The organism is Streptococcus sp. 'caviae', from assembly GCF_001937065.1.
GTDB lineage: Bacteria > Bacillota > Bacilli > Lactobacillales > Streptococcaceae > Streptococcus.
The window spans coordinates 115,344-171,976 of sequence record NZ_MOWR01000003.1; the positions used below are offsets into that span (position 1 = coordinate 115,344).

Genomic DNA, 56,633 nt, shown 5'->3' on the forward strand with positions numbered 1-56,633 from the left:
AACATCGCCATCAGTGTAGGGCATTGTTTGCTGATAGGCATAGACTGTTCGGCCGTGAATGGTCACAGGTGCATAGGTAATAAATCCATTTATTAAGTTATGAGAATTGGCGACATTATCGATGCTTCTGTTAAATCGCAACTGTTCCTGTCTCTTTAATTCCTGGGCAAAGACATACTGGGACTTGTTTATTTTAGCAAATTTTTTCCCCTCCTTTGAAGCTGCATAGTCTTTGACAGAGTTATATGGTTTTTGAGTTGCGATGATTTTAAAATAGGCGAAAGCACCTGAATTTCCTTTATGATTGAGAATAAGAATGTATTTTCCGAAGTTGCCGGTAGGCGCCTGCCGATCTTTATAGGTCTGCTCCCAATTTTTAGGAATCGAAACAGCAACAGCAGTACCGGGAAGCCAAGATTCATTTGCTTTTAATTCCTGCGGTTTCCTCTTTTGATAGCTGTCAGCCCAGTTCAGCAGTTGGGTCTTTTCATGCTGATCGGAAGCAGTCTGCGTGCCAGAATTCATGGCCTTTCGATAAGCCTTCTCATTAAAGAAGAGGGGGTCCTGGTACCTTTTCACAGCGACCAGGTAGTCCATTTCTGCTTCTGTATAGGGAAGGGGCTTGTTCATTAAAGCTCCATAGTAGGTTGGATAATCATTTTGGCGCCTTAATTTAAACACTTCGTAGCCGCCTACAAACAGCACAGCTATCAGCGCTATCCCTAAAATGATAAGAATGATGCGTCCGACTTTAGATTTAACAAATGTTTTCATAGGACTCTCCTTTTTAGATTGGTAACTGATAGTTTTATGGGCAGTTGATGGAAATACTCACTGTTTTGATTACCAGCCTGATAGATTTTTCAGGTTCATAAATGATCAATTTTGGGGACTTGCTTTTTGCAGAGAAAGCGCTTTTTTATTTAAGTATAGCATAAAAGGCTGCAAATGGGGATGTTAAATGAAAAATAGACTATCAGGATTTGGACAGATGCTAAAGCAATACAAAAACACTTAGAATCACTGTTACAATTGCGTGATTTTAAGTGTTTTTCTTCTAAAATGGAATCGAGCATTGCCCGCGCTTTTTTCAATGCTAACGGTTATCAATGGTTTCGGGATAGAGGTCGTGATTGGTCAGGCGGTAGTGGGCCATTTCTTCATATTTGCTGTTTGGGCGGCCGTAATTATAATAAGGGTCAATAGAAATACCGCCGCGCGGTGTAAACTTGCCCCAAACCTCAAGATAGCGCGGCTGCAGCAGTTCGACCAAGTCTTTGCCGATAGTATTGATGCAGTTTTCGTGGAAATCTCCGTGGTTGCGGTAGCTGAAAAGGTAGAGTTTGAGGGACTTGGATTCGACACATTTTTTATCTGGAATATAAGACAGATAAATGGTTGCGAAATCAGGCTGCCCGGTTATAGGGCACAGAGATGTGAATTCCGGACAGTTGAATTTGATGAAGTAATCGTTATCTTGATGCCGATTATCAAAAGCTTCTAAAATATGAGGATCGTAATCAAAGCTGTAGTCAGTCTTTTGATTTCCCAAAAGAGTTAAATCGTTCATTTCTTGTGTTTGTGACATTTTTTACCTTTCTAATTTAAACGCCGCGCTGGTTATCGTAGATTAATGTATGAAGCTGGGGCAATACTCGGACATTGCCCCAGGAATCATCCTGAGCAATGCGTTCCCATAGGTTTTTAAGCCTTGTCAGCTGGTGCTGGACAATATCACCGGAAGCCTTGGGCTCAGGATTCCCTGCTGATAAATAGAGAACATCGGGCTGATAGCGTTCCTGGATCATCTTAGCAAAATCCAGATCAGCCTCGTCAAATATAGGAATTTTATAGGTGACCTTTTGAGGGTCTAACTGGGAGACAATAAAGTCCAATGTGTCAAAATTGACATCCATTTTGCTGGAAGGGGGCTTGGGACTTAGAGTTACTTGGTCAATATCCTTTAGCCAGCTCTGCCAGCGTGAACCTTGTGTTTCAACAGCCAGTGTTACCTGCCGGTCCTTTAATTTGGCTACAAGTTCCGCCATGTTAGCTGCCAAAAGGCAGGGATTGCCTCCAGACAGCGTAACATAATCATAATGTCCCAATTTATCCAGTGCATCAATGACCTGATCGCTGGTCATCATAGTTGGTTTTTCAGAACCGTCCCAGGTAAAGGCGGAATCGCACCAATCGCAGTGATAGTCGCAGCCGCCCGTCCGCACAAACATGGTTTTTTGACCGATTGCCCGGCCTTCTCCCTGAAAAGTGGGGCCGAAAATTTCAAGAATCGGCAGTTTTAAAAGACGCTGTTTTTTCATGCTTCAAGCTCCCATTCCCTTTTAAATTCAGCATAGGCAGAAGGGGTCTCATAGAGACGGACAGATTCCATCTGCAGGCCGCGTTCTTTGGGTAAGGCTGCTTCAAAGGTCTTAAAAATCCAGTAGACCATATTTTCGGCTGTTGTATTCATATAGGGCAGGCTTTCATTGAGGTAGGCATGGTCCAGATGCGGTTCCAGCAGCTCTTGGTAGGTGCTTTTAATGCTGCCAAAATCATAAACCATGCCCTTATCATCTAAAAATCCGCTGACAGCAATCTGCAGGCGATAGGTATGCCCGTGCAGGGCCTTGCATTTTCCCTCATAGTTGAAGAGGTGGTGGGCTGCATCAAAGGTGAATTCCTTTGATACCAGCACACGTCTAGGGCAGTAGATTAGTGATTCTCCAGTTTCTTTTTTGATTTCTTTGGGTGCAGCAAACATTAATTTTTCTCCTTCTGAGCAAGATATTTATCCAGCCCTGCTTGGCGCAGATGACAGGCAGGGCACTCTCCGCAGCCGGCACCGCGGATGCCATTGTAGCAAGTCAGTGTTTTCTCACGGACATAGTCGAACTTCCCCAGACTATCCGCTAAAGCCCAGGTTTCAGCCTTATCCAGCCACATTAGAGGCGTTTGAATGACAAATTCGTAATCCATAGCCAGATTTAAGGTGACGTTGAGTGATTTGACAAAGACATCGCGGCAGTCTGGATAGCCTGAGAAGTCTGTCTGGCAGACACCTGTTACCAGATCAGTAATGCCCAGCTGCTTAGCTAAAACAGCAGCAAAAGAAAGGAACAGGTGATTTCTGCCGTCAACAAAAGTATTGGGAACCTGTCCCTCTTTTGCTTCGATGTTTATGTCGGAAGTGAGGGCGTTCTCTGTTATTTGTCCCAATAAGGACATATCAAGAACACGATGTTTTACTCCTTGCTCAGCAGCGATTTCTTTAGCGACTGCTAGTTCCTGGCTGTGACGCTGACCGTAGGCAAAAGTAACTGTTTCAACATGTTCATAATGCTGCAGAGCCCAAAAAAGGCAGGTTGTAGAATCTTGACCGCCGCTAAAAACGACGAGAGCTGATTGACGTTTCATAATAACTCCTTTAATTAAGATACGGTAGAGGATTGTTATCTAAGTGCTCTGCACTTGATAACAAACGCCAATCACCATAGTGAATTGGCTACCTCTCCCACTAACTTCGTTTGCTTAGTAAGATTGACTAACCAAACGAAGTGTCGCAAAGGGCGTGAAGAAATCCGTATAAAAATAGGAAACTAACGCTGTGTCCCCAAGACACAAGGAAGTTTATCTTTTTTACTAGGATTTTAGCTCGTGTTCAATTAGTAAGATACGGCAGAGGAATGTTATCTAAGTGCTTTGCACTTGATAACAAACGAAGCTGGACAAAAACTTGTCCAATATTCCTGTTTTGGAATAAGCTCTTGGCGCAGTGGTTGGGAGTAAGACTTGTTGGCTATGCCAACTTAGTCTTACCCCTGCACAGTTCATTAGGTGCTTTAGCTCCAATGAACCACTGCTGGCTGGCTTTCCTTTTGCCACAAAGCCAAAGCGGAAAATCTAGCCAACTGTGCGGGGTGGGTTGAAAAGGTCTGGGAGACCTTTTTAATCGGGAAATGAAGCTTGCAAAGCAAGTGTCAAAAACGGTCTGGGGAGAGACCGTTTCAGGTCGCCACCTTAAAACCAAGACGTGGTGAGAACCAAAATTTTCAATTTTTAGGTTGATCCCACTCCCTGCCTCTCCCGATAACTTCGCTTGGTTAGTAAGATCGGCTAACCAAACAAAGGGTCGCAATGGGCGTTAAGAAAGCGAGAAGAAATAGGAGCCTGACGCCATGCGCTTTGCGCATAAGGCAGGCTGTCTTTTCTCGATGCTTTTAGCCCGTGTTCAATTTTTATTGTCATTTTTTGCATAGAAAAAGGGAGCAGGACAAAACTCCGTAAAAACCATTAGCGGAATTTTGTCTCGCTCCTTTTAGATGCTGCTAAGACCAGCTGCTTGTTAAGGGCAGATAATCTTTGTCAGTTGGATCTATGCAGACTTTCAAAGCAACCTAAACTGAAGAGGCTCTTTGAAATAACTGTCTGGTTTTTTTTACGGATGGCTTTTCCCAAACATCCTTATCTAATTCTTCAATATGGTAACATGAAACATCAGTAAAATCAAGTTTTTCAGATTAATGCAAAGGAGGCACTGTCAATAGCAGACCCCTCACGGTCAATCAAGCAGCAAAAAATAGTTCTCATAGAAACTTTTTTCTTGACACTATTTTTAGAAGTCGTTATAATAGTTCTCATGAGAACTATTAGACGGTTTTCAGAAAGAATGAGGTGTTTTCATGAAAGAACCTTTTGATCTTTTTAGGAATTTTATCAATACAGTGGAAGCGGCGGTTCAGGAACTGGCTAAAGAAAACGGTATTGAACATTTGGGAGGGCCTCAGGGCCGAACAGTCAGTTATCTTTTTAGAAATCGAGATAAAGAAATTTTTATTAAGGATATTGAGGAAAGACTGCACATTTCAAAGTCGGTTGCCAGCAATCTCATCAAGAGAATGGAGAAAAATGGCTTTATTTCCATAATTCCGTCTCAAAAAGATAAGCGCTGTAAGCAGATTGTGCTGACTTCTTTAGGTCTTGAAAAGGCTGAGGACATTATCACCTTTCATCAAAACATTCATGAGCAGCTGTTAAAAGGTATTGATAAAGCAGATATTGAGACTGCTCACAAGGTTTTTGAACAAATTAAAAAAAATTTAGAAAAATAGGAGCAACCCATGTTTAAGATTTTTAAACGATTAAGCGCCAAGGAATGGGGCATGATTCTCCTGAGCACGGTCTTTATTTGCTTGGGCGTCTGGATGGATTTAAAAACACCGGAATATATGTCAAAGATCACGACCCTGCTGCAGACAAAAGGAACAACGACTTCAGATATTATGAAGCCGGGTTCTAAAATGCTCATGTTCTCCTTTGGCAGTTTTTTGATGGCCGTTTTTGTCGGCTTTTTAGCAGCAAGAACAGCTGCCGGTTTTACAACGCGCCTGCGTTCGGACATTTTCAATCAGGTCATGGATTATTCGGATGCTGAGATTAAGAAATTTTCCATTCCCAGCCTTTTGACGCGAACCACCAACGACCTGACCCAGCTGCAGATTATGATTACCATGGGAATGCAGGTGGTAACCCGCGGTCCTATTATGGCTGTTTGGGCACTGACTAAAATTTGGGGCAAGAGTGATGAGTGGACCGGTGCAGTCGGAGTAGCTGTGCTTATGGTTTTGATCTTGCTGTTTGTCCTAATGTTTGTCGCTTTTCCAAGGCAGCGCAAGGTGCAGGGCCTGACAGACGCCCTCAACTCAACGACCCGTGAATCTCTGAGCGGTGTTCGTGTTGTACGTGCCTACAATGCAGAAGATTATCAGGAAAATAAATTTAAGGAAGAAAATAAAAATCTGACTAAACTAAATTTATTTGTTTACCGTCTCATGTCACTGATGAATCCGGTCATGACAGTCGTTTCAAGCGGTCTGACACTGGCTATCTATTGGATCGGCTCTTATTTGATTGATGACATTAGCATTCCAAGAACCAGTATGACCGCGGCGGCAGCAGCAGTTAAGGATCGGGTTAATGTTTTCAGTGATATGGTTGTTTTCTCATCTTATGCCATGCAGATTGTTATTGGCTTTATGATGATGGTTGCTATCTTTATTATCCTGCCGCGTGCCCTTGTTTCTGCCAAACGGATTAACGAAGTACTGGCGCTTGAGCCATCCATACAGTTCAAGAAAACTTCTAAGGAAACTAACGGTCAAAAAGGGGAAATTGAATTTCACGATGTTTCCTTCCGTTACAGCAAGAATTCCCGCGCTGTGATAGAGCATGTTTCCTTTAAAGCAAAAGCCGGCCAAACGGTTGCCTTTATTGGTTCGACGGGTTCGGGAAAATCGACCTTAATCAATTTGATTCCGCGTTTTTACGATGCGACAGAAGGCTGGATCAAGGTCGATGGTGTTAAGATTCAGGACTACAGCCACGATGATTTGAACAAGAAAGTGGGCTATATTCCGCAAAAAGCAGTGCTTTTCAGCGGTACCATCCGCTCCAATATGGAATTTGGCGAGAGCAGCCAAACACCGCTGGATGATGCGAAAATTTGGGAGGCGCTTGAGCTGGCTCAGGCCAAAGATTTTGTTGAAGGCAAGGAAAAAGGCCTTGATACAGAAGTGGCACAGGGCGGAACTAATTTTTCCGGCGGACAGAAACAGCGCCTAGCAATTGCGCGTGCTCTTGCCCGCAAGCCTGAGATTCTCATTTTTGATGATTCCTTCTCAGCACTGGATTATAAGACCGATAGGATTCTGCGTGCTGACCTGAGAAAGAAAACCAAAGATATGACCAAATTGATCGTCGCTCAGCGCATTTCAACCATTATGAATGCCGATCAAATTTTGGTATTGGATAAAGGAAAGGTCGTCGGTCAGGGAACTCATAAAGAGCTCTTGGCTAATAATGAAATTTATCAGGAAATTGCTTATTCACAATTATCTAAGGAGGAGTTAGAAAATGGACAATAAAAAGAAATCATTATTAAGCCAGATGGCTCCTTACCTTAAGGGCTATAAGGCCTTATTTGCTCTGGCTGTTATTTTTACAGTTGCTTCCAGTACGATTACAGTTATTGGACCTGACCGGCTTAAGGAAATGACCGATACGGTGACCAAGGGGCTTGCAGGAAAGATTGATCTGGATAAAATTGCTGAAATCGCCTTTACTCTGGCACTGATGTATATTGGCGGAGCTCTGGTTTCTTACGCTGCAAGTTTTATTGTATCAACCTTGATTCAAGGATTCTCTCAGCGGCTGCGCAATGCCATTGCTGATAAAATTAATAAGGTGCCGCTCAAGTATTTTGATAGCCATTCACAAGGAGATACCTTATCTCGCGTGACCAATGACGTAGATTTGATGACCCAATCTTTCAACCAAAGTTTGGTTTCAATGGTAGCGGCAGTTGTTCTTTTGATCGGTTCAATCTTTATGATGATTAAGACAAACGGCGCTCTGGCCGCAACAGCCATTCTATCTGTTTTTGCAGGATTTGCTCTGTCAAGTATCATCATGGTAAAAAGCCAGCCGCTCTTTAAAAGCCAGCAAAAAAATCTGGCCAATGTCAGCGGCTATGTCGAAGAAATCTATTCGGGACATAATGTCGTTTCCAGTTACAATGCGCGCCGGCAAAGCAAGGAGCAGTTTGAAGTTTTAAATAGCCAGCTCTTTTCCAGTATGTGGAAGTCGCAGTTCTTCTCTGGGATTATGATGCCCTTGATGCAGTTCATTGGTAATTTTGGCTATGTCATGGTCTGTATTGTGGGAGCCCGCATGGCCCTAAACGGTGATGTGACTATGGGAACTATCGTTGCTTTCATGACTTATGTCCGCATCTTTACCCAGCCTATTTCACAAATTGCACAGGGCATTACCCAGCTTCAGTCAGCCAATGCTGCCATGGGGCGCGTTTTTGAATTTCTGGATGAAGAAGAAATGGAAGCAGAAGACCACAAGCAAAGGCAGCTTGCCACCGTTAAAGGAGATGTTAGCTTTGACAATGTCTTCTTTGGTTATCAGCCGAATAAAACCATTATTCATGATTTTTCAGCCCATGCAAAAGCCGGACAGAAAGTGGCCATTGTCGGTCCGACAGGTGCTGGGAAAACAACCATCGTCAATCTGCTGATGCGTTTTTATGAAGTTGGCAAAGGTAGCATTTCCATCGATGGTGTCAATGTGCACGATATGAAGCGTGAAGAGGTGCATGATGCCTTTGCTATGGTCCTTCAGGATACCTGGCTTTTCGAGGGAACTGTTAAGGAAAATCTGATTTACAATCAGGAACATATTACAGATGAACAAGTAATTGCAGCAGCCAAAGCTGTTGGTGTTCACCATTTCATCAAAACGCTGCCTGAAGGCTACGATACGGTCTTAGATGATTCGGTAACCTTATCAATTGGCCAAAAGCAGCTCTTGACGATTGCGCGGGCTCTGCTCAAAGATTCACCGTTGCTTATTCTTGACGAAGCAACATCATCTGTTGACACCAGAACAGAAGAGCTGATTCAAAAAGCGATGGATAAGCTGATGGAAGGCAGAACCTCCTTCGTCATTGCTCACCGCCTCTCAACTATTCGCAATGCGGATCTCATTCTTGTAATGAAAGACGGTAACATTATTGAGCAAGGCAATCACGACGAGCTTATGGCTCAAGATGGCTTCTATGCTGATCTTTACAACAGCCAGTTCACGGAAGAAGATGACGCGGCTTAATTTAATTAAGAATGCTGAGACAGCTCGTCTCAGCATTTTTTCTATCAAATAAAATGTTTGAAAGTTTGTTAAAGCAGAGCCTTTTAAAAAGTGATGGCATTTACAATCAAATAGTTAGATAAAAGCTGAAAATTATTCTACAATAAGAGCAAGAAAAAAGGAGGCTATGCTTATGGCAACATTTCATGGGGAAACAATCACATTAGCAGGAACCAAACTGCAGGTCGGTGATACAGCACCGGATTTTGTGTTGACAGATACGGGTTTGTCTAAAAAGACTTTGGCAGATTTTGCCGGCAAGAAAAAGGTTATCAGCGTTGTTCCGTCCATTGATACCGGGGTTTGCGATGCTCAGACCCGTCGTTTTAATCAGGAATTGGCAGACGCTGACAATACTGTTGTCATTACGGTATCTGTTGATTTACCTTTTGCCCAAGCGCGCTGGTGCGGCGCGGCTGGTTTAGATGATGTGGTGACTCTGTCAGATTACTATGACCATTCATTTGGCAAGGCTTATGGTTTACTGATTAATGAACTGCATTTGCTTGGACGAGCTGTTTTCGTTCTTGATGCGAACAATAAAATTACCTATCTTGAATATTTAGATGAAATGGGCAGTCATCCTAATTATGAAGCTGCTCTGGCGGCTGTTAAAGTAGTTAAATAAGCTAATAGAAAAGGCACAGCGGCCGTCAAGAGAGTTGGATAATTGTATATCGGAGGCTGGGCAAAAACTCTTCCAATATTCCTGTTTTGGAAAAGGCTCTTGACGCAGTGGTTGGGGGTAAGACTTGTTGGCTATGCCAAGAAGTCTTACCCCTGCACAGTTCATTAGGTGCTTTAGCACCAATGAACCACTGCTGGTTGGCTTTCCTTTTGCCACAAGGCCAAAGCAGAAAACCTAAACAAATGTGATGAACAGCGTTCATCTTATTTCCAACCTCAAAAGATCCCCCAGACCTTTTGAGCTGTGCGGGGTGGGTTGAAAAGGTCTGGGAGACCTTTTTAATCGGGAAATGAAGCTTGCAAAGCAAGTGTCAAAAACGGTCTGGGGAGAGACCGTTTCAGGTCACCGCCTAGAAATTAGGAAGTGGTGAGAACCAAAAATTTCAATTTTTGGGTTGATCCCACTCCCTTTTTGTGCTGTGACAGCCCCTAAAGTGGATAGTGAAAGCTATCTACTTTCTTTTTCTTTGTAATCATTAGTAAGTGAATGTCGTGAACACCCCCAAATATGTCGTGAATGGGAAAAATGCCTCTTGATTTCTCACTAAAATGACCATTCACGATCTATTTGATACCATTCACGACAATCGCCACACAAACGTATCAAAATAAGTTATACTATGAGTGTTTCTTGGCCAAGGTTACATGACTACCGCGGGAGGGACGGCATTTCTTGGGCCATACGCTATTGGTACTGGGGTCTTTGGCGCTTTAATTGGAGGTGCTGGAGGAGAAATGACTTCCTGCGGTTAATTAATGATGCATTACAATAAGATTTATAAAGGAAAAGCACAAAAGCAGATTTCGCTGCTTTTCCTTCCTTTTGTTTATTTCTATTGATATGAAAACCTCTTTTGGGAGATAAGGAGAAAAGATATGTTCGAGAAAGAAAGTCAGAAATTGAAGTTATTGAGATTGTTAACAGCTCAGCTGATTGCTGTCTGCCTGCTGATTATGCTTTTGACACAGGCTATTTTTAAGTCTCCTCTGCTTGTTCAGATTTGCTTTTTAATCATCACTTTTTGTACGGCGGCATTGAATTATTATTTTGTCAAAGAAATCAGAAAGGCTGCCCCAAAAGAAACTTCTGTTTCCGCAGTTGCTCATCAGCTCATCTTTGCTGCCGTCTTCTTGTTGTTAACCGTTTTAAGCTGCTATAAGGCTATTCATGTAAAAGCAGTTTATAGCATCATTATTTTTTCAACTATTGCTGTCATCAGTTTTATTCTTTTTATCCTTTTGTTATGGGGAATAAAATATGTCAGACAGGCCCAACAGTCTTCAAAAGGTTCTGACGATTAATCAATGATAGATCAAAACTTACCATTGCTCGTATGGTAAGTTTTTTAGTGTTTACTCCAGATAACGAATATATCAAAATTTCAAAGTCAGTTTTTTCATCGAAACGATATGAGATCTTAGGCAATATCTTCTAATGTTAGAAATTTAGAATGTCATTTGATAAAATAAGGTTTCTTTAATCTTCTATGATATAATAGAGCAAGTAAGCAAAAAGGATGAATGATGTCACAAGAAACAATTTATGGGAAGTATGAAGCTTATTTGCCTCAAATTTTAGAGGATTTGAGCCGAAAAATTCAAGCCGAAAACCAGCGTGTAAAGGCAGAAACTGGATTTAAACTGTTTGAGCATTTCCTTGCACGGGTTAAAACCAATGACAGCATGATCGAAAAATGCCAGCGCAAAAATCTTCCCCTAACGGCTGAGTCCGCCCTCAAGGAAGTTCGAGATGCGATTGGGATTCGCATTATCTGCGGTTTTGTTGATGATATTTATAAAACAGTTGCTATCCTTAAAAAAATGGATGGTATCAGCGTTTACAATGAAAAAGATTATATTGATCAGGCTAAACCTAACGGTTACCGCTCTTATCATTTGATTTTGGAAATAAGGACACCTTTTGAGGATTGTTTAGGCCGGCTGCCGGGAAACTATTTTGCGGAAGTTCAGTTAAGGACCATAGCTATGGATTCCTGGGCGAGTTTGGAACATCAAATGAAGTACAAACATGATATTAAGAATCCTGAACGCATTGTTAAGGAACTGAAGCGCTGCGCGGACGAATTGGCTTCCTGTGATCTTTCCATGCAGACTATCCGAAATTTAATTGCAGAAAGCGGTGAGTGAAATGTCTTTGAGTATTTTACTGGCAGAAGATGAAGAACAGCTGTCACGTGTGTATACAGCGGCTCTAGAGCATCAGGGCTATCGGGTTGATCAAGTTTATAACGGACAGGATGCTGTGAAAAAAGCAAGTGACAATGTCTATGATGTTTTTATTTTGGATATTATGATGCCAGTAAAAACGGGTCTGGAAGCCTTGCGTGATATCCGTGCCAGCGGAGACAGCACCCATGCGATTATGTTAACGGCGATGTCGGAAATAGAAGACAAGGTGACTGGTTTGGAAGCCGGTGCAGATGACTATTTAACGAAACCTATTTCGCTCAAAGAACTTTTGGCTCGTATGGCTTCCCTGGAGCGGCGTCTGGACAGCTTTACCGATAAAATCCTGACCTGTGGCAGCGTCAAGCTTGATATTGCCCAGCAGGAAATGGCAGCCGGCAATTCTATCCGCCTAGCGGGAAAAGAAGCAAAATTAATGGCTTTTTTTATGCTTAATCCTAATAAATCTTTGTCCACTAAGGAAATTTTCCAGCATGTTTGGGCCAAGGATGACAACCCTGAAATTGATGATGGCTATGTCTTTATCTATGTTTCCTATCTCAGACAAAAGCTCAAAGCCATTAAAGCGAATCTTGCTATCCTAGGGAAAGAAAATGGCGATTTCACTCTCGTGGAAACGGCAGGTGATGATTATGCTTCGTAAGATTAGATTTCGCTTTATTTTAATTTCATCTCTTGCCATTCTGGGAATTTTATTATCTTTTATCATTATTTTCAACTCAGTTCACTATGTTCAAAATAATAGGGAGGTTGAATCCGTCCTGCGGATTCTGTCCAAAAACAGCGGTACATTCCCGAAGCCTGACGACATTAATAAGGATCCGGAAAGAAGAAATCTATCAGGAACTATTGTTGATCAGTATCAATATTATAGCTTTATTATTAAAAATAAAAAGGAAATAACGTCTTTTAATGTGCAGCATATTCCTGATGTGGACAGGGAACAGATCGCTCAGTACATGGAAGATATCAATCTGAACAGCCAAAAAATAGGTTATTTTAAGAGAAACTATCATTTTTACGCCTACAAGGTAACAAATCTCAAAGAAAAGGATAAGCAGCTGGTAGTTGTTTTGGATGCGACGCGTTTTATTGATGACCGTTCAGGATTATTGACCCTTTCTATTAGAATGTCATTTTACAGCTTCATTCTTTTCATTCTTATTGTTTCTGTTTTTTCGGGCTTTGCTATTAAACCTTATGTTGAGAATTATGAGAAACAGAAGCGTTTCATTACAAATGCTGGACATGAATTAAAAACACCGCTATCTATTATTTCGGCCAATAATGAGCTGCAGGAACTGACAACCGGCGAGACAGAATGGACTAAGAGCACAAAGGACCAAGTCGAACGCCTGACGCATCTAATCAATCAGCTGGTTAGTTTGGCAAGATTAGAAGAACAGACGGATGTTGTTCTTGAAAGTGTTCATTTTTCAAAAATTGCACAGGAAGCAGCAGAGGCTTTTAAAGCTCCTATCATTAAAGACGGGAAAACTTTTGAGATGGCCATTGATGCTAATATCTATGTCAAGGCTGAAGAAAAATCTTTGTTTGAATTAGTTACTCTTTTGGTGGATAATGCTAATAAGTACTGTGATGAGGGCGAAACAGTGAGCGTTAAACTCAGCAAAACCAGCGGCTTTAAAAAGGCGAAGCTAGAGGTTTCAAATACCTTTAAAGAAGGTGCGAAAATTGATTACAGCCGTTTCTTTGACCGTTTTTATCGGGAAGACGAATCTCACAATAATCAAACATCCGGTTATGGTATTGGACTGTCAATGGCGCAGAGCATTGTGAACATTTTTAAAGGAAAAATTTCGGTCTCTTATAAAAATGATGCCATCACTTTTAAGATCCTGCTCTAAGGTCAACGATCAAAAAACCTGAGACACGATGTCTCAGATCAGGTTGTAGACAAACTCTATAGTTAGCATTTCACGAGCACACACATCTTAGGATAGTATCAATTCACAATCTATAAGAAAAATAGGCGAATTGAACGAGCCTGGACCAGATACTTTCCGCTGTAGCAAAAACGCCAGAAATAAGTGATTTCTGGCGTTCGGAGATTTTGAGACTTGGGCTCAAAATCTAGGTATGAAATTCCAAAGGAAGTTGCTGCGACGATTGCCGTTAGAAATCGATACTATTTCTAATGGCAATCTAATGCAAAACCTAGTCAAAAGCTATAGCGTTGGCGTTTGGTTTTGCCGTCCGTGCTACCTAAGGAAAGTATCATAACACAATAGTTCTTTTGATAAAAATTGACTTTTTCTTCAGTCTAAGTCTAACCTGAGACATCAGTGTCTCAGGTTTTTTAATGGCAATAAACTCTTGACGCAGCAGCTGGGAGTAAGCCTGACTTGACCATGCCGGTTTTAGTTTTACCCCTTCCCAACTCATAGCTGCTCTAATAACATCAGCCGCTGCTGGCTGTAATTCTCGCGTCTTGATTTTTAGAATCGAAATTTTAACAATTACTGGATTGTTTGGGCTGACAAATCAGACTAGGATAATTGAACTCCAGCTGAAAGCAAAGTTTTTTGAAACTTTCCTTGGGTAATTTGAGCAGCAATCATGTCTGTCCCACTCTCCTTTTTGAATCTGCTAGAAAAGATAGAGGATGGCCGTGATAATAGCCAAACCGCCCTGCGTCAGTAAAATCTTAGGATTGCTGCTGTAAGCACCGTATGCAGCTACCAAAATGATGTAAATCAAAATGGGCAGGATGAGCGCTGTATTAAAAATCAGTCCGTAAAGCAATCCCAGCCCCAGGAGACCATTGTAAATCCCTTGATTTTTAAAAAGAGTGCTGATTTCTTTTTCTCCTAATTTTTCCTGAGTCATAGCAAATACCTGTGCCGTTTTGGCAGACTGCGTTGCCAAGGTCTCCAAATACATGATGTAGAAAAATTCCAAGGCAACTAAAATAACTAAAATTGTTTTAATGAGTGACATATCTTCCTCCTTATACTGCCTTAGTATTATAAGATTTGTCTCTGAACTTTGCAAATGATTAGACTGATTGTTATCCTAAAGGACCTTTGATGCCGTTTTGAAAGGCCGCAAAGGGTTTAGCGCAGGCAAAAACAGCTTATAAAACAAGTAGTAGCAGAGCTGTCAGCGATGCTGCTGAAGTTTGTCAGCTGCTGAGACTGCTGTCTGTTAGGCTGTCTTTGACAGCGGAGATGAATTCTTGTGTGATGGCAGACTTTTGCTTGCGGTTATTGCTAACAAAGCCGAGGGTGTGCTTTTTGCTGTCTTTGAGAGGGATGAGGACAATCTGATCCTTGATGAAACTGTTGACAATCCCCAGTCCTGAAGCATAGGCGTCAGACCCGCAGAGGATATTCATGATAGTGCCGCGGTCATTGCTGTAAAAAACAGCTTGGTTCTCCGGAATATCCAAGGTGTCCTCGTCAAAGTTCAGACCGGCTGTTTCCTGTCTAAAGCGCACCTGTTTATAATCCTTGAGCTGTGATTTTTCAATGAGCTTTTGCTTAGCTAAAGGGTGGCCTTTTCTCAAAAAAATGCGTGTCGGGAAATCACCGAGTGCCGTAAAGGTCAGATTGTGCTGCTTGAAATAGCGTTCCAAAATATGGCGGTTATCGTCATTGAGATAGAGAATCCCCAGATCGCTTTCAAAATTGAGGACACTTTCAAGGATTTTCTTGGTCGTTGTTTCGATAAGGTGGAAATGCTGATAATCATCCTTGAAACGCTCTGCTATTTCAAGAAGAGCAATGGTTAAAAAGTCATAGTGGTGCGAACTGATGGTAAAGCTGTTCTTGTAATTATCCTGATAGCGCTGCTGAAGCAGGTCTATTTCTCCCAAAATGCGCTTGACGTATTTAAGAAAATCATAGCCGTCATCCGTCAAATGGGTTCCGGTATTTGAGCGGATAAAAAGCTGGACACCCAGCTCTTCCTCCAGTTCTTTAATAGATGAGGAAAGATTGGGCTGAGTGACATAAAGACTTTTTGCAGCTTCGCTGAAAGAACCTGCCTTGGCAATAGCCTCAACATAGCGGCATTGTTGGATATTCATAACGATTCCCCTCTTCTTGATTTTTTCTGACATTATAACAAAAGAAGCAGCAGAAAATCTGCAAAAAGCTGATAGAAAAAAGTAAAGAGGTGATACATTTTTCTTATAGACCGCTGTTCGTTTTCTTTCAAACATTGATACTGATGCTAAACTAAAGGACCAATGGCCTCAACATAGCGTTATTTATAGCAATCAATGATAAATATAGATTAGGCAGACTCAGCAGGAGATGCTACGATAAAACCAAGTTTTATGTTACAAAGGGGCTAAACAGCCGCAGTTGTTTTACCAGCATTAGGGGTCGCTTTTTTCGTATTTTTATATTAAAATAAAAAGGTAATACATTGTAAAATCATAGGCGAAGGGACGTTTGAAAGTGACTGAAAAATCTGTAAGTGTCAAATCTTATGCTAATATTGCTATTATTAAGTATTGGGGGAAGGCAGATGCTGAAAAGATGATTCCCTCGACTAGCAGTATTTCGCTGACGCTTGAAAATATGTACACCAAGACTAAACTTTCGCTTTTGCCAGACGCCGAGGCTGATGAATTTTATATTGACGGTGTTTTGCAAAATGAAGCAGAGCATGCCAAGATGAGCAAGATTTTGGATTATTTCCGAAAAGATCAGCCGCTGTTTGTGAAAATAGAAAGTTCTAATAATATGCCGACAGCCGCTGGCCTTTCATCAAGTTCCAGCGGTTTGTCTGCCCTTGTGAAAGCAGCTAACATCCTTTTTGAAGGACATCTCAGCCCAAGTGAGCTGGCTCAGCTGGCAAAATTTGCGTCTGGTTCGTCTTCCCGCTCTTTTTTTGGTCCCGTGGCTGCCTGGGATAAGGATTCTGGTGAGATTTATAGGGTTAAGACAGACTTAAAGCTAGCTATGATTATGCTGATTTTGGATGACCGTAAAAAACCAATTTCCAGCCGAGATGGCATGAAACGCTGTTCAGAAACTTCCAGTAATTTTAAAGATTGGCTTGCCCAGTCTGAACAAGACTATGCCAGCATGCTGACTTATCTGGAAGCTAATGATTTTGACAAAGTAGGAGAGCTGACCGAGCGCAATGCCCTTGCTATGCATGCAACAACTGAGAGTGCTAAACCATCCTTTTCTTATTTGACCGAAAAGTCCTATCAGGCCATGGAAAGAGTCAAGGCTCTTAGGCAGCAGGGAGAAAGGTGCTATTTTACTATGGATGCAGGGCCTAATGTCAAAGTTCTGTGTTTGGAAGAAGATTTAGAGCATTTGGCGGCTTTGCTGGCTGAGGACTATCAGATTATCAAGTCTAAAACGAAGGAACTTTAAGATGGGCGATGTTATTCAGGTACAGACAGGCGGTAAACTTTATATTGCGGGTGAATATGCTGTTTTAACGCCCGGGCAGTCAGCTATCATCAAGAATATCCCTATCTATATGACTGCCAGCATTAAAGCGGCCGATCAGATTTCTATCTGGTCTGATATGTTTGACTATCGCGCAGGGATGGCAGCAGATGTTAACTACGCCCTGATCCAGGAGACAATTGCTGTTTGGGCTGCTTTTTTGGGTAAGGATGTGTCTGATTTAAGACCTTTTACCCTGGATATTACTGGTAAAATGGAGCGCAGCGGCATCAAATTCGGTATCGGCTCCAGCGGCAGTGTGACCGTTTTGACTTTGAAAGCTTTAGCGGACTTTTATCATTTAAAACTATCCAGAGACACACTCTTTAAATTAGCCTCTTACACCTTGATTAAGCGCGGTGATAATGGTTCCATGGGAGATCTGGCCTGCATTGCTTATGATGATTTGATTTTATTTACTGCCTTTGACCGCAGCCGGGTGCGCACTTGGATTGAAAGCTATGATTTAAAGACTGTTTTGGCGAAGGATTGGGGTTACAGCATTGAAATCATTAAACCGGCTCTTGCTTGTGACTTTTTGGTCGGCTGGACTAAGGAAGCAGCTATTTCGCGTGACATGATTAATTTGGTTAAGTCAGCCCTCACAGATGATTTTCTCATGCAGACTCAAAAAGCCGTTCTGCGGCTGAGGTCCGCTTTAGAAGCAGGAGAGAAATCGTCCATCAAAGCAGAAATTGAAAATGTCTCAAATCTGCTGTCCGCCCTCAGTCCTGCCATTTACAGTGATAAGTTAAAGGAACTGAAGGCTGCCACCCAGGGACTGGATGCTGCTGCCAAATCGTCAGGTTCCGGCGGCGGCGACTGCGGAATCGCTCTGTCCTTTGATGAAAAAGACAGTCAGACCTTAGCAGAACGCTGGCAGACAAGCGGCATCGAATTGCTTCACCAAGAAAAATTATAGGAGAAAACATGGCAAACAGAAAAGATGAGCATATCAAATATGCTTTGAAGTACGAAGCACCATACAATAGCTTTGATGATATGGAGCTTGTTCATCATTCTCTGCCCGATTATGATCTGAGTGAAATTGATTTAAGCACACATTTTGCAGGCCGGGATTTTGAATTTCCTTTTTACATTAATGCCATGACGGGCGGCAGCAGCAAAGCAAAGGCTGTTAACCGCAAACTTGCTCAAGTAGCTGAAGCCACAGGGATTGTCATGGTGACAGGGTCCTACAGCGCAGCACTCAAAAATGAAAATGACACCTCCTATCCCAGCCAGCAAGACTTTCCAAACCTGCTTTTGGCTGCTAATATCGGCCTTGATAAACCAGTAACTGCTGGCCTGCAGACAGTTGAAAGAACAAAACCGCTTTTTCTGCAGGTTCATGTCAATGTCATGCAGGAACTTCTTATGCCGGAAGGAGAGCGCAAGTTTCGTCCTTGGAAATCTCATCTTTCCGCTTATGTCAGAGATATCCCTGTACCGCTTATTCTTAAGGAAGTCGGCTTTGGCATGGATGTCAAAACGATTGAAACAGCAGCAGAACTAGGGATTAAGACCTTTGATATTTCCGGCCGCGGCGGTACCAGTTTTGCTTATATTGAAAATGAGCGCGGCGGCAACCGTTCCTATCTCAATGAATGGGGGCAGACCACTCTTCAAGCATTGCTAAATGCTCAGCCTCTGATGAACCGGGTAGAAATTTTAGCTTCGGGCGGCGTCAGACATCCTTTGGATATGGTGAAATGCCTTGTTTTGGGTGCCAGAGCAGTTGGTTTGTCGCGGACGGTTTTAGAGCTGGTTGAAAACAATCCAATCGAAAAAGCTATTGACATTGTCAGCGGCTGGAAAGAGGATTTGCGGCTGATTATGTGCGCTCTTAACTGCAGAACGGTTGAAGAGCTGACAAAAGTTGATTATATCTTGTATGGCAAATTAAAAGATGGCGTTCAATTCAGAAATCCAAGGAGTTAGTTATATGCTGCTTAAAAATTTTAATTTTTACGAAATACAGCTGGTGGATTATCCCAAACTATTTTCGGATGATTTGATGGATGCATCGTCAGATAAAGTTTATTTTGCCGGAACAAACACTGCCTTTTCCCGTCTGACAGATGTATTTCATGATGTCAGTGACAGGGCAGAGGATATTTCTGATTATTTGACAATGGGCTACACAAATTTAACTGTGTACAAGCGGAATTTCTCGGTTTCTGATGATGGCTCGATGAGCAAATTTACCAAACACTGTACCGCCTATTTTATAATCTTTAAGAGGAAGAACCGGTATTTTACAATTTTCCAGAAAGGCTGTCCTCAAAAGCTGGACAGCCTCATCAGTCAATATTTAGCAAAGTCTGCTAATTCCGAGAATCTAAAGAGTGAGCTTATCAGCCTTTTGCAGCAGATCAAAAAAGAAGTGAGTGCTGACAAACTGACAGTTATCGGTTTTGAAGAATTAAAAAGTTATTTTTGGCATTAAAAAAAGTGAGTGACCTTTAAGTTTTCACTCACTTTTGTTTTACAGCATGCAGTAGACGATAGCGATATACTGCAAAGCCGAAGCTAAAAGAATAAAGAGATGCCATATCATATGAAAATAGGGCTTCTTTTTAGCATAGAAGAAAGCACCGACTGTGTAAGAAAGTCCGCCGCCCAGCATCAAAAGCCAAAAGGCCAGGCCAGTCTTGCTGATGATAGCCGGAATGATAAAGATAACCAGCCAGCCCATCAGCAGATAAAGAAAGAGACTGAATTTGTCATTAATCTTTTTGGCAAAAATTTTATATAAAATACCAAAAATAGTTGTTCCCCACTGCAAAATAATAATAAGGTAACCCAGCCAGCCGCTGACCAGAGACAGGGCTACTGGCGTATAAGATCCAGCAATAGCGATATAAATCATGCTGTGGTCAATAATGCGCAGGATGTATTTCTGCGGCGAGTCATACTGCATGGAATGGTAGACGGTTGACGACAGGAACATTAAAAAGAGACTGATGACAAAAATAGACATGCCGACTGCAGCCTTTATTCCGTAAGATTGATAGCTGTAAATAGCAGTAATAGGCAGCAAAACGAGCATTATAGCAGCACCGACAGCATGGGTGACGCTGTTGGCGACCTCTTCGCCAAAACTCAGCTGTTTGCTTAATTTAAGTGTTTGAGCCGGACTCATCTGTATCACCTCTTTTCAATTCTAAAACAAGCTGATGTGTCTGATGGTAGAGTTTCAGTGTCTGACAGGCGGAAATAATAACCGCCGGAACGTCCTCAGCACTGTCACCGTTCATGCAAGCAACAAAGTGATTGTAACTGGTTTCTGACTGCTGGTTAGCCGTCAGAATTTCCAATGTTTGGCTGATTTCCTGAATGGCAAAGACATCCTTCAAACTGGTTATGACAATCAAACGAGCCAGCTGTTTACGGCTGTATTTTTTCTTGACAGGCTTGTCAATGTGGCCGTGTTTGACATAATTGTTAATCATAGCTGCTGTCAGCCCTTTGTCATTTTGCGATGGGGAAAAGCTGGCTATCTGATTGACATACAGAAGAACCTGATCGAGATACAGATCCAGCTCCGGCAGCTCTTTCCATTGAGGATAGGAATAGATCATGAATTATCACCTTCAGTTAATCTAGTTTTCATAACTAGATTATATAATTATAAGAAATCATTGTCAAGAAAAAACTGCAGCTCTCTAAAAAGAAATACAGAAGAAAAAAGCAGTGTAGGAAGCTGACAGCAATTAGTTCCTTATTAAAGAGACAAAAGGCTAGGACAAAGGTCCTGCCTCCTTTAACTATTTAAGATATAGCAGTTTGACGCAGTGGCTGGGAGTAAGATTTGTTGGCTGGGCAAACAAGTCTTACCCCTGCACAGTTCATTAGGTGCTTCAGTACCAATGAGCCACTGCTGATTGGAGGTGGGACGACAAAATCAAAATCGTAATGTCATTACGATTTACCGATTTTTGTCCCACTCTCTTGATCTCTGAGATTTTGTAAAATAATCTGCGCGGTTTCCAAGTTCAGATGCTTAGCCTTAAGAAGCTGAGAAACAAGAGTTGGAATTTCCTTTTCCTTGGCTCCGGCAAGCAGGGCCAAGGATTTAGCCTGCAGTTTCATGTGTCCTGCCTGAATACCGGTGCTGGTAAGGGCCTTGAGTGCTGCAAAATTTTGTGCCAGTCCCACTGAAGAAATGACAGCTGCCAGTTCACGGGCGTTTGGATTGCCCAACAAGTCATGAGCTGTCCGAACACTGGGATTGAGACCGATGGATCCGCCCTTGGTTGCAACAGGCAGAGGCAGAGTCAGAGAGCCTTTGAGAATTTGCTGTTTCTGATCAAAAGTCCAAGCAGATAAGCCGCGGTACTGGCCGTCTTTAGCTGCATAGGTATGACCGCCTGCCTCTATGGCCCGCCAATCATTGCCGGTCGCCATCACAACAGCGTCAATGCCATTGAAAATTCCCTTGTTGTGGGTGCTGGCCCGATAGCTGTCTATTCTCGCCAGTTGGCTTGCCAGTTCTATTTTATGGACCAATGTCTGTGCCTTCGCCTTATCACGGCTGAGAAATCTAAGCTCCACCTGACAGCTTGCTGTGACTAGGGATTCTGTTGCGTAATTTGACAGGATTGCCATCAGCTGCTGGCCGCCGGATAATTCTTCCAGCGGCGGCATCAGGGCTTCCATCATGGTGTTAACCATATTGGCCCCCATGGCTTCCTGTGTGTCAACTGTCAGGTAAACAATAAGAAAGTCTTCTTTAATCTCTGCTGTCAAATCGCGCGCCCCCCCTCCGCGCTTGACGATAGAAGGGTAGGCCTCATCAGCCAGCTTCAATAGCTGAGCTTTGTGGGCCAGAATGTCTTTTTGGGCTTGCTTGAGATCGGGAACCTGATAAAGTGCTGCTTGCCCAATCATCAGCCGGTCATGAATGACTGTTGTAAAGCCGCCTGAACGCTTGATGATTTTGGCCGCGAAGCTGGCAGCCGCAACAACAGAAGGCTCTTCAGTTACAAAGGGAACCTGATAATCCTTGCCATCAATGAGAAAGTCAGGCGCCAGAGCAAAGGGCAGAGAATGTGTTCCTACAACATTTTCGGCCATCTGATTGGCTGTTTCCAGCGGCAGCTGGCGGTTATATTTCAAGTTGTCTATATTTTCAGAGCTGAGCAGCTGTTTTTCAGCCAGCAAATGGATCCGCTCCTGCAGGGACTTCTTCGAAAAACCTGTCCAATTTACTTTGTCTTTAGTCATTGATTTCACCGTAAATTCGCTGATGTTCTATGATTTCTTTAAGGGCAAAGCGACCCGTTTTGTAATGGTCAAAAGAAGCACTGCCGTTTTCATCTAAAGCAGCCTCTTCAAAGAACATCTTTTCATATTCTGCTACCGATAAGGGACTGCGCTGTGCGAGGCTTTCTAAACGATTGCTTGGTAACTGTTCCTTAAAATCTTTAGCCAAGGTTCCTGTAAAGATTTCTGCGACAGCACCGCTGCCGTAGCTAAAGAGAGCAATGTTATCGCCGGCTTCTAACTGTTTGCTGTTTTCAAGCAGTGAAAGCAGCCCCAAAAAAAGAGAACCTGTATAGATGTTTCCGATCTGCCGGCTGTACAGGATAGAGGCTTCAAAATTGGCGCGTAGTTTTTCCTGTGCGGCGCTTGGCAACGTTTTGTCCATGATTTTATTGAAACCTTTGAGAGCCAGCTTTGGAAAGGGCAGGTGGAAACAAAAGGCTGCAAAATCAGCCAAAGAGGTGTCAAAGCGTTTCTGGTACTCTGTCCAGGTTGTTTTCAGCATATCCAGATACTGTTTGGTAGAATAGATGCCATTAACATAAGGTGTCGTTGAATAATTAGGCCGCCAGAAATCCATAATATCACGCGTCTGAGCCAGTATTTCATCATGAAGGATCAAAATTCTCGGGTCTTTTTTGACCAGCATGGCAATACTGCCTGCCCCTTGAGTTGATTCACCGGGAGTATTGATCCCATATTTAGCAATGTCGCTGGCCAGAACGAGCACTCGCGACTGGGGGTGCTTCTCAACATGGAGTTTGGCATAATTAAGAGCCGCAGTAGCACTGTAACAAGCTTCTTTCATTTCAATACTGCGGGCAAAAGGCTGAATGCCCAGCAGCTGATGAACATAGACGGCAGCTGCCTTGCTTTGATCAACACTTGACTCAGTTGCCACAATGACCATATCAATCAGTTCTTTGTCTTCATCTGTTAAAATCTCCTCAGCAGCAGAAGCGGCCAGAGTGATGATGTCATCTGTAATAGGAGCAATACTGAGTGCGTCAAGCATGAGCCCCTTGCTGAATTTATCGGGATCTTCACCGCGAGCTGCGGCTAAGTCTTTCATTTTCAAGACATATTGGCTGGTTGCAAAACCAATTTTATCAATTCCAATTGTCATAGATATTCCTTCTTTTCTTTTTATGATTTTTTTGTAAAATGTCATAGTTATTTTATCACAATTTAAAATAAAATTAACGAATAAACTTTTTAGAATCAAATTAAAAAACGTTTCATGTTTAATAGTCCACGGAAAGACTATTTTCTGCTATAATATTTCATAAAAGAAATTCAACCATGGATTTCTATAGAGAGAGGAAAGCTATGACCAAGGCAGATCTTATTTTTAAGGAAAATATCAAAAAAATTTTAGACACGGGCGCTTGGAGCGAGCAGGCGCGGCCCAAGTATAAGAATGGGCAAACAGCCAATTCTAAATACATCACAGGTTCCTTTGCGGAGTATGATTTGGCAAATGGGGAATTCCCCATTACTACTTTGCGGCCGATTGCGATTAAGTCAGCCATCAAAGAAGTCTTTTGGATTTATCAGGATCAAACCAATGATTTGTCTGTTTTAAATGATAAATACGGTGTCAACTATTGGAATGACTGGGAAGTCGAAAATACTGGAACCATCGGCGAGCGCTACGGTGCGATTGTTAAAAAGCACGATATCATGACTAAAATTCTCAAACAGCTGGCTGAAAATCCTTGGAATCGCCGTAATGTCATCAGTCTTTGGGATTATGAAGCTTTTGAAAAAACAGCTGGGCTTCTTCCCTGTGCTTTCCAGACCATGTTTGATGTCCGCCGTGTCGGCGAGGATATTTATCTGGATGCAACCCTAACTCAGCGCTCCAATGATATGCTGGTTGCCCACCATATCAACGCTATGCAGTATGTGGCTCTGCAAATGATGATTGCCAAACACTTTGGCTGGAAAGTTGGCAAATTTTTCTATTTTGTCAACAACCTTCATATCTATGATAATCAGTTTGAGCAAGCCAAGGAGCTTTTGAGCCGTGAGCCGTCAGATTGCCAGCCTCGATTAGTGCTGAATGTTCCTGACAAGACTGACTTCTTTGATATCAAGCCTGAGGATTTTGAGCTGATCGATTACAGTCCGGTCAAACCGCAACTGAAGTTTGATTTGGCTATCTAAAGCGGCAGATAAATTTTTTCTGAGCTTTTTTTAATAAATTTTGTTAAAATAAAAGAAATGAAAATAAAAGGTAATCTGTAAAAATGACAAAAAAAATAATTGCCATTTGGGCAGAAGATGAAAATGGTTTGATTGGTGCAGATGGCAGGCTCCCCTGGCATCTGCCCAAGGAGCTGAAGCATTTTAAAGAAACAACAACAGGGCATGCACTTTTAATGGGGCGTGTCACTTTTGATGGGATGAAGCGCCGCATTCTTCCTAACCGTGAAACCATCATTCTGACAAGGGATGAAAATTTTCAGGCAGAAGGTGTCAAGGCCCTCAACAGTCTGGAAGAAGTTCTGGCTTGGTTTAATCATCAGGACAAAAATCTTTATGTTGTCGGCGGTGCCAGTATTTATAAGGTTTTTGAGAATTATTACGATGAACTTATCAGAACCAAGGTTCACGGAAGGTTTTCAGGAGACACCTATTTCCCGGATCTGAATTGGTCTGGCTTTAAACAGACGGCAAGCACAGATTTTGACAGTGATGATAAAAATGCCTATCCTTTTACGATTACTGTCTGGCAAAAAAAGTAGCAAGGAGATTTTCCTGAGATTATGCAAAGAAGTATTTTTGGGGTGTTTACTGCCTTTTTGTTTGTGATTTGTATCTTATGCGCAATTCCTGCGTTTAGGAAAAATCGCTACGGTTTGGGAATATTTTTCCTGCTGAATGCTTTTACAAATATCGTGAATACCATTCATGCTTTTTATGGAACCCTGTTTTAAAAAGAGATTAGAAATTAGAGGAAGAAATGGCTGGAAATAGAACGAATGATGTCACAGTTCACTGTTCATTCTGTGGCAAAAATCAAGATGAAGTTAAAAAAATCATTGCAGGCAACGGTGTGTTCATCTGCAATGAATGTGTTGAATTATCTCAGGAAATTATCCGCGAAGAGTTAGCAGAAGAAGTTCTGGCTGATCTTACCGAAGTGCCAAAACCTAAGGAACTCTTAGAAATTTTGGACAGCTATGTCATCGGACAGGATCGTGCTAAACGTGCCTTGGCTGTTGCGGTTTACAACCATTATAAGCCCATCAGTTTCACAGAAAGTCAGGAAGATCAGGATGTTGACCTACAAAAGTCCAACATTCTCATGATTGGCCCGACAGGTTCCGGAAAGACTTTTTTGGCTCAGACTTTGGCCAAAAGTCTCAATGTTCCCTTTGCTATTGCAGATGCCACTGCCTTAACTGAGGCCGGTTATGTGGGTGAGGATGTTGAAAATATTCTGCTGAAATTAATTCAGGCTGCTGACTATAATGTGGAGCGTGCAGAACGCGGTATTATCTATGTCGATGAAATTGACAAGATTGCCAAAAAAGGTGAAAATGTTTCAATTACCCGCGATGTTTCAGGCGAAGGTGTTCAGCAGGCTCTGCTAAAAATCATTGAAGGAACGGTTGCCAGTGTTCCGCCGCAAGGCGGCCGCAAGCACCCGCAGCAGGAAATGATTCAGATCAATACCAAGAATATTCTCTTTATCGTCGGCGGTGCTTTTGATGGAATCGAAGATATCGTTAAGCAGCGCTTAGGAGAAAAGATTATCGGTTTCGGGCAAAATAATAAAAAGGTTGATGACAAGTCATCCTACATGCAAGAGATTATTTCTGAGGACATTCAAAAATTCGGTCTGATTCCCGAGTTTATCGGCCGCCTGCCGGTTTTAGCAGCTCTTGAACAGCTGACGGTTGATGATTTGGTTAAGATTCTGACAGAACCTAAGAATGCTTTAGTTAAGCAGTATAAGACCCTTCTGTCTTATGACGGCGTTGAGCTCGAATTTGATCAAGATGCTCTGGAAGCCATTGCTCAAAAGGCCATTGAGCGTAAAACGGGTGCGCGGGGACTGCGGTCAATTATCGAGGAAACCATGCTGGATTTGATGTTTGAAATTCCAAGTCAGGAAGATGTGACCTGTGTTCGCATTACCAAAGAAGCTGTTGAGGGAACAGACAAACCGATTCTTGAGACAGCTTCCTAAGGAGATCGTATGAGTGAAATTTTAAATACCCATAAGGCCTCTCTTCTTTTGAGTGCAGCAAATAAGTCTCATTATCCGCAGGATGAGCTGCCGGAAGTAGCTCTGGCCGGGCGTTCAAATGTGGGTAAATCCAGTTTTATCAATACGCTTCTAGGACGGAAAAATCTTGCCAGAACTTCCGGCAAACCCGGCAAAACCCAGCTGCTCAATTTTTATAATATTGATGATAAACTGCGTTTTGTAGATGTTCCGGGTTACGGCTATGCTAAGGTTTCCAAAGCTGAGCGTGCCAAATGGGGAAAAATGATTGAAGAATACCTGATCAGCCGCGATAATTTGCGGGCGGTGGTCAGCTTGGTTGATTTTCGTCATGATCCCAGTGCGGACGATGTTCAAATGTACGAGTTTCTCAAATACTATGACATCCCGGTCATTTTGGTTGCTACAAAAGCTGATAAAGTCCCCCGCGGCAAATGGAACAAGCATGAAGCGGCGATAAAAAAGAAACTGGACTTTGATAAGCTTGATCAGTTCATTATTTTTTCATCCGTTGACCGCACCGGTCTGGATGCATCCTGGGACAGTATTTTGGAGCACTTATAAACTTTTAGCAAAGACAGCTCAGAAAAGCAGAATTGCTTTCTTCTGAACTGTTTTTTTGTCTTTAAAGCGTTTAAACGATGTTTGAAGGCGCTAGATAATTCATAATTCAATCATTTGACCTCCCAGGTTGTCTAAGATAGAATGAAAGCGTACCATAAAGGTAACTAAGGAGGTAAAACCTATGGACAATCAAAAAGTTATTATTGTCGGAGCTTCACATGGTGGGCACGAATCTGCTATAGAATTATTAGACCGGTATCCTGAAAGTGAGGTCACTATCTACGAAGCAGGGGACTTTGTTTCCTTTATGTCCTGTGGAATGGAGCTTTATCTAAAAGATGAAGTAACGGCCAAAGACGATGTGCGTAATTTTGCACCGGCTGATTTAGAAAAACGAGGCGGAAAAATTTTTAACAACCACCGAGTTACTGCTATTAACGCCGATAAAAAAACGGTTACTGTCACTGACACAAAAACCGAGCAGGAAAAAGAAGCAGCCTATGACAAGCTCATTTTGAGTTCCGGTGTTAAGCCGGCCGTGATTCCTGTTGAAGGAAACGACCTTGACAATATTTACCTGATGCGCGGCTATGATTGGGCGACCAAAATTAAGTCTGCTCTGGAATCAGATGCTGTTCAGAATGTGGTTGTTGTGGGAGCCGGCTATATCGGATTGGAAGCAACAGATGTCTTTGCCGGTGCCGGAAAGAATGTCACATTGATAGATGTTATCGACCGCCCTCTGGGAACTTATTTGAATCCAGAATTGGTTGATATTTTAGAGCCGGAATTTGAAAAAAATGGTGTCAACTTATGCATGGGTGCTAAGATTGAACAGTTTGAGGGCAGCGGCAAGGTTGAAAGGGTGGTAACGGATAAGGGCACTATTGAGGCTGATCTTGTTATTGTTGCTACCGGTGTCAAACCTAACACAGACTGGCTGCAGGGAACGGTAGATTTAGAAGACGGCGGCTTTATCAAGGTAGATGAGTATTTTAGAACCAATCTTCCGGATGTTTATGCTATCGGCGATGCTGTTTTACCTCTGTCTATTCCAGCCGGCAAACGCCTGCCAATCGCTTTAGCAACAACGGCCCGCCGCGAAGCTCAGTATTTGGTCCAACATATTTTTGAAGCTAAACCGCATCAAGCCTTTGCCGGTGTCGTTGGTTCCTCTGCCTTGAGTCTGTTTGATTATCAGTTCGCAGCCAGCGGTTTGAATGCTTTTTCAGCCCAAAAATGTGACCTACCCTTTAAAACGAGTTTTTATGAAGACCGTTTACGTCCGGCTTATATTCCTGATGCCAGCAATCCTAAAGTTTATGTCAGCTTGACATTTAACCCATTGACGCATCAGCTTCTGGGCGGTGCAGTTTTATCCAAATATGATGTGACAGCGCAGGGCAATGTCTTATCACTGGCTATCGGTCATAAGATGACCTTAGAAGATTTAGCGCAGGCTGATTTCTTCTTCCAACCGGGCTTTGACCGTCAGTGGAGCTTGCTTAATCTGGCTGCTCAGCAGGCTCTTAATCTGGCACGCTTTTAATCTGACTGATAGTAAAAACGATAGCAAGCATTTGATTGCTATCGTTTTTGTATGTCATTTAAAGAAAAAGGTTCAGAATCTGGTATAGTTTTTTTCTATCATCCGATATAGAAAAACTATGTCTAAATTCCTGTTTTTCTGTGGTATGATAGAGGTATTAGACGTTAGGAGGAGTCATGGAAAATCATAATTTTGAAAACGAAGGCCAATTCAAGCGAAAAATGACCAGCCGCCACCTTTTTATGCTGTCTTTGGGCGGTGTTATCGGAACAGGGCTGTTCTTGAGTTCCGGCTATACGATTGCGCAGGCCGGTCCTCTGGGCGCTGTGATTTCCTATTTGATTGGTGCAGTAGTGGTTTATCTGGTCATGCTGTCGCTGGGAGAGCTGGCAGTTGCCATGCCGGTAACCGGCTCTTTTCATACTTATGCGACCAAATTTATCAGTCCGGGAACTGGCTTTACCGTTGCCTGGCTGTACTGGATTTGCTGGACTGTCGCTCTAGGAACCGAATTTCTGGGAGCAGGCATGCTCATGGGACGGTGGTTTCCTCAGGTGCCCACCTGGGTGTTTGCGACACTTTTTGCCCTGATTATTTTTGGAATCAATGCCCTCAGCGTCCGGTCTTTTGCTGAAGCAGAGTCTTTCTTTTCGAGCATTAAAGTCATTGCAATTCTCGTTTTTATTGTTTTGGGAATTGGAGCTATGATTGGCATCGTTTCCTTTGAGGGCAAGCATGAGGTCATCCTTTTTAAACATCTGCTGGCTCACGGAGCTGTTCCGAAAGGGATTCCGGCTCTTATCTCCGTTATGCTGGCTGTTAACTATGCTTTCAGCGGAACAGAGCTGATTGGTATTGCTGCAGGTGAGACGGATAATCCTAAAGAGGCTGTACCCAAGGCAATTAAGACAACCATCGGACGTTTGGTCATTTTCTTTGTATTGACCATAGTAGTTCTGGCGTCGCTTCTGCCTATGAAAGAAGCCGGTGTTTCAAGTGCTCCTTTTGTTGATGTCTTTGATAAGATGGGCGTTCCTTTTGCTGCTGACATCATGAATTTTGTCATTTTAACGGCTATTTTATCAGCAGGAAATTCCGGACTTTATGCTTCCAGCCGCATGCTGTGGTCTCTTGCCAATGAAGGCATGATCAGCCAAAAGGTTGTTAAAATTAACGAACACGGCGTTCCTATGCGTGCCTTGCTTTTGTCTATGGCGGGTGCTGTTTTGGCTCTTTTTTCAAGTATTTATGCTGCAGATACTGTTTATCTGGCTCTGGTATCTGTTGCCGGTTTTGCAGTAGTGGTAGTGTGGCTGTCCATCCCTATGGCGCAGATTAATTTTCGCAAAGAGTGGCTGAAAAACCATACCGAAGAAGAGCTGTCTTACAAAACGCCTTTGACACCGGTTTTGCCCTATATTACGATTGTGCTGCTGCTGATTTCAATCATCGGTATCGCCTGGGATGCTTCACAAAGAGCGGGACTTTACTTCGGCCTGCCGTTTATAGCCTTGTGCTATCTTTATTATTACTGGCGTTATAAGAAATTTTAAGGAGGTTTTATGGGACGTTTTAAAACATTGTTAGAGCAGGAAGATTATTTGATTTTACACGGTGCTCTGGGAACGGAGCTGGAATTCTTGGGTCACGATGTGTCGGGAAAATTATGGTCAGCAAAATACCTTTTAGAGGATACTGATTTGATTCAGTCTGTTCATGAGACCTACTTGCGTTCAGGTTCTGATATCGTGACCACTTCCAGCTATCAGGCCAGCCTGCAAGGGCTGTGCGATTATGGACTTAGTCCGGAAGAGGCTGAAAAGACCATTGCTTTGACAGTTGAGTTAGCAAAAAAGGCCAGAGACAAAGTCTGGCAGGAATTAAGCGAAGAAGAAAGAGAGGAGCGCCCCTATCCCTTAATCAGCGGCGATGTGGGGCCTTATGCCGCTTACTTGGCTGACGGCTCGGAATATACTGGCGATTATGGCTCAATGGATAAAGAAGGGCTTAAAGATTTTCACAGACCGCGTATTGCTGTTTTGCTGGAAAAGGGCAGTGACTTGCTGGCTTTGGAAACTATCCCCAGTTTTTTGGAAGCACAGGCTCTGACAGAACTGCTGCAGGAGGACTTTCCTGCTGCTGAAGCTTACATGAGTTTTACGGCTCAAAATAATAGCAGTATTTCTGATGGTACGGCAATAGAAGAAGTGGCGGCTTTACTGGATAAGGCACCGCAGATTTTGGCCTTGGGAATTAACTGCAGCTCTCCTTCGGTTTATACTGATCTTTTAAAGAAAATAAGCGCAGTTACCAATAAACCTTTGGTGACTTATCCCAATTCAGGTGAGGTCTATGACGGACAGCACCAGACATGGAATCAGACAGCAGATAAGTCGCATACGCTTTTAGAAAATACCGTTTCTTGGCAGAATTTTGGAGCCAAAATTGTAGGAGGCTGCTGCCGGACGAGACCCAGTGACATTGAGAGTTTGAGTCAGGGATTAAAAAAGCGCCGCTAAAGGGTCGGTTGTTTCCTGTTAAAGAAGCAAGATGAGAATGTTATTTTTGAAGACAGCCCGAACAGCTGTTGACAGCAAAAACAAAGGAACTGAGCAAAGAGCTTTCAGTTCCTTTGTTTTTAGGGATTTAAAAAAGTCAGCACATCCTGCCAGTTGCTGTCTTTTTTTAGCTGAACAAATTGGTAAGGACAGTCTGTGATATAATTTTTTTCCAAGAAATCAACTTCATTTAACCTGTGTTTTAACAGTGGTAGTTTTGTTTTGGGGGGGAGCTGAAGAAGCAGTGAATCATGGAAAAGGTGATGGGGGAGTTTGAGAAGTTCTGCCGGAATTTCTTGTTTTAGCTCAGCTCGCTCCTGATTGCGAATCTGTCTGAGGTGTTTTTTGTTTTTGGCAAACATGCCATTATCAATATAAAGCGACAGTGCCTTTTGCATGATTAAGTTGGTATCGTAGTCGATCAAACTTTTGTAGGCCAGAAAGCTTTTCCGAAGTTTTTTAGGCAGGACCAGGCTTCCCAAACGCAGAGCCGGAAAGAGAGTCGTTGAAAAAGATTTAAGATAAATAATCCTGTCATTTGTATCTAAGTAATGCAGGGAAAGGTTGGACGGTTTGTCAAAATCTGCCATGTAGTCGTCTTCCACAATATAGACATCATACTTTTGCGCCAGCTCTGTCAAGAGCTGTTTTTCTCTGAGACTGTATGAGAGACCCAGAGGATTGGAGAGCCGCGGAATGGTATAGAAAAATTTAATATCTTTGTGGCGGAACAGTTCCTCTAAGAGGTTAAAATCAAGGCCTTGGAAATTGCGGTTGATAGTTAGGAAGGGGAGATTTTGAGATTTGACCAAGGCATTCATCCGGTGATAGGTAGGCTGCTCCAGCAGGATGGTCTTTTTTTGATTGGGGAAATTCATTTGAGATAAGATATAGAGCGCCTGCTGGGTTCCGGACGTCACTGCAATATTTTCCTTTTTGCTGTAAACAGCCTGATCTAAAAACAGGGTCTGCAAAGACTGGGTCAATTCTTCCAGACCTTCTTGCTGGTGATAATAATTAAAGAGGTAATTTTCCCGGCCGATCAAGGTTTCGTTCATACAGGTTCTGAAATCTTCATAAGCCATATTATTGTAATCGCTGGAAGAGACCTTGGGCAGCTGTTCTTCTTCATGATTGTCTTCAAAAACATAGTATCCGCTTTTAGGAACAGGATAGATGTATTTTTGGTATTTTAATTCTGAAAAAGCTTTTTGGACAGTGTCCTTGCTGCAGTTAAATTCAGCACTCAGCTGACGGATAGAAGGGAGTTTATCTCCTCGTTTCAGCCTGCCGGTTTCGATTTGCTGAACAATTCTTGTTAAGATCTCTTGATACTTACTAGCCATTTTGTCCCCATACAGTTTGATTTTATCCCTATTGTACCTCATTCTAAAATTTCTTACAATAATTTTAAGTTTTTAAAAAATGGGAGGTTTTTATGATACCGCGTTTGCTGGTGGCTAATGATTTACCCGGATTGGGCAAGGTCGCTCTGGCTGGCAGTCTGCCGATTATGGCAGCTTGTCAGATAGAAACAGCTATTTTACCGACAGTTCTGCTGTCTTCACATACAGGCGGCTTTACAAATATTCAGATCGATGACTATACAGCCGGCATGGCTGGTTTTCTGTCACAGTGGCAGGAATTGGATCTTGTTTTTGATGGTTTGGTGACAGGATATTTAAAAAATAAGGAGCAAATAGCTCTGCTGATTGATTTTGCAGAAAAAAAGGAACTCTCACTTTTTGTAGATCCCATTATGGGGGATAAGGGGCATTTTTATCAGGGATTTGATCAAGCTTATGCGCGGCATATCCGCCGTCTATGCCAGAAAGCAGATGTTATAATTCCCAATCTGACGGAGGCTGCTTTTTTGACAGGAACAGCTTATCTTGGGGAGCGTTATGAACCTGTCCAAATCGAGAATCTTTTACGGCAATTGGCTGACCTAGGGCCGAAAATTGTTGTTTTAACAGGAGTCTCTTTTGAAAAAAATAAGATTGGCTTAGTCATTTATCAAAAACAAACGGATGAAATCGTTTATGTGATGGCCAAGCGCTATCCTCAGCTGTTTTATGGAACGGGGGATATTGTCACGGCTATCTTGGCCAGCTGTTATTTCCATGGGATTGCATTGGAAAAGTCAGCCCGTCTGGCTTTAAAATTTTTGGATGAGACTATTCAAAGTACCTTGGCCCTAAACCGTGATTTAAAATATGGGCTTTGCTATGAACCGCACTTGCTTGATCTCATCAAGCAGCACCAATTGTTACTGGAGGAAATAAAATGAAAAAAGAAGAATTGCGTCGGATAATAGAAGTCAGTCTTTTTGCTGCTTTAATCTTGGTCAGTGTTCAATTTTTAAGAATTCAAGTGGGACCTCAGTTTATCCATTTGGGCAATGCTTTGGTTGTGATAGCTGTTCTGATTTTTGGATCGGGCTTCGGCGCCCTGGCAGCGACACTGGGGTTGGGTTTGTTTGATATTTTAAATGGCTATGCGGCAGAGGTTTGGATAACAATTTTAGAGTCTTTGATTGTCTGCTTCGTTTTGCATTTGGTTTATGAGAAAGCTATGAAAGCAGATGACAAGACGATGAATATCCTTACCGTTGGCATCATTGCTGCCCTAACAAAAATCATTCTCAACTTAATCAAGTACACAATCATTAACAGTTTGGTTGGCAGCCTGCCTTTGGCTGCCGCCATGACAGGAGCACTTGTCAAAATTGCTGGAACTTTTGGCACTTCCATAGTGACTGTTATAGCAGTACCCTTGCTGTATCCTGTTTTCAAGCGTATTGTTCGGACTACAAAAAGAAGAGTTTGAGACTTCTGTCTCAAACTCTTTTAATCTATGCAGCATCAACTGTGCGGAAGGTGGGATAGTCTCATCCACTGGATGATTTTTCCCAGTTTAGCTGTCCAGCAGATTAATTTTCTTCAATGACCAACTGGCCGTCTTTCATGTCAGCTTTGAGGTGTTTGACATCGGTATGATCCAGATAGAAGTCGGTTACCTTGTCACGAATTTCCTGTTCGATAACCCGGCGAAGCGGCCGAACGCCCATAGCTTCGTCATAACCTTCTTCAATCAGATGGGCCTTGGCGCTGTCTGTGACAGTCAGATCAATTCCTTTTTTAGCGAGCGTGATATTTACTTCAGTGAGCATCAGCTCAACGATTTCGTCCAAATCTTCTTTGCTCAGATGTGAGAATTCAATAACAGCATTGAAGCGGTTGAGGAATTCCGGCCGGAAGTAAGGAGCGATACGGTCCATAATTTTGATGTCGTCATCTTTTCCGTTTAGAGCTTCATTGCCGAAACCGGCATTTGATGTTGCAATGATAACCGTGTTCTTGAAGTTGATGGTATTGCCTTGACCGTCTGTCAAACGGCCGTCATCCAAGACCTGCAAAAGCAAGGTGATAACTTGCGGGTCTGCCTTTTCAATTTCATCAAGGAGGACAATGGAATAAGGATTGCGGCGCACACGTTCGGTAAGGGTATTGCTGTTATCATCATAGCCTACATAACCGGCAGTAGTACCGATCAACTTAGAAACGGCTGTACGGTCGCTGTATTCGGACATATCCAGACGAATAATGGCATCTTTGGAACCAAACATGTCAAAGGCCAGCTGCTTAGCCAGCTCGGTTTTGCCGACACCGGTAGGTCCGACAAAAAGGAAGCTGCCGATAGGACGGTTGCCTTCGTCAAAGCCGGCACGATTGCGGCGGATGGCACGGGAAACAGCTTCAACCGCATCGTCCTGACCGATAACTTTACCTTTGAGACGGGAAGCCATTTCTTTCAGCCGCTCAATATCGCTGGTTCCCATTTGTGAGACGGGAATACCGGTCAATCTTTCAACGGCTTCGGCTACGTCATTTACGGTTGCTGTTACCTTGTTTCCTTCCGTATGATTATCAATTTGCGATTGCAGTTTGTCAATTTTAGTTTTTGCCTTCAAAGCTTCTTCATAATCTTCTTTATCAACTGCAGCTTGCTGTCTGTCTTTTTCTGCCTGAATTTCTTTTTCCAGGGTCTTAACATCTGTAACCGGATGCTGAGCAGCCAAGTGAGCAGCCGTCATGTCAATAAGGTCGATAGCCTTATCCGGAAGGCTGCGCTGCGGAATATATTGGACTGACAAATCAACGGCAGCCTTTAGAACCTCCTTAGGCAAAACGACATTATGGTGCTTTTCATAGAGGGCTGAAATACCCTGTAAAATCTCATAGGTATCCTCAGCAGAAGGAGCGTTGACTTTGACCTCGTTAAAACGGCGAGCCAGAGCAGCGTTCTTCATGATGGTGTTGCGGTATTCATCCTGCGTAGTGGCGCCGATGACTGTCAGTTCGCCGCGGGAAAGAGCGGGTTTTAGGATATCCGCCAGACCCTTGGAGCCGCTGTCGCCACCCGTACTTCCTGCACCGAGAACTTGGTGGATTTCATCGAAGAACAGGATAATATTGCCAGCTTCTTTAACTTCACTGACCAAGTTTTGAATATTTTCTTCAAAGGAGCCGCGATACTGTGTACCTGCTTCCAGACCGGAAATATCAATCGAAATGATTTCCTTGTTTTTAATGGCGGCAGGGACATCACCGTTGATAATAGCCTGAGCCAAACCTTCAACAACCGCCGTTTTACCAACCCCTGCATCACCAACGAGAACAGGATTGTTCTTAGTGCGGCGGGACAGAATCTCAGCCGTTTCCTGAATTTCCTTATTGCGTCCGATGACCGGATCCAATTTGCCGGCGCGTGCTTCATCTGTCAGATTGCGGCCCAGTTTAGCCAGGATACCGTCTTGTTTTGGTGTATTGGGTGCTGCTTCCTGATATTGCTGAGCACCGGCACTGGCAGGGAGTTTTCCGGTTTGCCGGTATTGGGCAAATTCTTCGGGAGTAACTTCGCGGCCGTTAATTAGATAGCGACGTCGTTCTGAGTTGTAGCCTCCCATGTTTCCCATTAATTGATTGAAAATGTCATCCATATTTCCAAATGGATCACGTCCGTAAAAGTCATTTGCCATAATTAGTACCTCTTTTTATTAATATCATAGCTGATGTTGTTATACTATAACAGTTATAGAAAGTTTTTTTGCTGAAAACCTTTGCTGTTACAGCTTTTATCAGCTATTTGCCTATATTATAACACCTAGATTGTTATATATCAAGAAATATGTATTATATAATAAAATATTTTTTGCTTAGCCTAAAAAAGTAAATAGAACTTGACTTATTCTATGAATATGATATGATATTAAAGGTTTTGAAAAAAAACTGACCTAAGACAGCAGGGGAGCCGTGCTCATAATATTCCTGCCGAGGCACAAAACGTAAACTTAAAAAAACGTATTGTACTTTCGTGTCTGGGTTTGGGTACGATTTTTTTATTGTATTCAGCCAAAAATAAAAACGGAGGTTAAACACTGATGAGTGAAGCAAGTATTGCTAAAAAAGCAGAATTAGTTGATGCTGTTGCTGAGAAAATGAAAGCAGCTGCAAGTATCGTTGTTGTTGATTCACGCGGTCTTACAGTAGAACAAGATACTGTTCTTCGCCGTTCACTTCGCGAAAGCGATATTGAATTTAAAGTGATCAAAAACTCAATCCTGCGCCGTGCAGCTGAAAAAGCTGGTCTCGAAGGACTCGACGATGTCTTTACCGGACCGTCTGCTGTAGCATTTTCAAATGAAGATGTTGTTGCACCGGCTAAAATTATCAACGATTTTGCTAAAAATGCTGAAGCACTTGAAATCAAAGGCGGTGCAATCGAAGGCGCTGTTTCTTCTAAAGAAGAAATTGTGGCTCTCGCGACACTGCCAAACAGAGAAGGACTTCTTTCTATGCTCTTGTCTGTACTTCAAGCGCCAGTCCGCAACGTTGCATATGCTGTCAAAGCTGTTGCAGAAAGCAAAGAAGACGCTGCTTAAGTCTTCAACCAGCAGCCTAAAGCTGCAAATGATTTTATAAAAACATATTTGGAGGAAATTAACAATGGCATTAAACATTGAAAACATTATTGCTGAAATTAAAGAAGCTTCAATCCTTGAATTGAACGACCTTGTAAAAGCTATCGAAGAAGAATTTGGCGTAACTGCAGCTGCCCCTGTAGCTGTTGCTGGTGCTGCTGGCGGAGAAGAAGCTGCAGCTAAAGATTCATTCGACGTCGAATTGACTGCCGGCGGTGACAAGAAAGTTGCTGTTATCAAAGTCGTTCGTGAAATCACAGGCGAAGGTCTTAAAGAAGCTAAAGGTCTTGTTGACAACGCACCATCAGTTCTTAAAGAAGGCGTTGCAGCAGCAGAAGCTGAAGAACTTAAAGCTAAACTTGAAGAAGCTGGAGCAACTGTTACGCTTAAATAAGAAGCACATAGCAATTTGAGAGCGGAATACCGAATTACCAGTCTTTTAGAATCTATAGCAATTTAAAAAACTGATAAATTGATTTGGTTTCCTGCCAAAAATCCTGCCAAATTTTTTTGGCAGGATTTTTGTTTTCTTAAAATATTGAAGTAGATGATAGGTTTCGATTAGATTATAGCATTGAGCGAGAACATCTTAATAAGTGTTCTCGCTGTTCTTCCGTAAGATTATCAACAGTTCTGAATGAACCAGTTGTTCTAGATTGTCTCATCCACTTATCGAAGGTTGAGGGGGTTAAGTCGTTCTCTCTAATGATCTCACTGCGTTTTTTCCCAGCATTATGAAGATCAACGATTTGTTGTTTGAACTCGTCAGCAAAGTGACGTTGTGATTTTCTAGACATCAGTTTCTTCTGTCTTACTAAGTGTAGAACATTTTATTATTTCTGTCTAGTCTAGTGTAACCTATTCAGTTACTATAGAAATGAGGGTAGTCACAATCTGTGAACGCGTGTGAAAAATATTGTTAAACAGAAGTATAGATTATATATTGAGATGTTTATCGGAAAAAAGAAAGTTTACTTTTTGTGATAAGCTTTTTTGTTTGTTTCTATAATGTGAATTCTGATTTTAAGTCCAATTCTTTTGGTAAGCATAATAGAATACTTATAGTAAACTAACCAGTTCTCATTCTTTGCTGATAGCTTGATATAAATCAATTTATCTACTTCAGAAGTCAGTTATACTGGAGGCAATAAAGGAGGAAGAAATCATGCAAAAATGGTTATCACGTTATCGAAATTGGCTGACAGTCATCACTGGTGTTCTTATTATACTTTCTTTTTCAGTTAAATGGTTTTCAAGTAGTGAGCAGGGTTCAGCTTATCTATTGTTTGCAGCTTCATTAGTTGGTGGTTTTCCAATTTTAGTTCAAGCATGTCAAGCTCTTAGAGTTAAGGTCATTAGCATCGATCTTTTGGTGACCCTTGCTATTTTAGGGGCATTTGTTATTAAAGAGTTTGAAGAATCGGCTATTGTGGCTTTTCTTTTCTTATTTGGTGCATATTTAGAACAAAGGACATTAGTCAAGACACGTTCTGCGATTAAAAATCTCGTGGAGATGGTGCCAGAGACTACTTTTCGTAAACTACACAATGGTGACTTTGAAGAGGTGTCAGTTGAAGAAGTTAATGAAGAAGATGTTCTTTTAGTAAAAACGGGTGGAAAGATCCCAGTTGACGGTGAAGTGATATTTGGCTCTGGTGCTGCAAATGAAGCAAGTATTACGGGCGAATCTATTCCAGTCTCTAAAGGTTTAAGAGATAAAGTTTTTGCTGGTACCATTCTCGAAAATGGCACTATACAAATACGTACTGAGAAGATTGGGGAAGATACAACTTTTGGGAAAATTATTGAATTAGTAGAAGAAGCACAGGACAGCAAGTCAAAAGCTGAGAGATTTATTGACCAATTTTCAAAATACTATACTCCTTCAGTTTTAGTGTTAGCGATTATTGTTTGGCTTATTAGCCGCAATATTGAGTTAGCCGTTACTATTTTGGTTCTTGGATGTCCTGGTGCACTGGTCATTGGCGTACCAGTTTCAAATGTGTCAGGGATTGGAAATGGCGCACGACATGGTATTTTATTTAAGGGTAGTGATGTCATTACAAACTTTAGTAAAGTTGATACAATGTTATTTGATAAAACAGGAACATTAACTTATGGTAACCCTCAGGTTGCACAGACAATCTATTATAGCAGTGATAGGAGTCTTGCTGAGAGCTTACTGGCTAGTGTTGAGAGAGAATCAGATCATCCGCTCGCGAAAGCAATTGTGAACCATTACTCAGGTTCTGTAGTAGAGGTTATTGACTCAACAGAGGTCGTTCAAGGTGGGGGAGTTGTTGCTCGTATTCAAAATCACCAAGTTCTCGTTGGGAACTCTTATTTGATGAATCAATATAATATTCCTTTCACTAACCGGATGAAGAGCGACATAGCAGGGATGGAAGCAGAAGGGAATTCAATTGTCCTAACTGCTATTGATGGACAAATAGCTCTTGTTGTAGGGATTCGCGACCAGATTAGACAAGGAGTCAAGGAGGATTTAGAGACGCTTAAGAATATGGGAGTAAAAAATCTCATTCTATTATCTGGAGATAATCAAGGCACAGTTGATTTAGTTACTAATCAGTTAGGCTTAACCGAGGCTTATGGTCATCTACTACCAGAAGACAAGGCAGAATTTGTGAGAAAACGTCAGGCAAGTGGAGAAATAGTAGCATTTGTCGGAGATGGTATTAATGATAGCCCATCATTGGCCTTAGCAGATATTGGAATTGCCATGGGAAACGGTACAGATGTTGCCATTGAAACTTCAAATGTTGTTTTGATGAATTCGGATTTTCACAGAATCCCTCATGCGATTGGATTGGCTAAAGCCACACGACGTAATATGATTGAAAATATCTTCATTGCATTGCTAGTCGTAGTAGTTCTTCTTATCAGCGTTCTCTCAAGTTCGTGGATGAATATGGCAATTGGCATGTTTGTTCATGAAGGTAGCATTCTCGTAGTTATTCTGAATGCTATGAGGCTTTTAAAATATAAAAGAAAATAGAGATTCTTGATAGAAATCAATTTTTTATTCTAAATATCGTACTATACTAAAGATATAATAAGGAAAGGAAGTAAAGATGATGAAAAAAGCTATACTACAGCTTGAAACACTGGCTTGTCCAACATGTATGCAAAAAATTGAGGGAGCCATTAAAAGTGTAACAGGTGTCGATAAGGAAAGTGTCAAAGTTCTATTCAATGCCAGTAAGGCAAAAGTAAATTTTGACGCTAGTATGACAAATATTAATGAAATTGTGAAGGCAGTGCAAGCAATTGGCTATGATGTCCTAAAAGCATCAGAAAAATAATAGGAGAAAGTTACAATGTTAAAACAATTTTTTGAAGCAAACGATGAGATGCTTGATCTATATACAAATGCTATTACAAAAGCTCATGGGAAAAATCATCCAGAAGTCTTTGATGTTCGCAAAGTTTATGAAACAATTCAACATAAAATTAGGGATAATAATTTGGACCTATCAAATGAATTTTCAGAACTAAGAGCTCTTACAAAAGATTATACAATTCCAGATGATGCTTGTGAGACATTTACTAAAACTTATCAGCTATTAAAACAATTTGATGAATTATCTCAAGAATAGGTTTTATCAATTAGAAAGAGGCTATCCATGGTTCAACACATTTGTGTGACACTTGTACCATTATTTAATTATCTGTCAGAAGATGAACAGATTAAAATTAATAGATTGGCACAACACAAACAATTTAAAAAAAATGAAATTGTTTTTAGACCAGGAGATGAAAATCTAGACATCGTGGCCCTCGGAAGTATGAAAGTATTCCAACTGTCTACAAATGGTGATGAACAGCTTTTACGGGTCGTTGAACCAGGTGGCTATGAGGGTGAGAATCAGTTGTTCGGTATTAAAAATGAATCTCTTTTTGGTGAAACTCTTGAAACAACTGAAATTTGTAGATTAAGTAAACAAGCTTTTGATCAAGTAATGCTTAGGAATCCACAAATAGCTCTTAAATTATTTGAATTAAGTGCGCAAAAGATGATTCAAGTAGAGAAGCAGGCCCATATTTTATCTATGGAGCGTGTTGAGGAACGTTTAGCGAACTACCTCTTGGATCTGTCAAAAGTAGCGAACGATTATCGGTTCAGTTTACCTATGAAGATGATTGATATCGCGCGATATATAGGGACTACCCCTGAAACTCTTTCTAGAAAATTTAGATTTCTTGAGGATAATAGATTGATAAAACGTTCAGGTAGAAGAATAATTATTCTTAACGGAGATGGCTTAATTGATTTATGAGGTGAAAAATGTCGTTTGACAAATTAAAGGAATATCTACCCTATCGAGGAGAAAAATATATTAAGCCGGAAAAGGCTGGTAATTATCGCCAGTATATGATGGATTTAAGGGACCTAGCTCGACAGGCCCGGGATGAATTCAGTTTAATCAGTAAATCTTTTGAAGACAGGGTAAAGCCATTTAAAGCAGAGCGTGTTAGTCAATGGATGAATCAATCTCAGCTATGTCGTCCACATTTTTGGTGTTACTTCCGATTGCCTTCCGATGATTTGGATGATTCAGCATTGGCTATTCGTCTTTATGGGGAATCTGATAATTTTAGAATTTCCGTTGAGGTTAGTTTTGTAGAAAGAAGGAGGTCTGAAAACAGTTTAGAGAAACAAAATAAAGTTTTGAATCTTCTTCCTTTTGGAGCCATGTATTATTTTGTACAAAAAATGGTATAAGTCTCAAAATGGATGCAACAGAAGAAAATCGAAAGAGTTTACTAAAACAGGTCAAATCAGGTGAGGTTCGTAAGGTCTTGGTTAAACAGGATATTCCAATTGAGACTGACCACTCATTAGAACGGTTAATTGATGATCTATTAAAAAGTTTTGATGAATTACTGCCATTTTATAAGGAAACAAAGAAATAAACTAAAGGATAGGTAGAAGTAACACCTATCCTTTAGTTTATAAAAATTATAGAAAGTCAAATTTATCCCAAAAAGAACGAAATAGTATAATTTTCTTTCCATTTCTATTTATTAATCCTTCTTCTTGAAAAGCTCTTAATTTACGGGATATAGTTTCAGGACTGGTAGCTAGATAGCTGGCTAGTTCTTTCAGTGAGACTGGTATCGTAATGGTCTCTTCAGTCATTACCTCTGAAGGGAGAGAGAGCTGACTGAAGTAGGTAGCTAAACGATCCTCTATTGAATCAATTGCCAGTAGTTGCAGTTGCTTCTCAATCTCTAAAGATTTGTAGGCATTTAATTGAAGTAGTTTGCAGCTTAATTGTGGGTAAAGATAGATTAACTTATTGAAATCTGACTTATATAGGATACATACTTTTGTTTCTTTAATGGCCTCTCCATAAAGAGAATCATTTGAGAGACCAAAGAGATAATTCTCTCCGTCATATTCTCCCTCATTAACAATACGAATAAGCTGTTCCTTACCAGTTTTACTCAGTTTATAGATTCTCATAGCACCAGCTGAAATAATCGATAGCTGCTCTGGATCATCGGGAGAAAAAATAATTTCTCCCTTTTTAAAGGTTTTATGATATAGCAATTCTTGAACCTTACTCTGTTCATCGCAAGCAAGATTATTAAAAAGAGGAACCCGATGAACGCAGCCAATTTTTGTCATATTTTTATTCTCCCTTGCATTCTTTTATATTTCCTAAAAAATTGACCATGGTCAATTTTTTTTAATTAGGGAAGATATATAATTAAATCACTATATGTAGTGTCTGTTTTTATCATCAAATACAGTATATAGGAATTATATATATTAGGAGGGAAAAATGCAAGTGATTAGAATATACTATATCAGTCTTAGCGGGAATACGACTAATTTTCTTGAAAGATTAGATCATTATCTCCAGAAGGAACTTCAAGAGAAATTGGATTATGTTAATGTCAAGGATTTAGTAAAAAATAATGAATCATTGGAATTTGAAGTCAAAGAACCTTACTTTGCTTTTCTACCAGCCTACCTTGAAGGAGGGAATGGTGTTACTACTGGTAATATCGAAATATTAACAACACCCCTCCGTAGGCTTATTGCATATAAAAAAAATAGTAAATATTGTATGGGCATCATCGGAAGTGGTAATCGAAATTTTAATAAACAATTCTGCCTGACAGCTCACCAGTATTCTGAGGAATTTGGATTTCCAGTATTAGATGAATTTGAATTACGAGGAACTGAAGAAGATGTTATTCGCATTTCAAATCGATTGAATACTAGGTTAATAGAGTGGAGATACAGTTCAGAGCTTGTATCATATAGGCACTTACCTAATATGACATCACATCATATGCCTCATCCCTTGCGGCACAGTCATCATATTAAAGATGGGACTTGGGAAAAGATAACTATTTGGTCCGGGAAGATAAAGATTTTCGAATTGAGAGAGAATGGAGATGTTCTCAGAGAGTGTACTTATGACACTAGCAATCAACCACCATTTATTGAACCCCAAACATGGTATAAACTCTCTCCGTTAACGGAAGACCTAGTATTTTCCATTGATCTCTTTTGTAAAAAATCCGATTTTTTACATCAATAAAGGTAAAAATATAAAAATAGAAAGAAGACTAGAATGACAAAAGATTATTTTATTCTGAATAATATGTTAAATGTACCGGTAGAGGGACAGATTCCACTTCATTATGACAGGGAGGCGTTAGAAGAATATTTAAATACAGAAATTAGGGATAACTTGAAAACCTTTGATAGTATCGATGAGAAATTGGATTATTTAATTAGTCACGATTATATTGATGAAAGTGTTTTGAGTATTTATGGTAAAGATAATAGGATCTTTATCAAGGAGCTATTTAAGTTCGCCTATAACTATGGTTTTAAATTTAAAAGCTTTATGGCTGCCTATAAATTTTATAATCAGTATGCAATGAAAACAAATGATTCAAAATATTATTTAGAAAACTTTGAGGATCGTGCTGTATTTAATGCTTTGTATCTTGCGAATGGGGATAGGAATCTTGCTCATAAGATACTAGAAGAACTTATTTCCCAAAGATATCAACCTGCAACACCAACATTTCTAAACGCAGGTAAGAAGAGGCGGGGAGAAATGGTTTCATGTTTTCTTATTGATATTGAAGATTCTATGCTATCGATTGGTCGGAATATTAATTCAGCTTTACAGCTTTCTAGAATAGGTGGAGGCGTAGGGGTTAATCTATCCAATCTACGTGCAACAGGATCCCCTATAAAAGAAATTGAGAATGCTTCTTCGGGTGTGCTGCCTGTTATGAAATTACTGGAAGATTCATTTTCCTATAGTAATCAACTAGGACAACGAAATGGTGCAGGAGTAGTGTATCTTAATGTTTTTCACCAAGATATTCTGGAATTTTTATCTACTAAAAAAGAAAATGCAGATGAGAAGATTCGAGTTAAAACATTATCACTAGGGTTAGTAGTACCCGATAAATATTATGAATTGCTTAAAACAAATGAACCCATGTATCTTTTTAATCCATATCACGTTGAGCGAGTTTATGGTCTCCCGTTTTCTTATGTTGATCTGACGAAAGAGTACGATACTATGGTGGCTAATAATGAAATAGAAAAGACTGTAATTAATGCTCGTGAATTAGAACAGGAAATTTCACGTTTACAACAAGAATCTGGTTATCCATACATTTTAAATATTGATACAGCTAATCGAACTAATCCTGTAAAAGGAAAAATTATTATGAGTAATCTTTGCTCAGAAATCCTTCAACCACAAGAACCGTCTATATTAAATCCAGATTTAAGTTATAAAAAGGTGGGGACCGATATTTCTTGCAACCTTGGTTCAATGAATATGGTAAATCTTATGGAAGCTAAAGATTTTGGAAAGTCTATAGAATATGCGATTCGGGCGCTCACCACTGTTACTGATCGGGGTGCGATCAGTGAAGTTCCAACTGTGGCTAATGGAAATTCGCTCTACCATACAATTGGGCTTGGTGCAATGGGACTTCATACAGTTCTAGCTCTTAATGGTATTGACTATGAATCTGATGAAGCCTTAGAATTTGTAGATGCTTTCTTTCTGGCTATGAACTATTACTCTTTAAAGGCCAGTCACCAGATTGCAGTGGAAAAGAACGAAACTTTTCATGATTTTGAATACTCTCGCTATGCTGATGGAACCTATTTTAATTATTATCTAGTGAAGGAATTTCATTTTACATCTGAAAAAGTGGCAAAGATATTTGAAAATATCTCATTACCGACAATTGAAGATTGGCAGTTATTAAAAGAAGGTGTCATGAAAGATGGTCTCTACCATCGAAATAGACTAGCTATTGCTCCTAATGGCTCTATTTCTTATATCAATGAGACTAGTGCATCTCTTCATCCAATTACTCAATTGATTGAAAATCGTCAAGAGAAAAAAGTTGGTTCAATCTTCCATCCTGCTCCATACTTGTCAAATAAAACACTTAGATATTATAAAACAGTTTACAACATGGATCAACGAAAAATTATTGATATCTACGCTAAAGCTCAGCGACATATTGATCAAGGAATGAGCTTGACACTCTTCATGCGTTCTGTATTACCTGAAGGTATCTATGAATGGAAGAAACAAGGAAGTTCAAAATTAACAACTCGAGACTTAAATCGTCTTCGTAATTATGCTTGGACAAAAGGAATTAAGTCACTCTACTATGTTCGGACATATACGGAAGATGACGAATTCAACAGTGTAAATAATTGTGAATCTTGCATGATTTAAGGAGGTACCATGTCAAAAAACTATTTATATTATAGGGCCATTAACTGGAATGTTGTCGAGGATGAATTTGACAATGCAGTATGGGAAAGAGCTACATCACTGTTTTGGTTAGATACCAGGATTCCAATTGAAAATGATTTTACGAATTGGATAAAGCTTAATTTTGAGGAACAAAGACAGTTAAGGCGTTTACTGATACTTTTAACGAATCTGTCTACCAATCAGTCCATAGAGGTAGGTGAAATTGTTCGAAATGGTAAGTGTTCGCAACAAGAAGTTGCTATTTTAAATAATATTCAATTTATCGAGATGGTCAATACCAAAGCCTATAATCGAATATTGCTCACCTTTGATAAAGAAATTAATCTTGAAAAGTCATTTGAGTGGGTCGATAATGACTCACGTGTACTGGAATATTTAAATGATATTAATACCGTTTATAGAGAATCGAGTCTAGTTAAAAAAAGGTTCATAGCGTTATGTGTAGAAGGTCTTCTGAACTATGCTTATTTTTCGTACCTTTTTGAGTTATGGATTAATAAAGAATTTAATAACCTCGGAACTATGTTGGAAATGATTATCCGTAATGAGTCCTTACATTGCTTTTATTTTAGTCATAAGGTAAAGCTTCTACTAAAAGAATCAGACCCGCAAGAGGTTGAGCGCTTCAAAGCATGGAGTTATGAAACTGTCAATCACTTTGTAAAGTTGGGGCTTAATATAATTGGTGACTTCTATTATTTGAAGGAGAGTAAAAAAATAGCTAAAAACTTAATATTGCAGGAAGCTAATAATATTCTTATGGGGATTGGGTTGAAAGAGCAATTTAGTTTTAATGCTGAAGTGTTGAAAGGAATAAATTATCGGTTAAATAACTTACGCAGGCATAATCTATCTATCTCTAGTAATAAATCAGCTTCAACTGATGAAGAGATTATGGAAGAATCGGATTACGCGTTCTAGAGGGGAATATGAAATATAGGGATATAGACTTAATTTGGTAATTTGACTAGAAGTTAGGATTAATATCATTGATTTAGAATTAGTTTATGATACACAATTTAAAGGAATGGGGGTGATAGGTACCGTTATCATATTAATGACAAAGGATAACAATAGATTGATCGATCTTATTACTGACTAGATATATATCGTATTAAAATCAATAATAGAGGTCTCAAGTATTTATGATTAAGTAGGGGTAGGAACTTGCTTAGTAATTAGAAGGATAAGTTATTATGCATAAATTGCATTAGGGACTTGTTAGAAAAAGTGAGAATAGAGGGTAGAAATAAATAAAACTACTGTTTAAGAAAGGAATTATATTATGACAACATTTTTTGGGAAAACCGTTACAGTTTCAGCAGAGAGACAACTACATGTTGGTGATACAATGTCAGATTTTACACTAATGTCAAGTGATTTAACTCTTAAAAGTTTAAGTGATTTTGAAGGGAAGAAGAAAGTTATCTCAATTGTTCCTTCACTGGAGACTGATTTATGTTCAACACAAACACGTACATTTAACAAGGAATTATCAGAACTAGAGGATACGGTTGTTATCACTGTATCAGTTGATTTACCATTTGCGCAGGCGCGGTGGTGTGGTGCTGAAGGATTAGATGTCGTTTTACTTTCTGACTATTATGATAATAGTTTTGGTAAAGCATTTGGTGTTCTCATGGATGAGTGGCATTTACTAGCTAGGGCAGTCTTGGTTCTAGATTCTCAAAATACTGTTCAATATACAGAATATCTTGAAAATATCAATGAATCTCCTAATTATGAGGAGCCTGTTGAGGTTGTTAAATCACTATAAGTGTGTGTATTACGTACATCATATACTATTCATATATTGGTAATATTAATAAGTACAAAGGTAAGGGGAAAAGAATGCTAAATAAAACAATGAATTGGCAGCTTATTGAAGATGAATTAGATGAATATGTCTGGGATAAGGCAACTGCGCAGTTCTGGTTGGATACAAGGGTTCCTGTTTCGAATGACCTATTAGATTGGAGAAAACTTTCTGATATGGAAAGGGAGGTGGTGAAAAAAGCGGTTGGAGGGCTTGCCTTATTAGATACGTTACAATCTGAAGAGGGCTTATATGCATTAAAGAAAAATGCAAGAACCTTAAAAGAGAGAGCTGTGTTAAGCGACTTCACCTTTATGGAATCCATCCATGCCAAAACATATGGAACCATTTTAATTTCACTTAATACATTCAAAGATATAGAAGAAATATATAATTGGATGAATAATGACCGTAGAATGCAATTTAAGGCTAAAAAGATTAATGAGATCTATCAGAACGGTACACCTATGCAGATTAAGGTTGCAAGTGTCTTTTTAGAAGGGATATTGTATTATAGTAATTTCTTTATCCCCCTTTGGTACCGAGGTCAGAATAAATTAGCTAACTTAGCAGAACTTATTAAATTGGTTATACGAGATGAATCAGTACATGGTACATATCTAGGCTATAAGTTTAGACAGGACTTTAACGAGTTATCGATTACTGAACAAGACAACTTTACTAATTGGATGTACTCCTTTTTAGAGGAGCTGCTAGAGAATGAATTCGCATATACTGAAGAAGTCTATTCTGAAATCGGGCTAGTGGAGGATATTAAAACATTCGTGAAATACAATGCAAATAAGTCCCTTCAAAATATGGGTTTTGAGATATATTTTAAAGATGCCTTAGTAAATGATGTAAATCCAATTGTAATGAATGGCATCTCTATTGAAACAGCAAATCATGATTTCTTTTCACAGGTTGGCGCAGGATATCTAATGGGAGAAGCAGAGGAAATGTCTGATGATGATTATATTTTTTAAAACTAACAACCAAGAATGAGGGGATTCTTAGATGACTGCAACTAAACAACATAAAAAAGTCATCCTTGTCGGTGACGGTGCTGTAGGCTTATCCGTCCGCCTATCCCAATTAGAAGTGAGCGACTCTCGGGTGTTTTCTGCCATTGTTATTCCTGAGATGAGAGCCAGTATGAAAACGGAAGCAGGTGTCCTTGTCATGTATGCTGGTAGAGACACAGCCAATCCCAGCATCTGGTATTTCTTCGAGGTTTATCAGAATGAAGCTGCTTATAGCAGTCACTGCCAAACTCCCAATTTTAAGGACTATATTAAAAGAAGTGGTGAACTGGTTCTGAATAAAGATTTGCAAGTCTTGGCGGGTGAGATGCTGGTGCATCAGTGAAGATTTCAGAGAGGAAATTTTGTGTTGCCGTCAGATAAGGTTTGCAAGGTGAGGCTTTGCTATAGTATTAAAAACGGTTAGAACAGTTGATGTTCTAGCCGTTTTTGAGAGATGTATAATCTTAATTTGTATGATTGCTATTAAAACCAATACCAAGCTTTTATGCCTGCTTTTTGACAATTTTTGGTATAGTAAAGCAAAAAATAGGTTTCAATCAAGAAGAGGCAAGCAGTAGTAATATAGAGCACAAGGGTTGGTTTTGCTGCAAGCAAAATGCTTGTCATACCTGCAACAAACGTAGTTGCCAGTTGTAAGCTGATATAGGTTTTACTAAATTTGACGTGAGGCTTGTTGTAAATAGTGTTGGCAAGTACTGCCCGTTGAAACAATAGGAGACCAGTATAGAGAAATAGAACGACAAAAAAGTGATTAGCTCCAAGATCGGTCAAAAAACTGATAGCAACAGCTATCATGATTAAACCGATAAAGATAGGATAATGGCTATAGATCAGAAAGAGCCCCGTGTATCTTTGCTGTCATCAATCGCATTGTCGAACTGACCAAAGTAATAGAGAAACACGTTTAAAATATTGAATCAAATACTAGAGAAATGGGGTCATTGTTAGGATACCTACTGTCCAGCAAAAGTAGTTAAAGTAACCCTGCCAGTCATTGCTAATCATATTGGAAATCAAAAGAAGCATAGCCATATTGATGACGCTGACAATAATATTGAAAAGGGATTTTTTTCCATAGCGATTAGTAAAAACCGTTTGGATCATCCAAGTGTTAACCAAAATAAGGATAGTTACCAAAAAGGTTGCCATGGCAGAAAAACTCACGATTCCGTGATGGAGGTGATGGATGAGAGCGGTCGTTTTTGAATGAAGACATGAGTTGTTCCTTTCAAAAAATTGATGTATTTTAAGAGATAGATAAAAAGGCAAAGGCATCTTTTAAGGCCGCCAAAAATACTTTGGCTGCCCGGGATTGCTGGCTGTGCTTCTTCCAGATGAGGGAGAGCTGGATAGGCGGTAAATCACCTTCTAAGGGTATAAAGGTGAGAGGACTCTCTTTACTATCAGTCGCGACTAAGTCTGACCAAGTGATGGCGAGGCCCATGCCAGCTTCCACCATGAGACTGGCATTAAAAATGAGATTGAAGGTGGCTGGGATTTGTATTTTGTTAGGCAGTTTTTGATTGAAGAAGGTCTTAGATTCTGATTGGTTGGGTAAAAGAATTGGATAGGGAGCTAAATCGTCCCAGTTAAGGCTGCTGTGATTGGCCAAGTCGTGATTTTTGGGAAGGAGAACTCCCCAGTATTCCTGAGTGGGCAGAAGCAGCTGGTCATAGATATTTTTATCAACATCCCTTGCAACAATACCAAAATCAAGAATACCAGTATTGAGCTTTTCCAGAATATCATCGGCATTGGCACTGTTAACATTGAACTGAATACGAGGATAGGTCGCTTGGATGTCTTTAGCAACAGCAAAGACAGATTTGAGCGAGCGCCCCTCAGCCGCACCAATCGTCACTGTACCGGATACGGGACCCTTTTCCATGAGGTTGCTGCTGGTTTTATCAACCAATGACAAAATTTCAAGTGCGCGGTTGTAGAGGTAGTGACCATCCTCCGTCAGAGTGACCTCTCGGCTTCCCCGATAAAAGAGTTGGGTGCCTAATTCTTCCTCCAACTCCTTAATCTGCCGAGAAAGGGTTGGCTGGGTTACATGACGTTTTTGGGCTGCTTTGGAAATTGATTTTTCCTCAGCAATCGTCACAAAATACTGTAAAACACGAATTTCCATAAGATGATTTCCTTTCCTATCTAGTATAGCATGAATTTTTATATTATGCTTAGAAAGCATAACATCTATTATTTATAAGTATTTGTAATGATCTAAACAGGGGAGTATACTAGGAATAAGAAATAAATTGTACCTGCCTGTATTCCTCTGAAAATGACACTCCCTGAAATCTTATGATTGTTCATTAGAGTTGCTCGTTTTTGGGAATGCAGAGCGGTGTCATATCTTAGTAAAGGAGCTATAAGATGACTGAACAGCGTTTTAATCTGACACAAGAATGGGATAAAGTTTTTCCAAAAAGTGATAAGGTCAACCATGAGAAAGTGACCTTTCCCAACCACTTTGGCATCGCCCTTACGGCTGATTTGTATCGTCCAAAGGGAGCAGTTGGTAAGCTTCCGGCTCTCGCAGTTTCAGGTCCATTCGGAGCTGTTAAGGAGCAGTCTTCAGGCCTATATGCTCAGGAAATGGCAGAGCGTGGCTTTGTGACTCTGGCCTTTGACCCTTCCTACACAGGTGAATCAGGCGGTTGTCCTCGCTATATGCAGTCTCCTGATATCAATACCGAAGACGTCCAAGCTGCAGTTGACTTCCTGTCAAATTTAGATGGAGTTAATTCAGAAAAAATCGGGATTATCGGAATTTGCGGTTGGGGTGGTATCGCCTTGAATACTGCGGCTATCGATCCTCGTATCAAGGTGACCGTTGTCTCAACCATGTATGATATGTCTCGTGTCGCTGGCAATGGCTATTTTGATGAGGCAGACAATGAGGAAGCCCGCTATCAACAGCGCTTAGCTCTGGCTCAGCAGCGTACCGTCGATTTCGCTAATGGTACTTATGCCATGGCTGGCGGTGTGGTTGATCCTCTGCCGGATGATGCCCCGCAGTTTGTCAAGGATTACTATGCTTACTATAAGCAGCCTCGCGGTTACCATGCCCGCAGCCTCAACTCTAATGACGGCTGGGCGGTTCAATCCAATACCAGCTTTGCCAATACGCGCTTTCTTCACTACAGCCATGAGATTCGCAATGCTGTTCTCCTAGTACACGGTGATGCCGCCCATTCTTACTACATGGGCAAGGACGCTTTTGCCAAGCTAAAGGGTGACAATAAGAAGATGATTACAGTTAAAGGAGCCAGTCACACAGACCTCTATGACCAAAAAGATAAGATTCCGTTTGAAGCCATTGAAAATTTTATTCGTGAACAGCTGGGCTAAGAGTATAGGAGCAATCAGTATTTTTGCCTTGACCTTAGCAGCTCTTGCAGCCTGCCAATCGCAGAAGTCCTCTCCGTCACAGACCAGTTCATCCAGTCTGATTAAACAGAGTAATAAAGCAAATAGGAGGCTTGAAATGACCAGTATTTCATTGACGATTGATAATCAGAAGTATTGGCTGGAGCTGGCTGATACCACAGCCAGTCAGGAATTGCTGAAAAAATTAGAAGATGGTCCTATCAAAATTGCAGCTGAGCCTTATGGCGGCTTTGAATTGGTCGGTGAGCTGGGAGAGTCTTTAACAGCAAATGATACCAGTCTGTCTGCTAAAGCTGGTGATGTCATGCTTTATCAAGGCGATAAGCTGGTCTTTTTCTATGGAAACAATAAATGGTCTTACACTCGAATCGGTCATGTATCCGATCAAAACTTTCAAACAGCTTTAAAAAAAGGTGCTAGGACTATTACATTGCAAGCAGAATGATAAGAAAGAAGTGATGATTCATGCCTAAACATGAAGAAGTGAAACATAATCCGCTATTTGATTTTGGTGCCGATAATCCTTACGGCGCCAGCTTTACAGGTCAGTCTTATCTGGCTATGCTGGCGCAGGCGCCAGATGGATCTGTCCATGTTGGCAATGTGACCTTTGAACCGGGCTGCCGCAACAACTGGCACGTGCACTTGGATGGCTATCAGATCCTCCTTGTGACTGGAGGCGAAGGGCTTTATCAGGAAGCAGGCAAGCCAGCTCGTCATCTAAGGGCTGGAGATGTTGTTGTGACCGATAAGGGTGTTAAACACTGGCATGGTGCTACCGAGGACTCTTGGTTCAGCCATGTGGCCATTACTGCTGGCGCCGGTGAGTTCTATGAACCAGTAACCGATCAGGAGTACGAAGAAGCCAATCAATGAGCATGAAGCTATAGGAGGTCGATGGATATGGCTAAGAAACAAACAGCAGGGCGGGAACGGTTAGGAGACTTTGCTCCCAAATTTGCAGAAATCAATGATGACATCCTCTTTGGGCAGGTCTGGTCTCGAGAAGCAGAACTACCAGCCAAGACCCGCTCAATTGTAACAGTATCAGCGCTTATTGCCGGCGGAAACTGGGAGCAGCTCCAGTATCATCTCAAGGCTGCAAAAGCAAACGGTGTGAGCAGAGAAGAAATCTCAGAAATCATTACCCACCTTGCTTTTTATGTCGGCTGGCCAAAAGCCTGGTCTGCCTTTGGAATTGCCAAGGAAATTTGGGAAGAACAATAAGTCATCTACTTTTTGGTTTAGTCGCAGGATTCACAACGCTATTTTTAATATATAGATTTGATATGGAAGAAGGCGGCAACAGCATTTATGCTGCCTTTAGTGACATTTGGCGAAAGCAGGCTGGCAGATAAAAAACTGACTGGTCTGCTGGTTTATTTCTGGATTTTTTGTTTGCTTATCATGGTGAAGTGTGCTAAAGTATGGAGATAATTAATGCATTAAGGAGGATATTATGAAAACAACCGTATTTGTTAAAGCCGGTCAAGTGGCCGTTGAAACTATTGATAAACCCCAGATTGTTGAGGCGGACGATGCTCTTATCCGGGTGGTGCGCTCTTGTGTATGCGGATCTGACCTCTGGTCTTACCGCGGTGATGATCAAAAAGAAGCTGGTTCTGGAAATACCGGCCATGAAATTATTGGTATCATTGAAGAAACAGGTTCTGAGGTCAATACAGTTAAGAAGGGCGATTTTGTCATTGCACCGTTCACGCATGGCTGCGGTCATTGTGCAGCCTGCCGTGCTGGCTTTGAAGGCGGCTGCCAGGGGCATGATGCCAGTACGAACTTCAGCTCTGGTTACCAAGCCGAATATGTCCGCTATGCGCATGCGGATTGGTCCTTGGTGAAGATTCCCGGACAGCCAAGTGATTACAGTGAAGGCATGATTGCTTCCTTCTTGTCTCTTGCTGATGTTATGCCGACCGGTTATCATGCCGCTCGGGTTGCCAATGTGCAAAAGGGAGACACGGTTGCTGTAGTTGGTGACGGTGCCGTTGGTCTTTGTGCAGTTATTGCGGCTAAGATGCGCGGGGCTAAGCGAATTATCATCATGAGCCGTCATAAAGACCGTCAGGACTTGGCTGTAGAATTTGGTGCAACCGATATTGTTGCAGAACGCGGCGAAGAAGGTGTTGCCAAGGTTCTTGAATTGACGAACGGAGACGGCGTAGACGCTGCGCTTGAATGCGTTGGCACACAGCTCTCAACTGAAACGGCTATTAAGATTGCCCGTCCGGGTGCTGTTGTCGGCCGTGTAGGTGTTCCGCATACAGATGACATTAACCCCGGTGATTATTTCATGAGAAATACCATTTTTGCAGGCGGTCCGGCATCCGTGACGACTTATGACAAGAGTGTTTTGCTGAAGGCTGTCCTTGATGGTGAAATCAACCCCGGCAAGGTCTTCACGCAAAGCTACAAGCTGGATGATATTGATCAGGCCTACAAGGATATGGAAGCAAGAAGAACTATCAAATCAATGATTGTCATGGAATGATAGTAACTGCATAAAAATGAATAGATAAAAGCAAAAGAAGACTGATGGCAAATTTTTGCCCGGTCTTTTTTGTCTGTTCGGACGTATTGTCTCGGCCTATATCATTGAGCACAGGGCTTTCAAATTTTCAAAGATTTTGCTCATTTTTCCCATAATTAATGCTTATAGCCAACCATAAAAAATTTAGATTATACAAGACGACCAAGAGATGGTACGATATCAGAAATATAAAAAGAATAGAGGTTATTTTATGTCTAAATTTACCATACATACCATCGAAACAGCACCTGAGGAAGTCAAAGAAACCCTGCGTACAGTTGAGAAGGATAACGGCGGCTATATTCCTAATCTTATCGGACTTCTGGCCAATGCACCGACAGCGCTGGAAACGTATCGTACCGTTGGAGCCATTAATCGCCGTAATTCTTTGACACCAACTGAACGTGAGGTTGTTCAGATTACTGCAGCTGTAACCAATGGCTGTGCTTTCTGTGTAGCAGGCCATACAGCTTTTTCGATCAAGCAGATCCAGATGGCACCTGATCTCTTAGAAGCGCTGCGAAATAGTACGCCTATTGACGATAATCCTAAGTTGGATACTTTAGCTAAGTTTACTATTGCTGTCATTAATACCAAAGGGCGTGTTGGGGACGAAGCCTTTGCTGATTTTCTGGAGGCAGGCTATACACAGGAAAATGCTCTTGATGTTGTCCTAGGTGTCAGTTTGGCATCGCTTTGCAATTATGCCAATAACATGGCGGATACACCGATTAATCCAGAGCTACAGCAGTATGCAAAATAAAGGAGAAGTATATGGCTTATTTTTCAAAGGACTTTATAATTTGGCTGGATGCTAAGGCCGATCAGCTGGACAGAGAGTCCGGTCATTTGGCTGACCAGCTCTTGGAGCGAATTGCGGCAGAAGGTGTCTTTGGCATTGCTGTGCCTGAAATCTATGGCGGCCAAGGCGGCAGCAAGACAGAAGTAGTAGCCTTTTTATCAGAATTAGCTAGACATTCTTTAACGGCTGCCTTTATATCCTGGGGGCATCGGACTTTTATTGAGACTATTCTTGCCAGTAGCAACGACTCTCTGAAAAAGTCTTGGCTGCCGGATTTATTAACAGGAAAGCTGGCAGCTGGGACGGCTTTATCAAATGCCACTAAATTTTTATCCAATATCGAAGACCTAAATGTCACCATTATTGAGAAAGAAGGCCGCTACTATCTTAAAGGCCGCCTGCCTTGGATAACGAATTTACGTTCAGATAACTTTGCGGCTGTTTTTGCAGCTCAATTTGAAGACAGCAGCAAAGAGCCAATCATTTTGGTCATTCCTTCCGGAGTGTTCGGCTTGTCGCGTTCAGCTGACTTAGAATTTGTGGCCTTGCAGGGGTCTAATACGGCAGCTTTAACCTTTGATAATGTTCCCTTAGACGACACTTGGATACTGTCTGAGGATGCCAAAGGTTTTTTGGCTCAGACACGGCCAGAGTTTTTAGGCTATCAATTTGGCCTGGCTTTTGGCCTAGCAGAGCGTTCGCTGGCTGAAGTGGCACAGAGCTTAAGCAGCAACCGCTCGGTACTTAAAGAAGAGTATGATGAAACAAGAACTAAACTAAGTGCCGTGCAGCGCGACCTGTTTAAAGGTCTGGAATCACAAGAGTTTATTCAAGAACCTCGCCGGCTTTTTCAGCTGCGCATTGATATTGTCGATATTGTGGCAGCCAGTTTGCTTTTGGAATTACAGGCAAGCGGCGGCCGCGGTTACTTCAAAAATTCGGCTTCCGGTTTTATCCGCCGCTGGAAGGAGGGTGCTTTTTTACCTATTGTTTCCCCAAGCGCTGTCCAGC

General features: G+C 41.2%; 57 protein-coding genes, 4 pseudogenes and 1 other annotated feature (2 of these 62 cut by a window edge). Of the genes and pseudogenes, 43 read left to right on the top strand and 18 right to left on the bottom strand.

Features of this window, described 5'->3' with window-relative positions; all coding sequences use genetic code 11:
- The 5 genes from BMI76_RS04200 to queC all read right to left on the bottom strand — a co-directional run.
- Positions 1 to 774, bottom strand: the 5' portion of a protein-coding gene (locus tag BMI76_RS04200; protein WP_075346353.1) for a hypothetical protein. It extends 210 nt beyond the left edge of the window; only the first 774 of its 984 coding nucleotides appear in the window; its start codon is at positions 772 to 774; its stop codon lies beyond the left edge, outside the window.
- A gap of 322 nt (positions 775 to 1,096) precedes the next feature.
- Positions 1,097 to 1,588, bottom strand: a complete 492-nt coding sequence (gene queF, locus BMI76_RS04205) for a preQ(1) synthase (RefSeq protein ID WP_075346354.1) — start codon at positions 1,586 to 1,588, stop codon at positions 1,097 to 1,099.
- A gap of 16 nt (positions 1,589 to 1,604) precedes the next feature.
- The gene (queE, locus tag BMI76_RS04210) at positions 1,605 to 2,321 is read right to left on the bottom strand and encodes a 7-carboxy-7-deazaguanine synthase QueE (protein ID WP_075346355.1); all 717 of its coding nucleotides are present in this window, start codon (positions 2,319 to 2,321) and stop codon (positions 1,605 to 1,607) included.
- Positions 2,318 to 2,764 (bottom strand): 6-carboxytetrahydropterin synthase QueD, encoded by a 447-nt coding sequence (gene queD, locus BMI76_RS04215; RefSeq protein WP_075346356.1) that lies wholly within the window; start codon positions 2,762 to 2,764, stop codon positions 2,318 to 2,320. Before queD ends, queE begins: the two co-directional genes overlap by 4 nt.
- On the bottom strand, positions 2,764 to 3,417 hold the full coding sequence (gene queC, locus BMI76_RS04220; RefSeq protein WP_075346357.1) for a 7-cyano-7-deazaguanine synthase QueC: 654 nt from the start codon (positions 3,415 to 3,417) through the stop codon (positions 2,764 to 2,766). Before queC ends, queD begins: the two co-directional genes overlap by 1 nt.
- Positions 3,418 to 4,682: 1,265 nt before the next feature.
- On the opposite strand from queC, the gene BMI76_RS04230 reads away from it, so the two are divergent.
- The 9 genes and pseudogenes from BMI76_RS04230 to BMI76_RS04270 all read left to right on the top strand — a co-directional run bounded on the left by BMI76_RS04230 (position 4,683) and on the right by BMI76_RS04270 (position 13,475).
- Entirely contained in the window at positions 4,683 to 5,111 is a 429-nt protein-coding gene (locus tag BMI76_RS04230) for a MarR family winged helix-turn-helix transcriptional regulator (protein ID WP_075346359.1), read from the top strand.
- Between the two features lie 9 nt (positions 5,112 to 5,120).
- The gene (locus tag BMI76_RS04235; protein ID WP_075346360.1) at positions 5,121 to 6,923 is read left to right on the top strand and encodes an ABC transporter ATP-binding protein; all 1,803 of its coding nucleotides are present in this window, start codon (positions 5,121 to 5,123) and stop codon (positions 6,921 to 6,923) included.
- Positions 6,913 to 8,673: an ABC transporter ATP-binding protein gene (locus BMI76_RS04240; RefSeq protein ID WP_075346361.1), complete on the top strand. Its 1,761-nt coding sequence runs from the start codon at positions 6,913 to 6,915 to the stop codon at positions 8,671 to 8,673. The genes BMI76_RS04235 and BMI76_RS04240 overlap by 11 nt, the downstream gene beginning before the upstream one ends.
- A gap of 172 nt (positions 8,674 to 8,845) precedes the next feature.
- Positions 8,846 to 9,340, top strand: coding sequence for a thiol peroxidase (tpx, locus tag BMI76_RS04245; RefSeq protein ID WP_075346362.1), 495 nt, complete (start codon positions 8,846 to 8,848; stop codon positions 9,338 to 9,340).
- Positions 9,341 to 10,032: 692 nt separating this feature from the next.
- Positions 10,033 to 10,152, top strand: a pseudogene (locus BMI76_RS10810) (ComC/BlpC family peptide pheromone/bacteriocin); the annotation flags it as partial.
- Between the two features lie 123 nt (positions 10,153 to 10,275).
- On the top strand, positions 10,276 to 10,701 hold the full coding sequence (locus BMI76_RS04255) for a hypothetical protein (RefSeq protein WP_075346364.1): 426 nt from the start codon (positions 10,276 to 10,278) through the stop codon (positions 10,699 to 10,701).
- A gap of 222 nt (positions 10,702 to 10,923) precedes the next feature.
- The gene (locus BMI76_RS04260; protein ID WP_075346473.1) at positions 10,924 to 11,547 is read left to right on the top strand and encodes a GTP pyrophosphokinase family protein; all 624 of its coding nucleotides are present in this window, start codon (positions 10,924 to 10,926) and stop codon (positions 11,545 to 11,547) included.
- A 1-nt stretch (position 11,548) separates the two neighbouring features.
- Positions 11,549 to 12,250, top strand: coding sequence for a response regulator transcription factor (locus BMI76_RS04265; RefSeq protein WP_075346365.1), 702 nt, complete (start codon positions 11,549 to 11,551; stop codon positions 12,248 to 12,250).
- Positions 12,240 to 13,475, top strand: a complete 1,236-nt coding sequence (locus tag BMI76_RS04270; RefSeq protein WP_180372828.1) for a HAMP domain-containing sensor histidine kinase — start codon at positions 12,240 to 12,242, stop codon at positions 13,473 to 13,475. Before BMI76_RS04265 ends, BMI76_RS04270 begins: the two co-directional genes overlap by 11 nt.
- Positions 13,476 to 14,217: 742 nt before the next feature.
- Here the strand turns inward: BMI76_RS04270 and BMI76_RS04275 are convergent.
- Both BMI76_RS04275 and BMI76_RS04280 read right to left on the bottom strand, forming a co-directional pair.
- The gene (locus tag BMI76_RS04275) at positions 14,218 to 14,568 is read right to left on the bottom strand and encodes a DUF1304 domain-containing protein (protein ID WP_075346367.1); all 351 of its coding nucleotides are present in this window, start codon (positions 14,566 to 14,568) and stop codon (positions 14,218 to 14,220) included.
- A gap of 184 nt (positions 14,569 to 14,752) precedes the next feature.
- On the bottom strand, positions 14,753 to 15,658 hold the full coding sequence (locus BMI76_RS04280) for a LysR family transcriptional regulator (protein ID WP_075346368.1): 906 nt from the start codon (positions 15,656 to 15,658) through the stop codon (positions 14,753 to 14,755).
- 376 nt (positions 15,659 to 16,034) lie between these two features.
- On the opposite strand from BMI76_RS04280, the gene mvaD reads away from it, so the two are divergent.
- From mvaD to BMI76_RS04300, 4 genes are read left to right on the top strand one after another with little or no spacing between them, the layout of a single operon-like run.
- The gene (gene mvaD / locus BMI76_RS04285) at positions 16,035 to 16,967 is read left to right on the top strand and encodes a diphosphomevalonate decarboxylase (protein ID WP_075346474.1); all 933 of its coding nucleotides are present in this window, start codon (positions 16,035 to 16,037) and stop codon (positions 16,965 to 16,967) included.
- 1 nt (position 16,968) lies between these two features.
- Positions 16,969 to 17,967, top strand: a complete 999-nt coding sequence (locus BMI76_RS04290; protein ID WP_075346369.1) for a phosphomevalonate kinase — start codon at positions 16,969 to 16,971, stop codon at positions 17,965 to 17,967.
- Between the two features lie 8 nt (positions 17,968 to 17,975).
- Positions 17,976 to 18,986: a type 2 isopentenyl-diphosphate Delta-isomerase gene (gene fni / locus BMI76_RS04295; protein ID WP_075346370.1), complete on the top strand. Its 1,011-nt coding sequence runs from the start codon at positions 17,976 to 17,978 to the stop codon at positions 18,984 to 18,986.
- A 4-nt stretch (positions 18,987 to 18,990) separates the two neighbouring features.
- A complete protein-coding gene (locus tag BMI76_RS04300; RefSeq protein ID WP_075346371.1) occupies positions 18,991 to 19,494 on the top strand; it encodes a hypothetical protein in 504 nt (167 codons plus the stop codon).
- A 39-nt stretch (positions 19,495 to 19,533) separates the two neighbouring features.
- On the opposite strand, the gene BMI76_RS04305 is transcribed toward BMI76_RS04300, so the two are convergent.
- The 4 genes from BMI76_RS04305 to BMI76_RS04320 all read right to left on the bottom strand — a co-directional run bounded on the left by BMI76_RS04305 (position 19,534) and on the right by BMI76_RS04320 (position 23,439).
- A complete protein-coding gene (locus BMI76_RS04305) occupies positions 19,534 to 20,190 on the bottom strand; it encodes a hemolysin III family protein (protein ID WP_075346372.1) in 657 nt (218 codons plus the stop codon).
- The gene (locus BMI76_RS04310; protein ID WP_075346373.1) at positions 20,168 to 20,629 is read right to left on the bottom strand and encodes a DUF1836 domain-containing protein; all 462 of its coding nucleotides are present in this window, start codon (positions 20,627 to 20,629) and stop codon (positions 20,168 to 20,170) included. The genes BMI76_RS04305 and BMI76_RS04310 overlap by 23 nt, the downstream gene beginning before the upstream one ends.
- 340 nt (positions 20,630 to 20,969) lie before the next feature.
- On the bottom strand, positions 20,970 to 22,274 hold the full coding sequence (locus tag BMI76_RS04315) for a hydroxymethylglutaryl-CoA reductase, degradative (RefSeq protein ID WP_075346374.1): 1,305 nt from the start codon (positions 22,272 to 22,274) through the stop codon (positions 20,970 to 20,972).
- Positions 22,267 to 23,439, bottom strand: a complete 1,173-nt coding sequence (locus tag BMI76_RS04320) for a hydroxymethylglutaryl-CoA synthase (RefSeq protein WP_075346375.1) — start codon at positions 23,437 to 23,439, stop codon at positions 22,267 to 22,269. Before BMI76_RS04320 ends, BMI76_RS04315 begins: the two co-directional genes overlap by 8 nt.
- Positions 23,440 to 23,642: 203 nt before the next feature.
- On the opposite strand from BMI76_RS04320, the gene BMI76_RS04325 reads away from it, so the two are divergent.
- The 7 genes from BMI76_RS04325 (at position 23,643) to mmuM (ending at position 31,185) form a co-directional block, all read left to right on the top strand.
- Positions 23,643 to 24,482: a thymidylate synthase gene (locus BMI76_RS04325; protein ID WP_075346376.1), complete on the top strand. Its 840-nt coding sequence runs from the start codon at positions 23,643 to 23,645 to the stop codon at positions 24,480 to 24,482.
- Positions 24,483 to 24,565: 83 nt separating this feature from the next.
- Positions 24,566 to 25,063 (top strand): dihydrofolate reductase, encoded by a 498-nt coding sequence (locus BMI76_RS04330; RefSeq protein WP_075346377.1) that lies wholly within the window; start codon positions 24,566 to 24,568, stop codon positions 25,061 to 25,063.
- A 218-nt stretch (positions 25,064 to 25,281) separates the two neighbouring features.
- The gene (clpX, locus tag BMI76_RS04335) at positions 25,282 to 26,514 is read left to right on the top strand and encodes an ATP-dependent Clp protease ATP-binding subunit ClpX (RefSeq protein ID WP_075346378.1); all 1,233 of its coding nucleotides are present in this window, start codon (positions 25,282 to 25,284) and stop codon (positions 26,512 to 26,514) included.
- Positions 26,515 to 26,523: 9 nt separating this feature from the next.
- A complete protein-coding gene (gene yihA / locus BMI76_RS04340) occupies positions 26,524 to 27,117 on the top strand; it encodes a ribosome biogenesis GTP-binding protein YihA/YsxC (protein WP_075346379.1) in 594 nt (197 codons plus the stop codon).
- Between the two features lie 181 nt (positions 27,118 to 27,298).
- Positions 27,299 to 28,666 carry an FAD-dependent oxidoreductase gene (locus BMI76_RS04345; RefSeq protein WP_075346380.1) on the top strand — a complete coding sequence of 456 codons (1,368 nt, stop codon included), beginning with the start codon at positions 27,299 to 27,301 and terminating at the stop codon, positions 28,664 to 28,666.
- Positions 28,667 to 28,842: 176 nt separating this feature from the next.
- Positions 28,843 to 30,219 (top strand): amino acid permease, encoded by a 1,377-nt coding sequence (locus tag BMI76_RS04350; RefSeq protein ID WP_075346381.1) that lies wholly within the window; start codon positions 28,843 to 28,845, stop codon positions 30,217 to 30,219.
- Between the two features lie 9 nt (positions 30,220 to 30,228).
- A complete protein-coding gene (gene mmuM, locus BMI76_RS04355) occupies positions 30,229 to 31,185 on the top strand; it encodes a homocysteine S-methyltransferase (protein WP_075346382.1) in 957 nt (318 codons plus the stop codon).
- 119 nt (positions 31,186 to 31,304) lie between these two features.
- On the opposite strand, the gene BMI76_RS04360 is transcribed toward mmuM, so the two are convergent.
- Complete coding sequence (locus BMI76_RS04360) at positions 31,305 to 32,570, bottom strand: PLP-dependent aminotransferase family protein (protein WP_075346383.1); 1,266 nt, start codon at positions 32,568 to 32,570, stop codon at positions 31,305 to 31,307.
- Between the two features lie 92 nt (positions 32,571 to 32,662).
- Here BMI76_RS04360 and BMI76_RS04365 point away from each other — a divergent pair, with 92 nt between their 5' ends.
- Positions 32,663 to 33,514, top strand: a complete 852-nt coding sequence (locus tag BMI76_RS04365; RefSeq protein WP_075346384.1) for a pyridoxamine kinase — start codon at positions 32,663 to 32,665, stop codon at positions 33,512 to 33,514.
- Entirely contained in the window at positions 33,511 to 34,053 is a 543-nt protein-coding gene (locus BMI76_RS04370) for an ECF transporter S component (RefSeq protein ID WP_075346385.1), read from the top strand. Before BMI76_RS04365 ends, BMI76_RS04370 begins: the two co-directional genes overlap by 4 nt.
- Before the next feature lie 103 nt (positions 34,054 to 34,156).
- Here BMI76_RS04370 and BMI76_RS04375 read toward each other — a convergent pair whose 3' ends face one another.
- Positions 34,157 to 36,265 (bottom strand): AAA family ATPase, encoded by a 2,109-nt coding sequence (locus tag BMI76_RS04375; protein ID WP_075346386.1) that lies wholly within the window; start codon positions 36,263 to 36,265, stop codon positions 34,157 to 34,159.
- A gap of 236 nt (positions 36,266 to 36,501) precedes the next feature.
- Positions 36,502 to 36,635 (top strand) — a sequence feature (ribosomal protein L10 leader region).
- 32 nt (positions 36,636 to 36,667) lie between these two features.
- Between BMI76_RS04375 and rplJ the strand changes: the two genes are divergently transcribed.
- Entirely contained in the window at positions 36,668 to 37,168 is a 501-nt protein-coding gene (gene rplJ / locus BMI76_RS04385; RefSeq protein ID WP_075346387.1) for a 50S ribosomal protein L10, read from the top strand.
- Positions 37,169 to 37,232: 64 nt separating this feature from the next.
- On the top strand, positions 37,233 to 37,601 hold the full coding sequence (rplL, locus tag BMI76_RS04390; protein WP_027976153.1) for a 50S ribosomal protein L7/L12: 369 nt from the start codon (positions 37,233 to 37,235) through the stop codon (positions 37,599 to 37,601).
- 205 nt (positions 37,602 to 37,806) lie between these two features.
- Here the strand turns inward: rplL and BMI76_RS04395 are convergent.
- Positions 37,807 to 38,004 (bottom strand): annotated as a pseudogene (locus tag BMI76_RS04395) (transposase); the annotation flags it as partial.
- A gap of 368 nt (positions 38,005 to 38,372) precedes the next feature.
- On the opposite strand from BMI76_RS04395, the gene BMI76_RS04400 reads away from it, so the two are divergent.
- The 5 genes and pseudogenes from BMI76_RS04400 (at position 38,373) to BMI76_RS04420 (ending at position 42,142) form a co-directional block, all read left to right on the top strand.
- Positions 38,373 to 40,223: a heavy metal translocating P-type ATPase gene (locus tag BMI76_RS04400; RefSeq protein ID WP_075346389.1), complete on the top strand. Its 1,851-nt coding sequence runs from the start codon at positions 38,373 to 38,375 to the stop codon at positions 40,221 to 40,223.
- Positions 40,224 to 40,302: 79 nt separating this feature from the next.
- Positions 40,303 to 40,530, top strand: coding sequence for a heavy-metal-associated domain-containing protein (locus tag BMI76_RS04405; protein ID WP_037619394.1), 228 nt, complete (start codon positions 40,303 to 40,305; stop codon positions 40,528 to 40,530).
- A gap of 15 nt (positions 40,531 to 40,545) precedes the next feature.
- Entirely contained in the window at positions 40,546 to 40,824 is a 279-nt protein-coding gene (locus BMI76_RS04410; protein WP_014294089.1) for a hypothetical protein, read from the top strand.
- Positions 40,825 to 40,851: 27 nt separating this feature from the next.
- Positions 40,852 to 41,505 (top strand): Crp/Fnr family transcriptional regulator, encoded by a 654-nt coding sequence (locus BMI76_RS04415; protein ID WP_075346390.1) that lies wholly within the window; start codon positions 40,852 to 40,854, stop codon positions 41,503 to 41,505.
- 8 nt (positions 41,506 to 41,513) lie between these two features.
- Positions 41,514 to 42,142: pseudogene (locus tag BMI76_RS04420) on the top strand (hypothetical protein).
- 46 nt (positions 42,143 to 42,188) lie between these two features.
- Here BMI76_RS04420 and BMI76_RS04425 read toward each other — a convergent pair.
- Entirely contained in the window at positions 42,189 to 42,860 is a 672-nt protein-coding gene (locus tag BMI76_RS04425) for a Crp/Fnr family transcriptional regulator (protein WP_039670523.1), read from the bottom strand.
- Between the two features lie 157 nt (positions 42,861 to 43,017).
- Between BMI76_RS04425 and nrdI the strand changes: the two are divergent.
- From nrdI to BMI76_RS04455, 7 genes and pseudogenes are all read left to right on the top strand, one after another.
- Positions 43,018 to 43,455, top strand: a pseudogene (gene nrdI / locus BMI76_RS10930) (class Ib ribonucleoside-diphosphate reductase assembly flavoprotein NrdI); the annotation flags it as partial.
- Positions 43,453 to 43,785 carry a DUF1971 domain-containing protein gene (locus BMI76_RS10935; protein ID WP_275138287.1) on the top strand — a complete coding sequence of 111 codons (333 nt, stop codon included), beginning with the start codon at positions 43,453 to 43,455 and terminating at the stop codon, positions 43,783 to 43,785. The pseudogene nrdI and the gene BMI76_RS10935, both read left to right, overlap by 3 nt.
- Before the next feature lie 33 nt (positions 43,786 to 43,818).
- Positions 43,819 to 45,975 carry a class 1b ribonucleoside-diphosphate reductase subunit alpha gene (gene nrdE, locus BMI76_RS04435; protein WP_075346392.1) on the top strand — a complete coding sequence of 719 codons (2,157 nt, stop codon included), beginning with the start codon at positions 43,819 to 43,821 and terminating at the stop codon, positions 45,973 to 45,975.
- A gap of 9 nt (positions 45,976 to 45,984) precedes the next feature.
- The gene (locus BMI76_RS04440) at positions 45,985 to 46,938 is read left to right on the top strand and encodes a ribonucleotide-diphosphate reductase subunit beta (protein WP_075346393.1); all 954 of its coding nucleotides are present in this window, start codon (positions 45,985 to 45,987) and stop codon (positions 46,936 to 46,938) included.
- Positions 46,939 to 47,302: 364 nt separating this feature from the next.
- Positions 47,303 to 47,794: a thiol peroxidase gene (tpx, locus tag BMI76_RS04445; RefSeq protein ID WP_075346394.1), complete on the top strand. Its 492-nt coding sequence runs from the start codon at positions 47,303 to 47,305 to the stop codon at positions 47,792 to 47,794.
- A gap of 74 nt (positions 47,795 to 47,868) precedes the next feature.
- Complete coding sequence (nrdF, locus tag BMI76_RS04450; RefSeq protein WP_075346395.1) at positions 47,869 to 48,819, top strand: class 1b ribonucleoside-diphosphate reductase subunit beta; 951 nt, start codon at positions 47,869 to 47,871, stop codon at positions 48,817 to 48,819.
- Positions 48,820 to 48,850: 31 nt separating this feature from the next.
- Entirely contained in the window at positions 48,851 to 49,201 is a 351-nt protein-coding gene (locus BMI76_RS04455) for a putative quinol monooxygenase (protein ID WP_257615238.1), read from the top strand.
- Between the two features lie 140 nt (positions 49,202 to 49,341).
- Here the strand turns inward: BMI76_RS04455 and BMI76_RS10865 are convergent, their stop codons facing one another.
- The 3 genes from BMI76_RS10865 to BMI76_RS04470 form a co-directional block, all read right to left on the bottom strand.
- Positions 49,342 to 49,674, bottom strand: coding sequence for a hypothetical protein (locus tag BMI76_RS10865; RefSeq protein ID WP_075346396.1), 333 nt, complete (start codon positions 49,672 to 49,674; stop codon positions 49,342 to 49,344).
- A gap of 129 nt (positions 49,675 to 49,803) precedes the next feature.
- Positions 49,804 to 50,154 carry a low temperature requirement protein A gene (locus tag BMI76_RS10975; protein WP_075346397.1) on the bottom strand — a complete coding sequence of 117 codons (351 nt, stop codon included), beginning with the start codon at positions 50,152 to 50,154 and terminating at the stop codon, positions 49,804 to 49,806.
- Complete coding sequence (locus BMI76_RS04470) at positions 50,126 to 51,013, bottom strand: LysR family transcriptional regulator (protein WP_075346398.1); 888 nt, start codon at positions 51,011 to 51,013, stop codon at positions 50,126 to 50,128. The genes BMI76_RS10975 and BMI76_RS04470 overlap by 29 nt, the downstream gene beginning before the upstream one ends.
- Positions 51,014 to 51,258: 245 nt before the next feature.
- On the opposite strand from BMI76_RS04470, the gene BMI76_RS04475 reads away from it, so the two are divergent.
- The 7 genes from BMI76_RS04475 to BMI76_RS04505 all read left to right on the top strand — a co-directional run.
- Entirely contained in the window at positions 51,259 to 52,236 is a 978-nt protein-coding gene (locus BMI76_RS04475) for an alpha/beta hydrolase (RefSeq protein ID WP_075346399.1), read from the top strand.
- Positions 52,237 to 52,372: 136 nt separating this feature from the next.
- Complete coding sequence (locus BMI76_RS04480; protein ID WP_075346400.1) at positions 52,373 to 52,720, top strand: cyclophilin-like fold protein; 348 nt, start codon at positions 52,373 to 52,375, stop codon at positions 52,718 to 52,720.
- Positions 52,721 to 52,740: 20 nt separating this feature from the next.
- Positions 52,741 to 53,151 (top strand): cupin domain-containing protein, encoded by a 411-nt coding sequence (locus BMI76_RS04485; protein WP_075346401.1) that lies wholly within the window; start codon positions 52,741 to 52,743, stop codon positions 53,149 to 53,151.
- 27 nt (positions 53,152 to 53,178) lie between these two features.
- Positions 53,179 to 53,502 (top strand): carboxymuconolactone decarboxylase family protein, encoded by a 324-nt coding sequence (locus BMI76_RS04490; protein ID WP_075346475.1) that lies wholly within the window; start codon positions 53,179 to 53,181, stop codon positions 53,500 to 53,502.
- Positions 53,503 to 53,734: 232 nt separating this feature from the next.
- The gene (locus BMI76_RS04495; RefSeq protein WP_075346402.1) at positions 53,735 to 54,781 is read left to right on the top strand and encodes a zinc-dependent alcohol dehydrogenase family protein; all 1,047 of its coding nucleotides are present in this window, start codon (positions 53,735 to 53,737) and stop codon (positions 54,779 to 54,781) included.
- A 250-nt stretch (positions 54,782 to 55,031) separates the two neighbouring features.
- Positions 55,032 to 55,583: a carboxymuconolactone decarboxylase family protein gene (locus tag BMI76_RS04500; RefSeq protein WP_075346403.1), complete on the top strand. Its 552-nt coding sequence runs from the start codon at positions 55,032 to 55,034 to the stop codon at positions 55,581 to 55,583.
- Between the two features lie 11 nt (positions 55,584 to 55,594).
- A protein-coding gene (locus tag BMI76_RS04505; protein WP_075346404.1) for an acyl-CoA dehydrogenase family protein crosses the window boundary here: on the top strand, positions 55,595 to 56,633 show its 5' portion. Its footprint extends 26 nt past the window's final position; only the first 1,039 of its 1,065 coding nucleotides appear in the window; it begins with the start codon at positions 55,595 to 55,597; its stop codon lies beyond the right edge, outside the window.

Bases quoted from the DNA above. Each gene is read 5' to 3' on its own strand.
- queF (WP_075346354.1), bottom strand. From the start codon at position 1,588: ATGTCACAAACACAAGAAATGAACGATTTAACTCTTTTGGGAAATCAA.
- queE (WP_075346355.1), bottom strand. From the start codon at position 2,321: ATGAAAAAACAGCGTCTTTTAAAACTGCCGATTCTTGAAATTTTCGGC.
- queD (WP_075346356.1), bottom strand. From the start codon at position 2,764: ATGTTTGCTGCACCCAAAGAAATCAAAAAAGAAACTGGAGAATCACTA.
- queC (WP_075346357.1), bottom strand. From the start codon at position 3,417: ATGAAACGTCAATCAGCTCTCGTCGTTTTTAGCGGCGGTCAAGATTCT.
- BMI76_RS04230 (WP_075346359.1), top strand. From the start codon at position 4,683: ATGAAAGAACCTTTTGATCTTTTTAGGAATTTTATCAATACAGTGGAA.
- BMI76_RS04235 (WP_075346360.1), top strand. From the start codon at position 5,121: ATGTTTAAGATTTTTAAACGATTAAGCGCCAAGGAATGGGGCATGATT.
- BMI76_RS04240 (WP_075346361.1), top strand. From the start codon at position 6,913: ATGGACAATAAAAAGAAATCATTATTAAGCCAGATGGCTCCTTACCTT.
- tpx (WP_075346362.1), top strand. From the start codon at position 8,846: ATGGCAACATTTCATGGGGAAACAATCACATTAGCAGGAACCAAACTG.
- BMI76_RS04255 (WP_075346364.1), top strand. From the start codon at position 10,276: ATGTTCGAGAAAGAAAGTCAGAAATTGAAGTTATTGAGATTGTTAACA.
- BMI76_RS04260 (WP_075346473.1), top strand. From the start codon at position 10,924: ATGTCACAAGAAACAATTTATGGGAAGTATGAAGCTTATTTGCCTCAA.
- BMI76_RS04265 (WP_075346365.1), top strand. From the start codon at position 11,549: ATGTCTTTGAGTATTTTACTGGCAGAAGATGAAGAACAGCTGTCACGT.
- BMI76_RS04270 (WP_180372828.1), top strand. From the start codon at position 12,240: ATGCTTCGTAAGATTAGATTTCGCTTTATTTTAATTTCATCTCTTGCC.
- BMI76_RS04275 (WP_075346367.1), bottom strand. From the start codon at position 14,568: ATGTCACTCATTAAAACAATTTTAGTTATTTTAGTTGCCTTGGAATTT.
- BMI76_RS04280 (WP_075346368.1), bottom strand. From the start codon at position 15,658: ATGAATATCCAACAATGCCGCTATGTTGAGGCTATTGCCAAGGCAGGT.
- BMI76_RS04290 (WP_075346369.1), top strand. From the start codon at position 16,969: ATGGGCGATGTTATTCAGGTACAGACAGGCGGTAAACTTTATATTGCG.
- fni (WP_075346370.1), top strand. From the start codon at position 17,976: ATGGCAAACAGAAAAGATGAGCATATCAAATATGCTTTGAAGTACGAA.
- BMI76_RS04300 (WP_075346371.1), top strand. From the start codon at position 18,991: ATGCTGCTTAAAAATTTTAATTTTTACGAAATACAGCTGGTGGATTAT.
- BMI76_RS04305 (WP_075346372.1), bottom strand. From the start codon at position 20,190: ATGAGTCCGGCTCAAACACTTAAATTAAGCAAACAGCTGAGTTTTGGC.
- BMI76_RS04310 (WP_075346373.1), bottom strand. From the start codon at position 20,629: ATGATCTATTCCTATCCTCAATGGAAAGAGCTGCCGGAGCTGGATCTG.
- BMI76_RS04315 (WP_075346374.1), bottom strand. From the start codon at position 22,274: ATGACTAAAGACAAAGTAAATTGGACAGGTTTTTCGAAGAAGTCCCTG.
- BMI76_RS04320 (WP_075346375.1), bottom strand. From the start codon at position 23,439: ATGACAATTGGAATTGATAAAATTGGTTTTGCAACCAGCCAATATGTC.
- BMI76_RS04325 (WP_075346376.1), top strand. From the start codon at position 23,643: ATGACCAAGGCAGATCTTATTTTTAAGGAAAATATCAAAAAAATTTTA.
- BMI76_RS04330 (WP_075346377.1), top strand. From the start codon at position 24,566: ATGACAAAAAAAATAATTGCCATTTGGGCAGAAGATGAAAATGGTTTG.
- clpX (WP_075346378.1), top strand. From the start codon at position 25,282: ATGGCTGGAAATAGAACGAATGATGTCACAGTTCACTGTTCATTCTGT.
- yihA (WP_075346379.1), top strand. From the start codon at position 26,524: ATGAGTGAAATTTTAAATACCCATAAGGCCTCTCTTCTTTTGAGTGCA.
- BMI76_RS04345 (WP_075346380.1), top strand. From the start codon at position 27,299: ATGGACAATCAAAAAGTTATTATTGTCGGAGCTTCACATGGTGGGCAC.
- BMI76_RS04350 (WP_075346381.1), top strand. From the start codon at position 28,843: ATGGAAAATCATAATTTTGAAAACGAAGGCCAATTCAAGCGAAAAATG.
- mmuM (WP_075346382.1), top strand. From the start codon at position 30,229: ATGGGACGTTTTAAAACATTGTTAGAGCAGGAAGATTATTTGATTTTA.
- BMI76_RS04360 (WP_075346383.1), bottom strand. From the start codon at position 32,570: ATGGCTAGTAAGTATCAAGAGATCTTAACAAGAATTGTTCAGCAAATC.
- BMI76_RS04365 (WP_075346384.1), top strand. From the start codon at position 32,663: ATGATACCGCGTTTGCTGGTGGCTAATGATTTACCCGGATTGGGCAAG.
- BMI76_RS04370 (WP_075346385.1), top strand. From the start codon at position 33,511: ATGAAAAAAGAAGAATTGCGTCGGATAATAGAAGTCAGTCTTTTTGCT.
- BMI76_RS04375 (WP_075346386.1), bottom strand. From the start codon at position 36,265: ATGGCAAATGACTTTTACGGACGTGATCCATTTGGAAATATGGATGAC.
- rplJ (WP_075346387.1), top strand. From the start codon at position 36,668: ATGAGTGAAGCAAGTATTGCTAAAAAAGCAGAATTAGTTGATGCTGTT.
- rplL (WP_027976153.1), top strand. From the start codon at position 37,233: ATGGCATTAAACATTGAAAACATTATTGCTGAAATTAAAGAAGCTTCA.
- BMI76_RS04400 (WP_075346389.1), top strand. From the start codon at position 38,373: ATGCAAAAATGGTTATCACGTTATCGAAATTGGCTGACAGTCATCACT.
- BMI76_RS04405 (WP_037619394.1), top strand. From the start codon at position 40,303: ATGAAAAAAGCTATACTACAGCTTGAAACACTGGCTTGTCCAACATGT.
- BMI76_RS04410 (WP_014294089.1), top strand. From the start codon at position 40,546: ATGTTAAAACAATTTTTTGAAGCAAACGATGAGATGCTTGATCTATAT.
- BMI76_RS04415 (WP_075346390.1), top strand. From the start codon at position 40,852: ATGGTTCAACACATTTGTGTGACACTTGTACCATTATTTAATTATCTG.
- BMI76_RS04425 (WP_039670523.1), bottom strand. From the start codon at position 42,860: ATGACAAAAATTGGCTGCGTTCATCGGGTTCCTCTTTTTAATAATCTT.
- nrdE (WP_075346392.1), top strand. From the start codon at position 43,819: ATGACAAAAGATTATTTTATTCTGAATAATATGTTAAATGTACCGGTA.
- BMI76_RS04440 (WP_075346393.1), top strand. From the start codon at position 45,985: ATGTCAAAAAACTATTTATATTATAGGGCCATTAACTGGAATGTTGTC.
- tpx (WP_075346394.1), top strand. From the start codon at position 47,303: ATGACAACATTTTTTGGGAAAACCGTTACAGTTTCAGCAGAGAGACAA.
- nrdF (WP_075346395.1), top strand. From the start codon at position 47,869: ATGCTAAATAAAACAATGAATTGGCAGCTTATTGAAGATGAATTAGAT.
- BMI76_RS04455 (WP_257615238.1), top strand. From the start codon at position 48,851: ATGACTGCAACTAAACAACATAAAAAAGTCATCCTTGTCGGTGACGGT.
- BMI76_RS10865 (WP_075346396.1), bottom strand. From the start codon at position 49,674: ATGATAGCTGTTGCTATCAGTTTTTTGACCGATCTTGGAGCTAATCAC.
- BMI76_RS10975 (WP_075346397.1), bottom strand. From the start codon at position 50,154: ATGCCTTTGCCTTTTTATCTATCTCTTAAAATACATCAATTTTTTGAA.
- BMI76_RS04470 (WP_075346398.1), bottom strand. From the start codon at position 51,013: ATGGAAATTCGTGTTTTACAGTATTTTGTGACGATTGCTGAGGAAAAA.
- BMI76_RS04475 (WP_075346399.1), top strand. From the start codon at position 51,259: ATGACTGAACAGCGTTTTAATCTGACACAAGAATGGGATAAAGTTTTT.
- BMI76_RS04480 (WP_075346400.1), top strand. From the start codon at position 52,373: ATGACCAGTATTTCATTGACGATTGATAATCAGAAGTATTGGCTGGAG.
- BMI76_RS04485 (WP_075346401.1), top strand. From the start codon at position 52,741: ATGCCTAAACATGAAGAAGTGAAACATAATCCGCTATTTGATTTTGGT.
- BMI76_RS04490 (WP_075346475.1), top strand. From the start codon at position 53,179: ATGGCTAAGAAACAAACAGCAGGGCGGGAACGGTTAGGAGACTTTGCT.
- BMI76_RS04495 (WP_075346402.1), top strand. From the start codon at position 53,735: ATGAAAACAACCGTATTTGTTAAAGCCGGTCAAGTGGCCGTTGAAACT.
- BMI76_RS04500 (WP_075346403.1), top strand. From the start codon at position 55,032: ATGTCTAAATTTACCATACATACCATCGAAACAGCACCTGAGGAAGTC.